Source organism: Shewanella sp. 10N.286.52.E4, assembly GCF_041468785.1.
Classification (GTDB): domain Bacteria; phylum Pseudomonadota; class Gammaproteobacteria; order Enterobacterales; family Shewanellaceae; genus Shewanella; species Shewanella electrodiphila.
Map to the genome: position 1 here is coordinate 101,971 of NZ_JBFRJJ010000006.1, position 57,671 is coordinate 159,641.

Sequence of the window (57,671 nt, forward strand, 5' to 3'; positions counted from 1 at the left end):
AGCTATGAGCTATGAGCTATAGCTATAGCTATGAACGGTGAACTGTGATGTGCGCTATGAGATGTGCCAATGGCTGTTCAGAAATGACTAAGACTTATGCCTATGACTTGAGCGTTTAGAATAGCGACGGCGTTTTGGCTGCAGTTTTGCCTAAGTAGGGTATGTATACGATATGAATAATGAGTCGGTGACTTTTTACTTTGTGGTTTGTGGTTTGTGGTTTGTGGTTTGTGGTTTAAGTTGGATGTTGGTTCAATAATTAGCCTGAAAATAACTAGCCTGTAAACAAAAAGCCCAGTACTTAATACTGGGCTTACTGACTTGATGCAGAGTTTATCTAGCTAGAAAAAAGAGTTTCTTCCAAGCTTCTCCCTTTCATGATGGCTTTATATTGCCAGCCATGTTCACTAAATAGTGCGAGTAATGCCGTTTCAAGGTTAAAGCTAGTATCAAAATGATGTTCGATAATGATTTGTTCGTCATCACTGACTTTGACATTGATGATGTTAGGCATGCTTCTTACTTTATCACTCAATAGTGCGATATCAGATTGCTGCATCGTCAGAGTCAAAAAGGCTGTTTCTGCATCAGCTTTCATTGAAACTGATTGCTGCAATTGCCCTTGTTCTAAATAAAGCACCTGATCACAGAGCTTTTCTAGTTCTTCTAAATTGTGTGAACTGATGACGAATGTGGTGGTTGCTGATAAATCCTTTACGATTTGACGGATTTTTTTGGCATTAGCAGGATCAAGTCCCGCTGTGGGTTCATCTAACAAGACTAATTTAGGCGATCCCATGAGCGCTTGAGCGATAGAAACACGTTTACTCATGCCATGGCTTAAGCTTTTAGGCAACATTAAAGCTGAGGCGGATAAATCCACTAATTCCAGCACTCGTAGGGCTTCTTGTTTTGCCTGTTTGCCGTTCATGCCCTGTAACTTTCCAAAAAATGTCAGTTGCGACACGATAGTAAAGTTAGGATCTAGCGCCGCATCTTGAGGTAAAGCAGAGACTACGTTTTGTAATTTCTGGCTGCCAGGTTTTTCACCTAAAATAGAGATCTCACCAGAACTCGGGTGAATAAAGCCACATAGCAAGCTAAATAACGTGGTTTTACCTGCGCCATTAGGGCCGACAAGGGCGATAGGCGCGCCGGTATCTAATGAAAGATTGATATTAGAAAGGGCCGCTTTAGTACCGTATTGCTTAGATACACCTTCACATGTAATTAGCTTCATAGTGCACTCCGTTGCATGTAAATGCGACCTGCTATTAATACAGCAAGTGTTTGAATGAGAGGAATGGGTGCATACATCAATGAGCTTAACCCTTGCGTATTTATCATTAATGATAATTGCGAACCAGGTAGTATCCAACTTAAAAATGACATAGCAGGTAATTGGCTATTAATGATCATGATTAAAATGCCACTCACCGCCCATAAGATCACGGCGTAAATACTCGCTTGTCGTGCGCTGTTTGCATACCAAGATAAAACAGCCATAACTGCGGTATAAGGTAGCAGTGCGATAAAGACATTGATGAATACTGAAAAACCACTTAATAAGGCATCGGTAAATAATCCAGCATCTCTAGTGAGTACCATCAAGATGGTGGCAATAATAGTTAATAACAGCAAACACCCTTGTATGAGCATTTGACCTAAGAAGCGACCGAAGAAAATACTATCACGACTGACTCTTAAGGTAAGAAATCTAAATGAGCCACGTTGTTTATCAGAACTGAATTGATCTGCAGTGATAAAAATGCTGAACATTGGGAACACATACAGTGCAATACACCAAAAAACGGCAAACTCAGCGACCTTCCAGCTAAAGAGTTGGCTGAGTGCATCAGGGCCATAGATACTTTGTACAAGCTCTTTAAAGCCAGGTTCTAACATATAGACTGAGGCACTTTGCACTGGGTATAACAAAATAATTGCCCAGAGTAATGAGAAGGCGATTAACGCCGCAATACCTTTGGTATTAGTGAATCGCTTACTCAGTTCATAACTGGCAATAAGCCAAGTTTGACGAAGTGAGGAAGACCGAGGAGATGCGTTCATAAGTAAAAAATATCCTTGAGAAAACGGTGATGTGTTCGCCATCATACTTGATAGCGAACCAGATGAAGATTAATTTTTGTTAAGTCAGTGTTAACTCTGACTTTAATGATTAATCTAGCAGTTGTTCAAGTTCGGCTAAACGCTGGGTTAAATCACTCACTTGAGATTCTAATGCATCAACTCTTTCAAGTAGGGCATGGGTTGCTTCATTACTCGCAGGTTTAACTACTGGAGCAGCAGTTACGTCAAATGAAGTACTGCCTTGCTCAAGATACTGTTTATCAGAAAATAATTGAGCATAACGGCAATCTCGGCGATTGGCTTCACGCGGCAATTGTACGACTAGTGGCTCATCTCTTGATGCTAAAGATTGCAGTGCCGCTTCTACTTGCTGCGGCCCATCAAATTCATGTAATCGATTGCAGCGGGTTTTAAGCTCACCAGGAGTTTGAGGTCCGCGAAGCAGTAGTACAATGATAATGGCAAGTTGTTCATTTGAAAATTGAAGGTCACTAAATTCGGTATTACAAAAGCGGTGCTTGTATTTAACCACGCGGCTGCCGAAGCCTGTTTGCTCGCTGATCAGTCTTTTCTTGGTGAGTTCATCTATGAGTGATTGTGTTTCTTGTTCAGATAAGCTCATCACAGGTTCACGGCTGCTTTTTTGATTACATGCCATGGTCAGGGAGTTAATGGAAAGGGGATACTGTTCGGGGGTAGTAATTTCTTTTTCTAATAAACAGCCGATGATGCGGGCTTCTTGATTGCTAAGTTCCATAAATTACTCCAAATAAAAAAGCATGGTTTGTTATAACAGAACCATGCTTTTTATCAAATAATTCAGTTTATCTGTAGCTTATTTAAGCAATCTAATGCCATCATCTTCGATACTGATTTGGCCACCTTTAAATAAACCACCAATACTGCGCTTAAACGCTTTTTTGCTCATGGCTAATTGGTCATAAATGATCGCTGAATCAGTCTTATCATTTAATGGTAAAAAACCACCCGCACGGTGTAATTTATTAATGATTGTTTCAGCATTTTTATCTAAGTTTTGTTGACCAGCTTTTTGTAAAATCAAATCAACTTTGCCGTCTTCACGCACTTGTTTAATATAGCCTTTAATTGATTGGCCAAAACTTAAACGCTGGAATACTTCATTTTGGAACAAAACACCCCAATGGGCATTGTTGATAATGGCTTTAAAGCCTAAGTCTGTACTGCCGCCGATAATTAAATCGACTTCTTGTCCAGCTTCATACTCAGCAGGTGTTTTATCTAAAAACTTATCGACTTTAGATGAAGCCATAATACGCTCATCAACATGGTTAGGATGAACATAAACCAAGTAAGATTTACCTTCTTCAATGCTTCTGTGCTGTTCGCCGAAAGGTAATAGCAAGTCTTTGTCTAAGCCCCAATCTAAAAAGGCACCAAATGGACCAGTTGCAATGGCTTTAAGGTAAGCAAACTCACCCACTTGTGCATAGGGCTTTTGAGTGGTGGCAATCACAATATCTTCAGAATCAAGATAAAGAAATACATCAACCATATCGCCAACTTGGCAGTTTTTAGGGACAAACTTATTAGGTAATAGTACTTGTCCTAACTCTTGCGCATTCACATAAACGCCAAAACTGACTTGTTTTACGACTTCTAGGGAGTGATTCTTTCCGATTTGTATCATTTGCGGCTCTATTTAACTAAAGATAAGGAGAAAACAGGATAATTATATACGTAATAGCTGTAGTTGTAACTTGCGTTCATAAACTAAACTCAATAAAACACAGATTAGAAATTTTAAGTTAATGATATGCGCAAAATAGGCATAATTTCTTTGAGGGAACTATTTGGTTTTTAACAAAAAAAACATAACTTTTCTGTTGCACTAAAATAATGAATTAAATTTATACTAAAATTGCTTTTTCACCCTTGCATTATCATTGTTTGCAGGGTTTAATTGCGCCGCTTTTTTAATTGAACCAAGTGCTTTTTATAAAGGTTTGTTGAGGTAGAAAAAACAGCAGATTACCTTGACGTGCGATAAGCTTGAGACTTATCTTCATTTATCAAGGTAGTGCGAACAATAAATGCGTTAATTATAATCCTTTTGAAATTGAATTTCACTCATTCATGAACCTAGGCTCATGATAAGGGATACCCATTATTTGTTCACCTTTTTAACTTATATCTACGCTGCGAAGGTCATCGAATTTTGTGGCAGTGTTGGACTTTTAACATGCTAAACAAATCAAATATTTATTACGAAACTTTACATGCTGGTTATGGCCAGTACTTTGAAGTTGAACAAGTTTTGTTTGAACAAAAAACAGAGCAATGGCATTTAAGTATTTTTGAAAATACTAATTTTGGCCGAGTAATGGCATTAAATGGTGCCATTCAAACAACAGAAAAAGATGAGTTTGTTTATCATGAAATGATGACTCACGTTCCGATCCTTGCCCATGGCAGTGCTAAAAAAGTACTTATCATTGGAGGCGGTGATGGCGGAATGTTAAGACAGGTATTAAAACATCAATCTATAGAGCAGGTTACTATGGTTGAAATCGATGCTAATGTGGTCGAAATGTGTAAAACCTATTTCCCACAACATTCACAAGGTGCATTTGAAGATGCTCGTGTGAATTTAGTTATCGATGATGGAATGCACTTTATTGAACATTGCCAGCAGCAGTTTGATGTGATTATTTCTGACTGCACCGATCCGGTCGGACCTGGTGAAGTATTATTCAGTTCTGCATTTTATGAAAATTGCATTCGCTGCTTAACTGAAAAAGGCATTTTTGTTGCTCAAAATGGCGTGGCATTTATGCAGCCTGAAGAGTTACAAGATACAGTGCGTCGTATGACGCCATATGTGAAGGACTGTTGGTTTTATAATGCTGCAGTACCTACTTACATTGGTGGCACGATGGCGTTTGCATGGGCAACCAATGATGAAACAGCCCGTGAAATTGATATAACGACATTAAAGCAACGTTTTGAACAGGCTAATATCAGCACTCGTTACTATACGCCTGCTTTACACATGGCAAGCTTTGCATTGCCCGCATTTGTAGAAGCTGCAGTGAAAAACGCCCAAAGCGTGACTGCATAATCTGCTGAATAGACGGAATGAAGAATATGAAAGATTGGTCTATCGAAAACGCACGTTCAAGCTATAACGTAACCCATTGGAGTCAGCAATATTTTGGTATTGATGACACGGGTGAAGTCACAGTGACACCAGACCCAAGTAAACCTGACTGTACGATTGGTTTGAATGAACTTGCCAAAGATATGGTGAAAGCTGGTGTTGCATTACCAGTGCTTGTGCGTTTCCCGCAGATTTTACATCGCAGAGTCGAAAACTTATGTGATGCATTCAATGAAGCTATTCAAAAGTACGAATATCAGAATGATTATTTGTTGGTTTATCCTATTAAGGTTAACCAGCAGCAGACCGTTGTTGAAGAAATATTAGCCAGTCAAAAGTCTAAAGAAGTACCTCAGTTAGGTTTAGAAGCAGGCAGTAAACCTGAATTAATGGCAGTACTGGCTATGGCGCAAAAAGCCAGTTCAGTGATTGTATGTAACGGCTATAAAGATAAAGAATATGTTCGGTTAGCACTGATTGGTGAAAAACTGGGTCATAAAGTTTATATCGTTATCGAAAAAATTTCTGAACTTAAGCTAATTTTGCAAGAGTCTAAAGAGCTTGGTGTGACCCCAAGACTGGGTTTACGTACTCGTTTAGCCTTCCAGGGCAAAGGGAAATGGCAAGCCAGTGGCGGTGAAAAATCAAAATTTGGTTTATCAGCTGCGCAAGTCTTGAAAGTACTGAATGAATTAAAAGAGCTCGATATGATGAGTTCTCTGCAATTGATTCACTTCCACTTAGGCTCGCAAATCGCCAACATTCGCGATATCCGCCAAGGTGTGAGCGAAGCAGGGCGTTTTTACTGTGAATTACGAAAGTTAGGCGCGTTAATCGATACCTTTGATGTCGGTGGTGGACTCGCAGTTGATTATGACGGTACTCGAAGCCAAAGTAACAACTCGATGAACTACGGCTTAACTGAATATGCTAATAACATCGTCAGTGTGCTTGGTGATATTTGTAATGAATACGAACAGCCAATGCCACGTATTATTTCAGAGTCTGGGCGTCATTTAACAGCGCATCATGCGGTATTAATTACCGATGTGATTGGTACTGAGTCCTACTACCCAGAAGATATTCAGCCGCCAGAAGAAGACGCGCCACAGCTATTACACAATATGTGGATGTCGTGGACGGATATGAGTGAGCGCCCAGATAATCGCGCTATCATTGAAATCTATCATGATACTCAAAGCGATATTGCTGAAGCGCATTCATTGTTTTCTGTAGGCCAGCTGACTCTAATGCAACGCGCATGGGCTGAGCAAACAAACTTGCGAGTTTGTCATGCATTAAAAAGCTTATTAAGTAATAACAATCGATTCCATCGACCGATTATTGATGAATTAAATGAGAAACTTGCAGATAAGTTTTTCGTTAACTTCTCATTGTTCCAATCAATTCCTGATGCATGGGGTATTGATCAAGTGTTCCCTGTATTGCCGTTAAGCGGCCTTGATAAGCCACCAGAAAGACGTGCGGTAATGTTAGATATCACCTGTGATTCAGATGGTATCGTCGATCAGTACGTTGATGGCCAAGGCATCGAAACGACCTTGCCAGTACCTGCATGGACACCAGAAAGTCCTTATTTAATTGGCTTTTTCATGGTTGGTGCTTATCAAGAGATCCTAGGCGATATGCACAACTTATTTGGTGATACTAATTCGGCAGTGGTTCGTGTTGAAGAAAATGGTTTACCGAATATTGAATCAGTATTAGCGGGTGACACCGTTGCTGATGTGCTGCGATACGTTAACTTGGATGCCGTTGCGTTTATGCGCACCTACGAAGAGTTAGTCAACCAGCATATTGCAGAAGAAGAAAGAACCTCAATATTGGAAGAGTTACAGTTAGGTCTAAAGGGTTACACCTATTTAGAAGATTTTTCGTAAAAAGAGTGTCAGCAGAGTAATGAACATTACTCTGCGTTTTTAGGTTTAAAATATGTTTTTTGAAGGTTCTGAAAAAAAGATTGAAGTCATATTAGCTGACTCATCTCAAAAATTGCGCAGCTTTGGACAGCCATTTTGGGCTGACATTGTCGCCTGTGCTAATGCTGAAATATTGTCCTCAGTCAGTAATGAGTTTTGTGATGCCTACTTATTAAGTGAGTCCAGCTTGTTCGTGTGGGATGACCGCTTTGTGATGCTGACTTGTGGCACAACGACACTTGCTGACGCTGTGATGTCATTTATTGAGAGTGTGGGTGAGCAGGCGATTGGTTTTGCCAGTTATCAACGTAAAAATGAATATTTGTCGCACTTGCAATCAAGTTCATTTCAAGATGATTTGAAAAAAATCCGTCAAACGATAGCAGGTAATGCATACCGAATTGGCCACTTAGATTCACATCATCATTATATGTTTAGTACCAAGAAGCCGTTTATTGCGCCAGCTGCTGATACGACAAATGAATTATTGATGTACCATATTAACGGCGATGCAGCTGATTATTTGCGTGGCATGAATCAATCAGCACAAGGCATTCGTGAATTATTGCAATTGGCGGAATTGTTTCCTGATTTCATCGTGGATGACTTTTTGTTTGAACCTTTTGGTTATTCAATTAATGGTATTAAAGGCCAAGAGTATTTCACGATTCATATTACCCCTCAGGAAAAAAGCTCCTATGTGAGTTTAGAAACCAATGTAAACCTATCGGAGCATCCGGTTGATATTTACGCAAGGCTATTGAGCAGTCTTAATCCTGGTAGCTGGGATGTGATTGGTTTTAATTCGGCTAAAAATACTGACGGGTTCCCTGCACATTTGTGTTTGGGGAGTTGCTCGCTTGCGACTGAGCAAGGGTACGAAGTTAACTTTAGTCACTATCAGCAACTTTGTCATGAAGTGCTGATACCAGAATATTTGTAGTTATTGGCGTTTCGCCTTTACGGAGAGTTGTATGAGCACTTTTGCTGAAAAAGCAGATTATTCATTGTATTCCAATGCGTTTGGTTACTTACGTCAGCCGCTTAACTTTAAGCCGACTGAAACGGATGCAAATGTCGTTGTTATTGGACTACCGTTTGATATGGCAACAACGGGACGCTCAGGCGGTCGTATGGGGCCTGATGCTATTCGTCGTGCATCAGTAAACCTTGCATGGGAAGAAACACGTTGGCCTTGGGATTTTTCAATCAGCGAGACTATCAATATCGTTGATGCGGGTGATTTAGTGTTTGATTGTGGTGATCAAGACGATTTCACTACACGGCTTGAAGGGTTTGCAACCCGTATACTTGATAGTGACAAAGCATTATTAAGCTTTGGTGGCGATCATTTTGTTACTTTACCTTTATTGCGCGCGCATTATAAAAAGTACGGCAAAATGGCTTTGTTGCACTTTGATGCGCACACAGATACTTATAGCCAAGGTAGCAAGTATGATCATGGTACGATGTTTTTTCATGCGCCGAATGAAGGCTTAATTGCACCTGAAAATTCAATTCAAGTTGGTATTCGAACTGAATACAATACCGCTGACCATGCTTTTAAAGTGATTGATGCAGCCACAGCCAACGATCTAACTGCGGCGCAAATTGTAGAACAAATTAAGCAGCGTGTTGGTGATATGCCACTATACGTGACCTTTGATATTGATTGTCTCGATCCTGCCTATGCACCAGGTACTGGTACGCCAGTTTGTGGTGGCTTAACCAGTGACAAAGCAATGAAAATCATCCGTGGTCTTCGTGGCATGAATATCGTGGGTATGGATGTTGTCGAAGTCGCCCCAGCTTATGATTCAGCAGATATTACGGCGCTTGCAGGTGCGACTTTAGGTCTTGAGTTGCTTCATGTGTGGGCAGAAGGCAAAGGTTTAGTTAAAAAGTAAGTTTACTTACTGACCTTATTTGAAAACCAACGGTTATCGTTGGTTTTTTTATGCCTACTTTTTGCAATTAATGCTTATAAGCATAATTATCAGCAATGTCATGATCATATATCAGCAACTGTGAGTATAATGACAGTAATTAAAGAGGTATCTAAATGAATGATTTAACTGATATCCGCCGAGAATATACTCAAGGTGGATTACGCCGTAACGATTTGCCTGAAAACCCAATGGATTTGTTTACCCAATGGATTGAGCAAGCGAAACAAGCAGAGTTGACCGACCCTACCGCAATGTGTGTTGCAACAGTAGATGAACATGGGCAACCTTTTCAGCGTATCGTGTTACTCAAAAAGTTTGATGATGATGGCTTTGTTTTCTTCACTAATTTAGAAAGCCGCAAAGCGATACACCTAGCGCAAAATGCCAAGACCAGCCTACTGTTTCCATGGCATCCGCTAGAAAGACAAGTGGCGGTAACGGGTGAAGCAGAACCATTATCTATGATGGAAGTGACTAAGTACTTTATGAGTCGCCCTAAAGACAGCCAAATCGCTGCTTGGGTGTCAAAACAGTCGAGTAAAATCAGTGCTCGCCAAGCACTAGAAGGCAAATTTAATGAGATGAAAAATAAATTTGCCAAGGGCGAAGTACCACTGCCTAAATTCTGGGGTGGCTACCGCATCAAACCTGAAAGTATTGAGTTTTGGCAAGGCGGAGAGCGTAGGTTACATGACCGCTTTGTTTATCAAAAGAATCCCTCGGGCTGGAATATTGATCGATTAGCGCCGTAAGTGGCGTTAATGACGTAACAAATTTAATTTGCTGAGATAATGTAATGAGTAAAACAATCTGGGTCGATGCCGATGCATGTCCCAACCCAGTTAAAGAAATGCTTTTTCGTGCAGCCGATAGAAAATCGGTGCCGTTAATTTTGGTGGCCAATCAGCTTATTAGAGTGCCTGCTTCACCTAATATTTCCGTCGTCAGAGTAAGCTCAGGTTTTGATGAAGCTGACAATTATATTGTTGAGCAATTAAAAGACGGTGACTTAGTGATTACTGGGGATATTCCGCTGGCTTCAGATGCGATTGAAAAAGGTGCGATGGTGTTTAACCCTCGTGGCGATATCTATACCGTTGATAATATAAAGCAGCGCTTAACCATGCGTGATTTTATGGAAGAGCTAAGAAGTAGTGGTGTGCATACTGCTGGGCCAAATAGCTTTTCGCAAGCAGACAAACATGCTTTTGCACAGGCACTTGATAAATGGCTAAGTCGTTTATAGTCAGTGTTATCTATGTATTTATGACTTTTAGCTGCTAATGTAGCAAGATTGAATTAACTCAACGTTTGGATAGCCTCCGAGTTAATTAATTTTAATCTATAATTTAACTGTTTTTATTCACAAAAGGGATTAATGATGAAAAAATGGCTCAAAGTGTTACCCATTGCGTTACTGTCTACTTCTTTGATGTCTGCGGCGAGCTTTGCAGCCGACTGGCAAGTTAAACAGGGACACTCGAAAGTCAGTTTTATCTCAATTAAGAAAGGCGATATTGCTGAAGTTCATGACTTTAAAAAAGTAAGTGGTAGTCTAACGCCAGAGGGTGCGTTTAATTTATCGATTGATTTGGTCAGCGTTGACACGGGTGTTGAAATTCGTGATGAACGAATGCAAACCATGCTATTTGAAGTGGCTAAATTTCCAGAACTTGGGTTATCAGCAGTCGTTAATCCTAAATTATTGGCTGATTTGAGTGTAGGTTCAACATTAGTTACACAAATTGATGGCACAATAGAGTTACACGGTAAAAGTCGTCAAATAACATTTGATGTTTTAGTCGCTAAGTTATCGGATAAAAAAATGGTGGTGAGCAGTATGGCTCCTGTCATTATTCAAGCAAATGATTTTGATCTTGTTGAAGGGGTCAATAAGCTCCGTGAAGTAGCAGGATTAAGCAGCATTAGTTTAGCTGTTCCAGTCTCTTTTGTTTTGACTCTATCCCAATAACTGACGATGTTGCTTATTTAGAAAATTAACGAGTGGCTTTTGCAGTTCAAAAGCCACGTAAACAGGGGACATAATGGTCACTGATAAAGATGGTTACATTCATTTAATTCAATATTTAACTGAGCATTTAGGGCTGTTTGAAGCGTCAGAAGATAACAGTATAAATAGCCAAACAATAATGGAATTATTCGAAGACCAACTATCAGCCCAAATCATTATGGTTTGTGGCCAAAATCCAAACCTATCATTTGCTCAGCGCAATAAAGTCATTCGTGAAATTGATGCTATTGTCTATGATCTTGAAGAGATTTTAGCCAGTGTAGCAACCCATAATGCAACGCCAGATCAAAGTGTGTTTATCACAGAGTTTTCTGGTTTGATCAAAAACTTGTTTGATAAAGAAATCGAACAAATCCTTAGATAATTTCATTATAAAACTTTAACTCATCTTACTTGCAGGACTTTTGCATGTTCAAAACAATCATTAATGCTACCTTCATTTGTTGTATTTCATTTTCAAGTATGGCGGCTGAGAAAGAAGTACTAGGCCAAACTGAAATGATGTCAGTTAGTCAAAATGGAGTTGTATTTGAAGCACGAATGGATACAGGCGCAGTTAACTCGTCATTGCATGCTCTAGATATTAACGTCGAAGGTGGCAGTGCGAAAAAAATGAAAGACAACATAGGTAAAAATGTGTCGTTCACGACTTTCAATGAGAAAGGCGAGCAAGAAAACATTACTGCTGAAATTGTCGGCGTGTCAACGGTGAGTAACTCACAAGGCACTGAAACCCGTTATGCGGTTAAATTACCTATTACCTTTGGCGAAAGCACCCGTAAGGTCAAGGTAAATTTAAAAAATAGAACCACAATGGACTATAAATTACTGATTGGCCGCAATTGGTTAAAGAGCCGCTATGTGGTTGACGTATCAGAAAAGAAATTTATCGGGCCAACAGCTGGGATCAGTATTGTCGAGTCTGGTTTGATATTTGATACTCGTATCGATACTGGTGCAGTAGAAAACTCACTGCATGCCGTAAATTTAAGAATTAAAGATGAAGATAAAACCAACATGGATAATAATGTTGGTAAAGATGTGACATTTACAACAATGAATGAAAAAAATGAAACGGTAGATGTCACAGCCCGTATTCATAGCACTTCTTTAATTCGTAATGCACAGGGGAGTGAGATCCGCTACATGGTGACATTAACAATCGGCGAACCCGGTGAAGAATTCAAAGTTGATGTTAACCTACGTGATCGCAGTAAGATGACGTACAAGCTACTGATTGGCCGTAACTGGCTGCAAGGCCACTATATTGTTGATGTTAATATGTAAGGCATTCCAACATTAAAAGCCGCTCATTTGAGCGGTTTTTTTGTGCCTTAATTTGACTTGTTTTCTTCATTAATACGAAAGACTTATTCGAGAGCACTGTATCGATATGTAATTGAATCTTAACAAATGTGCAACCCTTGCTGTTTATAGTCTTGGGTAGTTTTGGATTAAACCAAAATGATAAAAATACTATAAACACATAAAGATAGATTAATAAATCTAGGGGTTACACATGTTTTGCAAACTGAATAAGTTCAATTTTTCGTTATTAGCTTTATCCATATCTACTGTATCTATGGCGACTTTAGCAGCCAAAAGCTATGCGGATGATTTAATCATCTCTGAATACATTGAAGGAAGCAGCAACAATAAGGCGATTGAACTATACAATCCCACTAATGAAGCTGTCGATCTTTCTGATTATCAACTTCAGTTCTTCTTCAATGGTAATAGTAACAGTGGCGGCACTATCAGTTTAACTGGTGAGGTTGATGCGGGTGCGACTTTTGTCGTCGCGGATGATGATGCTTCTTCTGAGATACTAGCTAAAGCTCAACAGTTATCAACAACGAGCTTTTTTAATGGTGATGATGCCATTGTACTCTTTAATCAAACAACGATTGTCGACTCACTGGGTCAAGTAGGAGTAGATCCTGGCTCTGAGTGGGGCTCTGGTGATTTGTCGACGAAAGATAATACTTTAAGACGCAATCACGATGGCATCATTGCCGACATAAATCCAGATGATGCAGTTTCTTTAGATAATTGGTTTGGATTTGCAAAAGATGATTTTAGTGATCTTGGCAGCTTCAATGGTTCCGTGACTGACCCAACTGACCCAACTGACCCAACTGACCCAACTGAGCCAGTTGAGCTGATTTGTGGTGATTCATTTACTGCAATTCATACCATTCAAGGTAGCAGTGATATCAGTCCATTAGTAAGCGAGACGGTCATTGTAGAAGGTATAGTTACCAGTGATATGCAAGCGGGTCTAAAAGGTTTTTACTTACAAATGGCTGACAATGAGATTGATGCCGACCCTAGCACCTCTGAAGCCATATTTGTTTATACAGATTCACAACCAATCGCTGTCAATATGGGCGATAGAGTCAGATTACAAGCGACAGTAAAAGAGTATAACAATCTCACAGAACTCGCAGATATTAGTGGCAGTATCGTGTGTGATACTCAGCAAGTATTACCTCAAGTATCTTTAATAAGTTTACCCGTTCAAAGTACACATTCACTTGAAGCTTACGAGGGAATGTTGATCGGTTTTGAGCAAGCTTTAGTGGTGAATACTGTCGCCAACTTAGGTCGATATGGTGAGGCAGAATTAGGTAGTGAACGTCATTATACAGGGACACAAGTTGCCAATCCTGGTGCTGATGCGTTAGCACTAGAAGCAAGTTATGACTTAGATCGCATCATCCTAGATGATGGCGCAACCATTCAAAACCCAGATGTCGTGCCTTATCCTGCGCCGCAATTATCTGCTAATAACAGTCTTCGTGCAGGTGATTCTATCTCATCTATCACTGGGGTTTTGCATTACAGCTTTAATGAATATCGAGTGATGCCAACTCATACTGTCAATGTTATTGCTAGCAACTCTCGTACAACGACACCAGAGCTTGTGGGAACCGGCGATGTCACTGTGGCAAGTTTCAACGTACTAAACTACTTTAACGGTGATGGACAGGGTAACGGGTTTCCAACTTCACGAGGAGCTGATTCTCTCAGTGAGTTTGAGCGTCAACAAGCTAAGATTGTAAATGCGTTAGCTGCCATGAATGCTGATGTCGTTGGTTTAATGGAAATCGAAAATGATGGCTATTCAGACCTGTCTGCTATCGCAAACTTAGTCAGTGCTTTAAATGATGCAACGATTGCCAACCGTTATGATTATATTGCTGCAAGTGACACCACTGTCGGCACAGATGAAATAGCCGTAGGGTTAATCTACCAAGTTGACCGCGTTTTACCTGTAGGTGATGCCAAAGTGCTAAACACGAGTAACTCACCATTAGATGAACAAGACTTGCCCTTATTTGATGACAGTAAAAACCGCCCAATGGTGACTCAGTTATTTGCTGATGCTGCTACTGGGGATGAGTTTGTTGTTGCAGTAAACCACCTTAAATCTAAAGGCAGTAACTGTAATAGCGTAGGGGATCCTGATGTAGGTGATGGTCAAGGTAACTGTAACCTCACTCGTACTAGGGCTGCTCAAGCTATGATGCCTTGGCTGGCAGCGCAATATGATGTTAATGGTGAACAAGCCAAAGTACTGATTATTGGTGATTTAAATGCTTACGCCAAAGAAGACCCCGTGACTGCATTAACCGAGAATGGTTTTACTGAGTTGTTTAACCACTTTGGTATTTCGGATGCTTATTCTTATGTTTACTCAGGTAAAGCTGGTCAGTTAGACCATGCATTAGTGAATGATGCATTACTTGATAATGTGTTGAATGTGACTGATTGGCATATTAATGCTGATGAACCTTCAATTTTGGATTATAACCAAGAATATAAATCGGATACCCAGCTTGTTAATTACTATGCTGCTGATGCTTATCGCTCTTCAGATCACGACCCTATGGTTGTCGAGTTACAATTCACTCCTGCAAATCAAGTCCCTGTCGCAAGCTTTACATGGGCAATAAATGGTGCGCAGTTAGAAGTTGTTTCTACTTCTACTGATGACAATCAAGATGGGTTAACACACCAATGGCAGTTCGGTGATGAAAGCACTGCCACAGGGATGTCTGCAAGTCATGCGTTTACAAGTAATGGCGTTTACCAAGTCAGCTTAACGGTAACAGATGCAGAAGGTGAGTCAGATAGTTCGACGCAAACAGTCGAGGTGACTGATATTCCTGAAAATGCTGCTCCAACAGCCGCGATTCAATACATAAATTTGTGGTTCTTTGAAGTGTTTATTTCACGAAGTGTCGATGAAGATGGACGAATTACATCGCAATCATGGTTGTTTAATGATGGCCATCAGTCGAATCGCCGTATTGTACTTAAACGTGCAGGGCAAGCGAATGAGGTACAGTTAACCGTGACTGATAATGAAGATGCGACAGATACAGCGTCATTGCAGTTTTAAGTATCTGAAATCTATATCAGAGTTAAAGCAAAAGACTGCTTTGATTTAGAAAAAATTTATCATGAGTAAACACAACAAAGGTGGCTTAATTGCCACCTTTTTATTACCATTCTTGCCTTAATAAATACCTAAGGCTGTGATGACAGAATTTATTGCCCCACCATGCGCTGAACAGATTTCCATCCTATATCAAGATGAGCATTTATTGTTGATCAATAAACCCAGTGGTTTACTGAGTTTATCGGGTAAGAACCCGCTTAATAAGGACTCTGTTCATTATCGTTTAGTGCAAAATTTCCCGACGGCAACACTGGTTCATCGTCTCGATTTTGGCACCTCTGGCATTATGCTGGTGGCATTAAATAAAACGATCAATGGCCAACTAACCAAGCAGTTTCAAGATAAAACCATTAATAAGCGTTATCACGCAGTGCTGCATGGTCATTTATCAGATGAGTTACAAAGCTTGGGGGCGATTAACGCTGCAATCGCGAAGTATCTCGATAATTTTCCTTACATGAAAATCTGTAGCGATACAGGTAAACAAGCGCTAACAGAGTTTGAGGTGATTGAGGAGAGCTTTGTTAACGCCAATGCTAATGCTAATGTTGGCGCCAGTATTAATGTCTATGCCAATATCAGCGTCAATGTTAATGCCGAAAAATCCGAGCAAAAAGTGCCAGTGACGCGGGTAAAATTCACGCCGATTACCGGTCGTACACACCAACTAAGAATCCACAGTCAACATATTGGTCACCCGATTCTGGGATGCGATTTATACCGCAATGCAATATCAGAAACCCTAGCATCAAGGCTATTACTGCATGCCAGTTATTTAAGCTTCACTCACCCAGTGACAGGGATTCGATTTGAAATAGACTGCGATATTCCGTTTTAATAAGCGCCTTTTTTAGAAACACTATTTTAAGAAACACTATTTTAAGAAACCCTATTGTAAGAAGCACCTTTTTAAAGGGATGTGCATTTTTAAAAAAGTGGAATAAGTTCAGAACGTAAAAAGCCCGCTGTTAAAAACAGCGGGCTTTTTTATTTACCAAGAATAAGGCTTAATTAGCCTTATTCGTTAAAGCACACCGCGTTTCATTTGGTCACGTTCAATAGACTCAAATAACGCTTTGAAGTTACCTTCACCAAATCCTAAGTTATTCTTACGTTGAATAATTTCAATGAAAATAGGACCAAATAAGTTTTTAGTGAAAATTTGTAATAAGTAACCATCGTCATCACCATCGACTAAGATTTGGTGATGCTTAATACGGTCATGATCTTCAGTCACTTGTGGCAACTTATCGAAAATGGTGTCGTAATATTCAGGAATAATATCTAGCGTCTTAATTGCAGTGCCTTCCATTGCATCTAATGAACCTACGATATCGCGGCTTCTAAATGCTAAATGTTGTACACCTGGGCCGTTATACTCGCCTAAGTATTCATCAATTTGGTTGTTATTGTTGCCTTTACCTTCATTGATTGGAATGCAGAAACTGCCATCTGGAGAGCGAAGCGCATAAGATACCAATGCGGTTTGTGCGCCGCTGATGTCAAAGTAGCGCACTTCAGTAAAGGCAAAAATGTCTTTATAAAAGTTAGCCCATTTTTCCATGGTGCCTTTGTAAACGTTGTTGGTTAAGTGATCGACTTCCATAAAGCCTTTCTCTTCAACAATCATTGGCTCTGCTAAGTCTTCAAAATCATTGATGTAGATATTTTGCGCTTCACCGAATACGTCGATGAAATAAATTAAGCTGTCACCGATGCCGTAAATTGCAGGGTATGCCATGTCTTTTGCTGCATCATCAGCAGGCTTTGCACCACGAGCAACGGCTTCGTTAAATGCAAACTCAGCATCTTCAACACGCCAGCCCATAGAACAAATTGCAGGTCCATGAGACTTAGCAAAATCAGCAGAGAAACCTTGCTTAGATTTGTTCAGTAAGAAATTAATATCGTTTTGTTTGTAATAAACAATATCGTTCGCTTTTGCTTTTTTAAGCATAGAAAAACCGAAGTCAATAAACACTTGATGCATAAAATCAGTGTCAGGGCTGGCAAATTCTGTAAATTCAATGCCTAAAAGACCAAGTGGGTTTGTTTCGCTCGCCATTGTGTTTTCCTTAATTTTATTTGCTTTGAGCGTCACTCTTTGGTGACGTTTAAACTGAGTACAGGTGAATCAAATTTTGTTGTTATGATTCAATCCATGAACGGTTGTAATCATCACTCATGCAGTTTTTTACATGAGCGGTTAATTTAAGTGGTGCAAAGGTATCTACCATTACCGCATATTCGTAGGTTTCTGTTTTGCCGATTGATGCTTCGGTTTTTCCTGGTTGCGGCCCATGAGGCACACCTTTTTGATGCAGGGTCATATAACCGGCTTCAATCCCTGTACGGCTCATGAAATCGCCATCAACGTAATATAGGACTTCGTCACTATCGATATTGTTGTGGTAATAAGGCGCTGGAATAGATTGAGGGTGGAAGTCATAAAGACGTGGCACAAAGTTGCATACTACAAAGTTGTTAGCTGTGAATACGATATGGTCAGAAGGCGGTAAATGAATTTTGCCGACCTTAGGAGCATACTCGGTGATATTAAATGCCCACGGGTAAACACAACCGTCCCAGCCAACAAGATCAAATGGGTGCCACTCTAGTGTTGTCACTTGATATTTATCACCAAACTTACTCACTAGCGGAAACTCACCTTGTTCAACAACGGCTTCAGTTAATACAGGTGTTCTAAAGTCGCGCTCGCAATAAGGCGCAGACTCAAGCATCTGCCCGTATTCATTTCTAAAATGCTTAGGCACTTCAACCATTGAGAATGACTCAATGACAAACAAGCGAACGTTGGCGTAATCATCAAACTTAAGCTGATAAGTCGTGCCGCGTGGGATAATTAAATAGTCCCATTGCTTAACTTCAAGTTCGCCATACTCACTGAGTAATTTACCCGAACCATTGTGAATAAAAACAATTTCGTCTGCATAAGCATTACGATAAAACTCAGCGGTATCTTCAGAGACTTTTGCGGTGTACATAGCGACATCGCTATTAAAGAATATTTTATTACGGGCACTAAAAAAGTTGCCTTCACAATCCGCTTGGCGTGAGTCCAGCTTGTAGTTTTGGATTAATGAATCCTGCCAAGTTTCACCATGGTCAACTGAGTAAGGTGCAACAGCCAGTGCTTTAGTTGGCATGTTGTGATGATATTTGTTGGAGTAAATATTAGAAAAACCGTGAGTTGAAAATAATTCCTCACGATATAACTCGCCCGATTCTTTTTCGAAAGCGATATGACGTTTAGCAGGTATCTGACCTTGCTGAACATATACAGGCATACTGACTCCTTAAGCTAATTTACTCTTTAAATGGCATTTAATTTGATACTGGCGCTGTTTTTGTTGGTGTTTTCTAGCGCAATAAAATCAAACACTTTGTGATCTAGTTATCAATTTAGTTGCTAGAATGGACAAAAAAAAGAATAATAAACCACGTAACTTAATCAATTTTTTAGATGGTATTGATTTGTTTACAATAGTGTCAAAGCAATTGGACAGAGCTTGCGAGAGGGTAAAAAATGAAAATTGATGTAGAAGCCTTTAATGTTCTGCAAGTGCTTGTTGAAGAAGGAAGTTTTTCTAAAGCGTCAGAGCGATTACACAAAGCGCAGTCAGCGGTAAGCTATCAAGTTAAAAAGCTTGAGCAGCATTTAGGAGTGCAATTATTTAATCGAGATCAATACCGTGCTGAGTTAACCCCTGAAGGCAAAGTCATTTTGGCTGAAGGACAGCGATTACTGCAGCATTTATCGAATATTGAACATTTGGCCAGCCGATTTAGTGAAGGCTGGGAGCCAAAGCTTGAGTTGGTTATTGATGGCGCTTTACCGATGGAGCCCATCATGACGGCGCTTAAGCGTATGTCTGAGAATAATGTTCCTACTAAAGTGCAGCTGAATATGGAATTCTTAGGCGGGGTACAACATCGATTTGAGCGTGATAAAGCTGATTTAATGTTGGTCAAAGATTATGTTGCTGCGCCATATTTCTCTGCAAAACAATTACCCACAGTGACCAGTATTTTAGTGTGTTCAGCGCAGCATCCTTTAGCCACCATGTCATCGGTGAGTTTATCTGAATTGCAGCAACATGTTGAACTGACCATCGAAGATTCTGCACCGACAAAACAGCGTGATGAGTTACAATTTGGTGGTGATAAAGTGTTTTATTTATCAGGCTTTATCATGAAAAAAAATGCCTTACTAAAAGGATTAGGCTTCGGTTGGATGCCAGAATATTTAATTGCTGAAGAGCTCGACAGCACTCAGCTAGCGATTGTTGATTTTGTTGGTGGTCATCGTTTTCGTTTCACCCCGCAGTTAGTGTCGACACTTGAGCGACCATTAGGCCGAGCAGGGCAGTTATTCACAGATTTAATTTTAGAAGAATTCGCTTTGTTTGATGAAAGCTAGAAAAATAGGAACGAGATATGGCTTATTGGTTAATGAAATCTGAACCTGATGAGTTCAGTATTGATGATTTACAGCAATGCAAAAATAAAACAGAAACTTGGGATGGGATCAGAAACTATCAAGCCCGTAATTTTTTACGGGATAAAGTAAAGCTTGGCGATACAGTCTTTTTTTATCATTCAAGCTGTAAAGTGCCAGGCATAGTGGGTTTAGCAACAGTATCATCAGAGCCTTATATTGACCAAAGTGCTTTTGATCAAACTTCAGCCTACTTTGATGCTAAATCTTCCATTGATAATCCACGCTGGGTAGCAGTAGATTTAACCTATAAATCAAAATTTAAACGCATCATTACGCTGGCTGAATTAAAAGCAGATCCTAATCTGGCTAAAATGCTATTAGTCAGCAAGGGAGCAAGACTTAGTGTACAACCTGTGACTCAGCAAGAGTTTGATTACATATTGTCCCTTGAGTAAAGGTCTTAATATTGCGATTCCTATTATTAATATCAGTTATAAAAGTGGATAGCAAAAAGGAACTCAATTGAGTTCCTTTTTGGTAAGTGTCTAGGGCCTGTTGAGCATTTTTACTGCGTTATCGACTTTTTATGTAGAATAAGCTTTTTATGAAGAACTACACCACAAAGTCTCTGCCTTGTACAAATGATCAGCAATTCGCTGCAAAAACAACCTCGAAAGATCAACAGGCCCTATCTATACGCTTGATGCTATCCGCATTGTGTTATTTCAGTTAGTCACTCTTTTTAGCTAGATTAGTCACTTGTTTTAGCTAGATTAGTAACTCTCTTTAGCTACAATTGTTTGGCCGATAGGCGTGAGGCTTAATAGTGCTAATTTGACATGTTGTATCGCAAACGGAATACCGATGATAGTCACAAAACAAGCCAGTGCATGGGTAAGGTGACCAATAGCTAACCAAATACCACAGAATAAGAACCAAATAACATTACCGACCATACCTAATGGGCCCGTACCAAAGTCTTCAATTCCTGATAAATGTTTGCGATTGACATTTTCTTGTCCAAAAGGCCAAAAAGCCATTTCGCCAATCACAAAGCAAGCACGTCCAAAAGGAATACCAACAATACTGATAAAACATAATAGCCCTGCTAACCACCACGCAAGTCCCATTACAAACCCGCCCATGATGAACCACGCAATATTAAATATTAATCTCAACACTGACATTGATAATCCCTTAGTTTCGAATGAATAAAATTTTTAAGTCTTTTTTAAGTCTTATGTTTAGATAGCTAGAAATGTGCCAATAATTTTTCATTGCTTATATTTTAAAGTAGGAGTTATCTTACTTTTTGTTTTATATCGATTTTATTCATTTATGCAGCTTAACCTTATCAAACAAATATATCCAACAAGGCTCATGGAATGTTATTGAATACGTTCTAGAATAAGTTCGAGATAGCGGTTCTCACTAATTTTTAGGTAAAATAGTCATTAAGGTTTTTAATCATTGAATAAGTGAATCATTATGTTTGCGCCCACGCCCGTCGAGACCATGACATTTGCGCAGCGAGAAATATTTGTTAAACGTGACGACCTGATCCATCCAGACTTTAGTGGCAACAAAGCCCGCAAGTTTCAGTATTTTCTTGAAAAAGAATGTCCTGAAATCACTAAGCTGGTGGGTTATGGTTCTGCGCAAGCCAACTCTTTGCATTCGCTTGCTGTGTTGGCAAAAATGCGCGGCTGGGAGTTGGATTATTATGTTGACCATATCGCCAATTACTTACAGCAAAACCCACAAGGTAATTATTTGGCGGCACTTGATAATGGTGCCAATATCATCGAAAAGCCTGAGCATGTCACTGAAAGCCTTGATAGCTATGTGACAGAGCTTGCCAGATCAGCGTTAGATAATGAATTGTATATTCCAGAGGGCGGTCGCTGTGAGTATGCCGCTATTGGCCTTGAACAACTAGGTCAACAAATTCTCGACTGGATGCATGAAAAACACTATTCAACCCTAAACCTATTTTTACCATCAGGCACTGGCACCACAGCATTATTCTTACAACGCTTCTTTAAGATAAAGCGATTTGAGCATGAAGATTTACCAGAAGTGAATGTACTGACTTGCAGCTGCGTTGGTGGTGATGATTACCTAAGGTTGCAGTTCAATCAGTTAAGCGAAAATGCGCTTCATCACCCACGTATTATCTCTAATGGCAATAAATATCACTTTGGAAAGTTAAAACGTGAGTGTTATGAGATGTGGCAGCGCGTGTGTGCAAGTGGCATTGAATTTGAGCTGCTATACGATCCAGTGGGTTTTATTATGCTTGAACATTTTTTAACGCAATCAAGTACCGTGGATAATATAGATAACACTGCGCCGCTAATGTATTTGCATCAAGGTGGCGTGTTAGGTAATCCAAGCATGTTAGCCAGGTATCATCGCAAGTATCAGGCAAAGTAACATCGCAAGTATCAGGCAAAGTAACACTCAAATAAGGCTGATGAGGAAGTAAGTCAGTTTAGGTTTTGTATTTATCGTTATTTATATTTTGGTGGGGTATTGTGCGTAAAATGGAAATTGACAAACTTGACCAGTGATTTTGTGAATAGGTCAGTGAATCTGAGAATAAGTTAGTGATTTTGTAAGTAGTGAAGTGATTTAAGAGTAGGTTCTTTTCATATTGCTCAGTTCTAATAAACGTCCGGTAATGTGTGAGAGGAAATACCGAGAAGCGATGTTTATTGAGTAACTGAGCAAATGAATAACGCAAGCGTTATAGAAAGTGTTACTTGTTAGCCGTAATCAACCATTTCATAAATTTTAACGCTTCAGTGCGCTTTGAAAAAGTTGTTTTAGTTTTACCTTGGCTGTCAGTAAAAGCTATTGAGTTTTTGTTTGATGATATTGAGTTTACAGGGAAATTAACTGTAATTTCATGACCATTAATGTTGTATGACATGTGCCACACTCCTTGTTTAAAATTTCACCTAATGGTGAGTAAGTAATAACAATAAATATCCTTAAGCAGTTGTGTTGCGTAAGTTTCTTTGTGTATTGGTTTAGTTTTGTCTGCTTAAGTTAATTGTGTTCATTACACTTACAAGTAGGCTTAAATTGATTAATTTTTTTAATCGCCAACATACTTGCTTTGAATAGTTGAACATAGCCATATGACAAACTAATGACAATTATCGACAATGTTGAACTTTGCAAAATGACTTGTAGTGTGGGTTTACTGGTGCAGTTATATGACTAACAGAAGGGTAAACGAATAAATACAAGATAACTTAATAACATAACGGATAATATGCGTATATTTTTTATATAGCAATACATTTTTTTCAAAATAGAACAGTTTCAGACTAAAAGGTGAACTAATCAGTGTTTTTTCGGGGATAAATTCACCGAAAAATGTAAAACAACAGCAATAGTTACCAAACACTATATGTGTCGATAACTATCGCTGTGCTTTTTACTGTAAATTATTTGGTGTAAATAACTCACAGTGCTTAATTCATTTAAGCAAATTACTGGATCTATCTCGTTTAGTAAATCAACTCACCGATAGGGTTGAGCAACTTGCTAATGCCTTTGGTGAAATACAAAGGTGCATCTACAACGGTATAACATAAACAACCTTCTACTGTTTTAGGGCTGTGTTCATGTTCGCCATTAAGTAAAATGAAATCGCCTGCAGTGTAAGTGTTGTATTCATCACTGAACTCGCCAGCTAACAACAAGGTTAACTCTTCACCTTTGTGGCTGTGTTGTGGTATCTCGCCATTTTCAGCAATGTGTAGCAAACTAGCACGAGCTTGATTTTCACCAGTGTCTAAGCGTAAACGACTGACTTTGCCAATTCCTTGCCAGTGATTAACCACTTGCTGCCTGAATGCGCGGGGTAAGGTGTAATCCTGCCCTTTAACATTGGTACTGATATTTGCCGAAGCGCTTATGTTTTCTGAAGCACCTATAGTTGCTGCTGGAGCGTTATCAAGTACGCTATCGTCTGACATCATATCAGCTAGCAATGCTTCAAGATCTGCATCTAATGCCGCGTTCATTTGAGTGTTATCAGTTGATACTTGTGACATCGCAAAATTTTCATCAGACGCCGCTAATGTTAGTGCAGTGACTTTTTCAGTACATTCAGCACAAAGTTCACAGTGGGCTGAAACAGCAATTGAAAGAGATAAAGGAAGCTCGCCTTTTGCATGGAGTGTTAACAAGTCCTGATTGGGGTGATACTTAATCATAATGTTTCTCCATGAAGCCTTTTAACTTTTCTAAACCGAGTCTTAATCTTGATTTTACCGTGCCAATGGGCACTTTAAGTTTGTCTGCAAGCTCTTGTTGAGTCAGCTCTTGCATATAGATCCCTTGTACCACTTGTTTTTGAAGTGGTGGCAAGTCATCAACGTGTTTGAGTAATGTCGCTGAAAGTTTAAAGTCGTTATCTGTTTCATCGCTTTCATCTGATTCGAATAAAGGCCAAATGTCATCACCATAAGCATCTTCACGGTTATTTTGCACCTTACGCAGCATATCAAAGCAGTGATTTCTCATTACAGTAAACACCCAGGTACTTACGGCTGCTTTGTCTGCATTGTATAGATGTGCTTTGGTCCACACACGAGTCATGGTTTCTTGAACCAAGTCCATTGCTAGACCTTGTTGACTTAACCTCTGCATACCGAATGCACGGATCTTAGGAGAAAAGTGTGCAAACAATTTTGCAAACGCAGCTTTGCTGCGATCATTAGCGACTTGCATCATAAGTTCTGCAAGGTACTGCGCTTCGTTGTCACTAGAATCGTTTGTGGTCATGGCACTATTATTTTTAGATAACATACCTTTATCATAACGATTTTGTGGCGTTTGTGATTGAAAATTTTCCATTTATTTTCACTCGCGTCTACAAATGAAGTCTTATAAATAAACTTCGAGAAATACAGATGTTCACTTTTCTTTTGAGTTGATTAAAACGGTGAACATGCGACTTGAATATTGATACGCAAACCAGAATAGAAAAGATCATAAATTTATTAAACTTTGTTGAATTTGTTTTGATATGAGCTTAATCGGGTTTTGGAGGGTGAAAAAAGGGGAGTGAGGTAATGAGTCAATGTCGTATTCATGGCATGATGAATAAACCAAGCATCATTACTTAATGATGCTTGTAATCAACTCTTGGGTCATTTCATGGTTATGGCTATTGATGCATTGATACTTTTCTTCAGCCGTAATCGGCATAATCTCTAACCAACGCTGACAAACCCAAGAAATGTTTTCAAAGTCGTCTTTGTTATAATGAGACAAGTGAGTCGGGTATTGCTCAAGAATTTGCAGCAGTGACTCACTCAGGAATTGCTGATTAGGGATTAAATCACTGCTTGGCCAATCAGGGAGTAAAGTAACATCACCGCGCTTGAGGCCATCAGTTTCAACGTCAAACTGATTGACTTTAAAACGTTGTCGACCTTCAATGCTGATCCCTAGCAAGCCATCATCTAATGTTTCAAAGTCAATGATGTGTACCCAAGTGCCAATGGGCATCAGTTCGTTGCTACTGTTGAGCATACATAAGCCAAATCCTTCACCAGACTTTAAAGATTCGGTGACCAAACGCTTGTAGCGAGGCTCAAAAATTCTTAGTTGTGTAAAGCCTTGTGGCAGTAGACAAATTGACAGTGGAAACAAGGGTAAAATCATAACTGCACCTATATGATGATTGACTCAATGTGAGAAACAAGGTTTATTGTTAAATCAGGTATGTATACGACCTTGTCCCACGTGATGATCACTATTTATTGCTCGTTTTGTTTAACCCAAATTAATTCTTGTTCTTTAATACCTAAAGTATTCATTTTTTCAACAAAGCGTTGCTTTACTTCGGCAGAAATACTGGTGCTACGGGCTAAAATCCAGGCATATTCATTATTGGGCCCAATAACGAGTGAGGCTTGGTAATTTCCTTGCTCATCAGTCGTAATGTCATGCACTTGATAAGCGCCATAGAAAGGGCCAAAAAAGGACACTTTTAAACGGGCGATATCATTCGATTCCATAAAGTAAGCTTTACCTTCAGCTTCTTTCCAACGAGATTTTTGTTCAGAAAACCCTTTATTAATGACCACAACTTTGTCGCCTTCTAAAGAGTAGGTTGCGGTAACTTGGCTTAAGCCTCTTTCAAACGAATGGTCTAACCTTGCAATTTCATGCCAAGTACCAAGATAATTATCTAGATTAAAGTCATCAATAACAGCCACTTTGGTGTCAAGCATAGTGCAGGCGCTGGTAGATAAAAGTAATAAAGTAGAAGCGATTATTTTTACTGTTTTTTTGCGCATCTTATTTCCTTTATAGGGATGTTTTTCTGATGATTCAAAGCCTTGACTGCGGCTTGTTGATTTATAGCTAATGATACGGCGTTTCGTGCCGATAAGATCTTAATAAAATTATGATTGTTGTAAATTTACACTAAATAGAAATAATTTTGGAACGAGACTGTTTTATTACGATGAACTTTACAGTTTTTTTATCTAAATCAATTATAATTTAACCAAATCGATGTTGAGTTAACTGAGACACCATAATGAAGAAAGTTCTTGATACTGTAGATCAACGCACCCAATTAGTGGGCGAAAACCGGTTGGAATTACTACTGTTCAAAATAAATGCAACTCAATTATTTGCGATTAATGTTTTCAAAGTAAAAGAAGTGGTTAAGTTACCCGCGTTAAGTGCGATTCCCGGTAGCAAATCCAATATAAGTGGTGTGGCCAATATTCGCGGACTGTCGATTCCGGTGATCAATCTTAGAGGGGCGATTGGGTTTAGCCCAATGCCAGTGTCTGATGATTGTAATTTAATTATCACAGAATATAACCGCAGTGTGCAGGGTTTTTTAGTCGGTAAAGTAGAGCACATTGTTAATATGACATGGAGCGACATTATGCCGCCACCAAAGTCAGCAGGCCCTAATAATTACCTAACAGCAATTACCAAGTTGCAGGATAATGATGTCGAACGTTTAGTATCTATTATTGATGTGGAAAAGGTACTTGCCGAAATTATTGACTATGACATTACCCTTTCAGAAGGTGTGTTAGATGAACAACTTGCATCCCAAATGCCAGGCAAGAAAATATTGATTGTGGATGACTCTTCAACCGCAAGAAAGCAGGTTAGAGATACCCTAAGTCAGCTGGGCATTGAGATTATTGAAGCCTCGGATGGATTACAAGCGCTACAATTACTGCAGCGCTGGGCAGATGAAGGTAAAGACGTATCAACTGAGCTATTAATGATGATAACGGATGCTGAAATGCCAGAGATGGATGGCTATAAGCTCACCTCTGAGATACGCGCCGATAAGCGGATGTCATCCTTATTTATCACACTAAACACATCACTTAGCGGCAGCTTTAACCATGCTATGGTCGAAAAGGTCGGTTGTGATGAGTTTATCTCTAAGTTTCAACCTGATTTATTAGTGGGTGTGGTGCAGAAACGATTAAAGACTGTATTGGAGTTGTAGACTAATTAAGTGACACGAATCTATACTCGCTGATTAAGACGCTTACATTAAGTAAGTTAATGGTAGCGTCTTTTTTACAGCGTTTAACTGAGTCAAATTATTATCTGTCTAAAACACTATCTGTCTAAAACACTACCTTTTAAAAACACTATCTTTTTTAAAACACTAGCTGTCTGAATAATTACCTGTCTACAGGGCTTAAGGTATGTCTGAAATGACGGTCAATATCATGAGTTTAAAGCTCAGTGTTTTTTAAATCTCAATGCCTAGCAATTCCTGCACTAGTTGATTATCCGCTGCCTTTTGTCATTATTGCGTTGTAAAGGTATGCCGAAAAGTGTGATTTTACTTGTTTCGGTAGTTTACTGATTAGCTGCGCTTTCTTAAATGTTCCCTAAAAGATGTTTCATGAATAGGATACCGACAAAGATATCCATCATAGTGACAGATGCACCTAGTTGAGGGCGAGAACACATATTACCACGATAAATCTTTAGTAGATTAACCATATATTTATAGAGATAAGCTTGTCACTGCACGCTTAGAAAATGATATTCAATCAGGCAACATATGATAAACGGGGGTTATGATATTTTCTTATTTTTCATAAAAATCTAAACGCTACAAAAAAACGATGAAGTGAATATTATATTTAAGTGAAAAGGACTACAATCAGTGCTACGTTCACTTTGTTTTAGATACTCTTATATGTTTGATATCAATACCAATATCAATACCAACCGGATGATCTTAAGTATTCTGATTGTGGCGCTGGCACTCACTATGATTACATTTAATATTCAAGCGAAAAGCAACGAAACAGAATTGTCATCAGAAGCTACAGTTTCCCAGAGTGAGCAAATAAACAATGCGCTAAGCAAGGCAAAATCACTGATATCCCAAAAAGATTACAAATCTACTGAAATTATTATTAATCAGTTGCTTACAGATGATTTTAGCTCGCAAAACACAAGCGTGTTAGTCGATATTTATACCACAGCGGGAAAGCTCAACTATAAACAGAAAAAGTTTAATAACGCCGTTGTGCAGTTCGAAAAAGTTATCCCGTTGATTACTGGTAACGACGATGACTCAAAAAAACAATTAGCAGCCATATATCATGAAATTGCGCAGTGTTATAAGCACCTAAAAGATATCCCCGAATCTATTGCTAATTATCAAAAATCACTAGTTATTCAGCAGGGTAGAGAGGATGCTCTAGCGGTAGCCATTGCCTTAAAAAATATTGCAATGGCTGAAAATAAGCAGAGAAACTATATCAGAGCACTTGATCATGCCCGCCGAAGTTTAAACATCCTGTCTTCGATCAGTCCATCAACATCGCGTTATGCACAAGTCGCACTGGCTTCAGGTATTATTTATCGCAACATAGGCCATTACGAGAAATCTTTAGATTATATTCAACAAGCAAAGCATATTTATGAGCAAGAAAATGATTTACGCCACTTAGCTGAAGTAGACAATCAAATCGGCCTAATCTATACCAAGTTAGATCAGTTAAATAATGCAAAATCTTTTTACTCTCAAACTATTGCTTTGCCAATAGATAAAGTGAAACCTGAAACGCGCGCAGCGGCATTTCGTGAAATAGGGGTTATTCATTATTATCAAAATGACTTAGCAAAATCTATTAATATGCTAGCGACAGCACTGCAGCTCTATCAATCAATGAACAGTTATTCAAAAACAACCCGCATCCATTTTTTGCTAGGAACCAATTACCTAAAACAAGAAAAGGCCGCCATAGCGACAGGTTATTTTAAGCAATCTCTCGCATTAGCAATTGAATACAAGCAAGCTGAATTTCAAGTCCAATCCCTTAATTACTTAGGCAAAGCTGTGCTCGAAAAAGATGTCGAGAAAGCGATTTCATTTTTGGAACAAGCATTGCTACTGTCTTCTGAGGTTGATGATAAAGAAAATATATTGATGACCTACCATTGGTTAAAAGAAGCAGAAAAAATCAAAGGAAACTTAACAAAATCTCTGCTGTACTCAGAGGAAAAATATCAATTATCACAAATTATCCAAAAAGAACGAGAGGCATTTGATTTCACAAAAAACCAAGTCATTTTGGCATCTTACAAGCTAGAAACTGAATTAGATGCTTTGCGTGAAGATGCAGAGTTAAGTGCTCTTAAATTAGACCAACAACAAACTCAAATTGCGCTCATGCTTCAGTCGCAAAAAATTACTGAATTAGAGATAAAAAAGAAACGTTTTTCCATATTTTTACTCATCACGACACTATCGGTTTTTGTCATCCTGGTTTTTTATATCCTCTATCGATACAAGAATACCCGTGCAATAAACAGAGAACTCGATTACTTAGCGTCGAGAGACCCGTTAACCAACTGCTATAATCGTCGTATATTATACCAGCGCTTTAACGAAAGCTTCGAGCCGTCAAAGATGCCCATACAATACTCTGTGCTACTGGCGGATATAGACTCCTTTAAGACCATCAACGATACCTACGGTCATACCTCTGGCGACAAAGTGTTACAAGGCGTCGCAAAAGTGTTGATGAATAACGCCAGTGAAGCGGATACGGTGGCGAGGTTCGGGGGCGAAGAGTTCTGTATCTTATTACCCGACTCAAGCGAGAAAGAAGCAGAACAAATTGCAGAACAAATGCGACAAGGCATTGAAAGTAGTCAATTTGAATCAATTACAGTCACTTGTAGCTTCGGTGTAGCCTCATTTAGCGTTGATGTTGAATGCAACCTAACCTTAATTGAACGTGCAGACATGGCGTTATATCAATCAAAATACCAAGGCAGAAACAGAGTCACTCGATGGGAATCCAAAAGCATGAAACACGATTAACGCTTATGTAGAGTGCTATATTAAGTCTAACTGCAAAAATAGGCCTTTCCGTTCTGATGTTATAACCTTTCATTCTCATCTGTTGCCGCATGTCAGTTATAAATGGACTTTTAGTCGCCATGAATAAACAACCTTGTCTTTACTACTAGGCTGTATGCTTACACAGTGTTATTGGGGGCCTTTTTTCAAGTAAATTATTAAACTTTATTTGCGCACTTAATTTTTTGTCATACATTTCTAATTCATAAAATCATAAACTCAATCGTTAATGTCTGGATTATTGCGTAAGATAAATGCCCATACGCATTTTGACAGCTGGAATATGGATGTTTTTTTGAGTAATGTAATTAAATTATTTAGTGTTGCGCACTTTCACAGGTCTGATGTGATAAATGTGCATGCTCACTATACAGTTGTTATATGCAAAGGAAGGTTTTGTGACACTCGAAGCTACTTGCTGTTGTAAGCAAATTTCTATATCCCTCTCAGGTGAGCCTGAAATGAACTCTGTTTGTAATTGTACAAACTGTAAACAACGTACTGGAAGCGCTTTTGGTATCTCTACTTATTTTAAAACTGATGCAGTATTAAAAAAATCAGGTGATACTAAAATTTATAAATTATGGCATAAAGAGCAAAATCACGAACAAAATCGTCACTTTTGCACTAAATGTGGCACAACGCTTTATTGGACTATATCAACATTGCCTCATTTAATTGGTGTTGCTGGTGGGTGTTTCGCCGAATCTGAAATTTTAGAGCCAACTCATACATTGAATAGCTCTAAAAAATGTAATTGGGTCAATTTGCCTGAGAATTGGCAAGTTCAGGGGTGAGTCGCACATAACAAGCTAATAAATAAGAACAAATTACGGTTGGTTTTTGCTCCTTCGCCGAGTATTTAGACCAACTACAATTTACCCATTATTAGGCGTTAAATACATGGAGGTTTGGTGATAAACGTATATCTTTTTGATTGGGGGGACACTTTGATGGTTGATTTCCCTGGTGTTACAGGAAAAATGTGTAACTGGGAAATTGTTGAGCCTGTCACTGGAGCTAAAGAAGCTTTAGAAGTGCTATCTAAAAATGCCCAAATCTATATTGCTACAGGTGCTGCCGATTCAACTGAGTTAGAAATTCAACAGGCTTTTGAACGTGTGGGTTTGAGCCAATTCATATCAGGTTATTTTTGCAGAGCTAACTTGGGGTTATCTAAAGGAAGCCCTGAATTTCTCAATTCTATTTTGGATAAATTAAAAGTCCATTCAGAGAATGTGGCTATGGTTGGTGATAACTTTGATAAAGATATTAAACCTGCAATAGCCACTGGCATTCAACCATTCTGGTTCACTTCAAAACATATAGAGTCAGCTACAGATAATGTTAAAGTAATTAGAGGGTTAAGTGAGTTGTACTTATCGTAATCTGTTTAAAACGGGACAAATAACAGTTAGTTTGTTTCGCTCTGCTTCACATTTTAGGCAACTACAATTGAGAGCTTTATGCGGGAGGCTGAGTGTTGGTTAATATCGAAGTTGCGTTGGTAAACTCATTTACAATAAATGAAAAAGGCGGAAACCCAGCAGGTGTTGTCTTGAATGCCGACCAACTATCGGATGCTAAAAAACTCAAAATTGCACAAGCTGTAGGATATTCAGAAACGGCTTTTGTCTCCAGTGATGACGAAGCTGATTGTGAAGTCTCTTTCTTTACTACAACAGGCGAAGTTGACTTTTGCGGTCACGCTACATTAGCAACTTTTTATATTCTGTACCAAAAGGGTATTCTTGCTGCAGGCTCTTATGTTCAACGCACGAAAGTTGGAATGTTACCAGTGATCATCGAGCCAAATGGTAAAGTAGTGATGGAGCTGCAATTGCCGCAAAAGTTAGATACCTTCTCATACCAAGAAATTTCAAAAGTTATTGGCATTGAAAGCAATATTTTAGAAAGCACGAAGTTACCTATTGAAGTTATTTCAACGGGACTACCTGATGTGATTATTCCTGTTCCTAACGGATATTTAGATGTAATAGAACCAGATGATGAACTAATCGCTAACTTTTGTGAAAATCATAAAGTTGTTGGTTTTCATGTTTTTGAGCTTTGTGACGCTGAAAGTAAACTTACAGCAAGCTGTCGTAATTTTGCTCCATTATTTGGTATCTCAGAAGAATCAGCTACGGGCAGTTCTAGTGGTGCTTTAGCATGTTATCTCACAGAGTATCTAGCTTTGGGATGTGACTATGTTTTTGAGCAAGGTAGATCTATGGGTTGTACTTCTATAATTACAGCATCTGTTAAATCTGATAACTCTAGTGTAATCAATGTGAAAGTGGGTGGCTTTGCGAGTATCGTCGGTAAGTTGGTAATTCCCGTATAACAGGGCATTCAAACGGACTAATAACAGTTGGCTTTCCGTTCGTGCCTCACTTATTGTAATCAAACTGTCATTAGCCCCTTTAATGGGCGTTGTATGTTTCGGAGAAACCGTGGAAGTACCTGATATAAAGAGTCTATGTTTGAGCCTTACTGATGCAACAGTAGCAGAAAGTGGTGAGCCTTCGAACGTACTTACATATAAAGTACGGGCTCGAAACTTTGCTTACTTTAAAACAAGCGAACCAGAACGTTGGCGTTTTAGTATCCGTGTATCCCCTGAAAGGTTTTTGGAACTAACGGATCAACCAGGTGTAAAACCTGCTCGCTACATGCATCGGTTTCATTGGATTACTATTGTCAACGTTAGCGAATTTGATCCAACGTATTTAACAGAGTTAGTTGGTTGGTCTTATCGTAAGGCTTGTTCAACATTAAGTAAAAAAGCACAACGTGAGTTAAACATAAAACAAGAAAATTAACAGGACTATGCTCTTCCCCCAGTTTAGTCATCAGTTGGATAGGTTTTCTCTCGATTCATAATTTAACCAACTGTTTTTGTTCGATTAAGTGGGTGTTGTACTTCAATCAGGTTATTGGGGATATCGGAAATATTGGCAATATGGAAATAAACAAAGATACTGATCTTATGGCCTTACATCGAGTAATCGTTGAAGCTAAATTTACTGCGAATAATATGGCCATATATTGCATGTTTAATTACAAGACTGACAAATTATAATTGGCTTTTCATTAGTGCCTTAATTATTGTAGCCAACGGCAATTTACTGCTTTAAACAGCGTTAAGTCACAAGGAGGTACAGTGGAAAGTTTAAAAAAATATCCCATCTCGCTTCATGAGATATATAAAGCTAAAAAGGTTGTTTCAGCTTATATAAATCGGTCACCTCTGATTAAGTATGATGGTTTATCCAAGCTGCTTGGTTGTGAGGTGTATGTGAAGCATGAGAATCAAAATATAACCGGCAGTTTTAAAATCAGAGGAGGCATAAACATTATGTCACACCTCAAAAAAGCTAACGTGAACGGGGTTGTTACTTTCTCTACAGGTAATCATGGTTTATCTGTTGCCACTTCAGCGAAGATGTTTGGCATTCCTGCAATTGTCGTAGTGCCTGTCGGATCTAATCCTGTGAAAATTAAATTAATTAAAAATGCAGGTGCTGACGTGATTGAGTCAGGTGAAAATTTTGACGAAGCGGCTAAAGTTGTAACTGAAATTAACCAAACTAGAGGTTATTACTACGTTCATCCAGCAAACGAGCCACTTGTAGTAAATGGTGTTGGTACAGAGTTTCTCGAAATAATCGAAGATATTCCAGATATTGATGCTGTGATTTTACCGTTAGGTGGTGGTAGCGAAGTGGCATCAGCGGTTACTGTACTAAAATCAATATCTCCTCGAATCAGTATCTATGCTGTCCAAGCAGAATTATCTTCGGCAGCTTATCAATCATGGTCTAGCAAGGAAATTGTCGCAAGCTCAAATCAAACTTTTGCAGGTGGTTTTGCCACAGGTACAGCCTACGAAACTACTTTTAATATTTATCGTGATAAATTAGATGACTTTGTTCTCTTATCAGAGCAAGAAATTTTGCAAGGTATAGCCTTAGCTGCTCACCATACCAAGAATTTAGTGGAAGGCGCGGGGAGTTCAACAATTATGGCAGCATGGAAGTTAAGAAAGCAGTTAGCGGGTAAGAAGATTGTACTTCAGTTTAGCGGCTCAAATGCATCACCTGATGAGTTAGAAAAGGCTTGTGAATTATCTGGTTTTCGGGATGGAAAAGTAACTTAACATTTAAGAGTGAATCGTAACGCTTGTCGTTTTCGCTTCTCTCAAAGTCTAGACAAGCGCCACGTACATCTTAATGCAGCGTTAAACAACAGCTGCAGCTTAATACCTTTGCACGTGTTGAATATTGCCAAAGTTACTGTTCAAACTCTTCTTTCACTTGCTGTAGCAGGAGTTTTTGATGTTCTTTGGTGATGCCAATATTCATTCGGCATAACCTAATGGCATAGGCAAACTTGTCTTTGCCAACAATGGTTAATAATTCGCTTAATAGATGTTTGTTAAGCATTAACGTATCGCAATAATGGTTTATTGCTTTAGTGAGGGAGTTAAAGGTTAAGCCATCAAATTCAAATTGACCGCTGTAGCCTTGTTCGATATCCACTGCATTGAGTACTAATGGCCAACCTTTTGCGTTAATACGGCCTTTAGCTATGTTGTACATCATCCATGCACTTTCTTTAAAGCCTGAAAGAATACGACAATCAAAGCCTGACTCTTCTAGTTCTTCTTCAGTCCAGTTAATCCCGATGGCTAAATCTTTATGGTAAATCTTCATTAGCTCATCTTTTACGCCGTCGCGGCAATCCCAAATCGATGTTAGCGGATTCTTTTTCGCCAAGCGGGCACATTCGCTGCAAGCGGGAACCGTCAAGGAAGGGTGCGGTGTACTCGGTTTAGCGTAAAAACTAAAAACGTCATTAGACGGTTCAGCACAAAACCAACATTGATGGCGTAAATCAAAAGGGATTTCAACTAAAGGCGGTAAATGGTTCACAGCAGACCTATTGGTAAAAGAGGTTCAATAAAAAAGCTGCTGAAATTCGTTATATTTCACGAATGTTCTAGCAGCTTTATGTAGTAGCAACTATATGCTGTCGTAACTATATTGTCGCAACTTGATGAGTAGCGATTATTCGGCTTCTACGTCAACTAATTCTTTTGCTAGTACGATTGGGTCAACTTCAATACATTCTTGATCAGCAATCCAGTCTAATCCGACTAATACGCCGTCTTCGTTTAAATCGCCAACCCAGTATTCTAAAAATTCATTTAGGCTAATTTTAACTGCTTTGTACTCAGCCCACTCTTCAGTGCAATGGCTTGATGCTGCAGATTCTGTTGACCATAAAGGCATAACATCAGTTTCTTCGAATTCAGAAGAGTCACATACAACCCAACCTTCGCCCGTTTCATCCGCTAAGCCCCATAGGACTTGATGTTCTTTAACGTTCTCAATAAAGCTTGCAACAGCAGGGGTTTGTTCAATCATGATTAGTCTCTTTGATGAATTCAATTAACGGGTCGATTATACGGTAACTCTAAACAATACAAAACACTATTACGCGAATGTGACAATATCAATTTCAAGATGAACTGAAATTAACCAGATAAACACAAAATTTCAATATTTAAGACTTAAAGGCTCTTGTTTCCTGAATCGCTATCAGTCACGATGTGAACAGTCATTATTTGTAGAAGTATTCATTTATGGTGCGTTTTAAATTTTCTCCTGTTTTTAAGTCAGTGATTTTACTTTCGAGTTGCTTTGTTAGTCTTCAATCTACCGCAGCGCCTGACAATTTTGCTCAATGTGTTGACAACCTTAAAGTCAAAGCACGCAGTGAAGGTTTGTCTGAACAAACCATTAATACCAGCGTCGCAAACCTTAAATTTATTCCTCGGGTTATAGAGCTTGATAATCAGCAACCTGAATTTAGTCAAACTTTTGGTAATTACTTTAATAAACGCGTGACAGATTGGCGCGTTAAAGAAGGCCGACGCTTACTTGCTGAAAATCGCGAGTTGCTTAACGAGTTAACTAAAAAGTACGGCGTACCTGGCCAATATATTATTTCGTTCTGGGGATTAGAAACCAACTTTGGTGGCTATAAAGGCAAAATGTCGGTGCTCAACTCTTTAGCTACATTGGCGTGTGACCCAAGACGCAGTGACTATTTCACCAATGAGTTAATGCAAGCATTAAAGCTGAAAGAAAAGTATAACTTTGATGATGCCACTATGGTGGGGTCATGGGCTGGCGCAATGGGGCACACCCAGTTTATGCCAACCAATTACGCTAAGTATGCGGTTGATGGCGACGGCGATGGCAAAGTCGATTTATGGAATAGCACTGCTGATGCGCTAACTTCAGCGGCTAATTTTTTACAACAACTTGGCTGGAAAGCCAATGAACGTTGGGGACGTGAAGTTAGCTTACCTGAAAACTACGACTATCAATATTTAGGCCGTAAACACCCTCAACCGTTAACTCAGTGGGCTGAGCTTAATATTACTCAAACTAGCGGTAAAGCGTTATCAACACCTGATATGACAGCATCTTTGTATGTGCCATCTGGTCACACTGGGCCTGCATTTTTAGGTTACGACAATTTTGATGTCATTATGCGCTGGAATCGTTCAGAGTTTTACGCCATTGCTGTCGGCCATTTAGCTGACCGAATTAATGGCGCTGCGCCGCTTGCAATCAGTGCGCCTGAGCATGGCATGTTTAATCGCAGTGACATTAAAGTCATGCAAGCAAAGCTTAATGAATTAGGCTTTGATGTCGGTAAACCTGACGGCGTGTTAGGGCGTAACTCCATTGCAGGTGTACAAGCATTTCAGCGCAGTAAAAACTTGATCGCCGACGGTTTCCCTGATGAAAAAACCTTTGAAGCACTCGGTATGACGTTGAGTCAATAAGCTTTAAAGTGAGTGATGACATCATAGTAGGGATAAGAGAGTGTCATTTCCTTTTGCTCATCACTCAGTATTAGCAGAACGTAATTAGGTTCTGCTTTTTGCTGGCAGCTTGGTAATCGATTTGTTAAGCTGCGGCAATGATAGAAATCGAAGTAAATTAAGGACATTCGATGACAGCTCAAGATAATATGGTTGTACGTTTCAACTACACACTTCGCGATGAGAAAGGCGAAGTGATTGAAACTAACGAAGGCGGATCGCCAATTGCTTACTTACATGGCCATGACAACATGATGCCAGGTATTGAAGATGCAATAACAGGTAAAGAAGCTGGGGCTAAATTCAGTGTAACGCCTCCTGCAGCAGACACTTATGGCGAACGTATGGAAGTGGCTGAGCAGCGCGTTTCAGTAAAACATTTGCAAGGTGCTAAAGTCTGGAAAGCGGGTATGCCAGCTATTGTTAATACCGAACAAGGTCAACGCCAAGTGACAGTGGTTAAAGTTGGTAAGTTCATGGCAACTATCGATACTAACCATCCTTTATCAGGGCGTGAACTGACTTTTGATATTGAAGTGGTTGATGTTCGTGAAGCAACTGATGAAGAAATCGCACACGGCCATTCACATGGTGAAGGCGGTCATCAGCACTAATATTGATTAACATCAATTGTTAAGTGTGAATAGTTTAGTGCTATAAGCTTTGTTTAATCCCAAGTGAACCTCACTTGGGATTTTTGTTTTCAGTTTGGCTAAATCGGAAATGTATTGATGATTATTGAATTTTCACAAGGCAAGTTAGTCGTGACACCATTTGAAGTGCAATGCCGCCTTAACGTGAATAGTATTGTCTTAACTGCAATGGTGGATGATATGAAGTGTATTGCAGATAGATTATTACTGATTGCAGATGCTGGTGCGGTTCGCTGGAGTTTGCAGTTGGATAATAATCAACAGTTTTATGAAGTGATTGAAATTCTGGGTATCGCACCAGAGTAAAGTCTCTGCTGGTGCGATATCCATGCTCAATCATTTATTGCTCACAAGCCACAAGCCACAAGCCATAACCGATAACTCATGCTGATGAGTAAAAGAATCCCCCCTAGAATCGAGTTTCTAAAGTTCTGAGCGATTGTGTGGACGCATGTAATCGATAATAGGCCCTTCTGGTACTACTTGAGTTGGATTAATGTGCTGATGGCTAAAGTAATAATGCTGTTTTATGTGCTCAAAATTTACGGTGTCGGCAATCCCTGGTTGTTGATATAAGTCTCGTAAATATCCCGACAGGTTTGGATAAGATTCAATCGTACGTAAGTTGGTTTTAAAATGTCCCACATACACGCAGTCAAAACGGATAAGCGTTGTAAATAATCGCCAATCAGCTTCAGTGATTTGATTACCCAGTAAATACCTTTTGTTAGCCAATATAGCTTCTAAGGTATCAAGTGTGTCAAATAATGGCATTACAGCTTCTTCATAGGCTTTTTGAGTGGTAGCAAAGCCTGAGCGGTAAACCCCGTTATTGATGTAGGGGTAAATAAGCTCGTTTAAAGAATCTATTTCTGATTGAAGTTCTAACGGATAGTAGTCTTCTGTATTACCAGTTACTTTATTAAACGCTGAGTTAAACATTCTAATGATTTCTGAAGACTCATTACTCACAATGGTATTTTGCTGCTTATCCCATAAAACAGGCACAGTCACTCGGCCGCTATAATCGGGCTTTGCTTGCAGATATACCTGGTACATAAAGTCTTTATTAAACAGTTCATCAACTTGAGCACCATCAATAGCATGAGCATCTGTTGATTGATTAGGGCCTTTAAATTCCCAACCGTTTGCAAGCATATGTGGCTCAACCACAGTGACACCAATATGCGCGGTTAATTGTTTTAGCTGCCTAAATATCAAGGTTCGATGAGCCCAGGGGCAGGCTAATGATACATATAAATGATAGCGGCCAGACTCTGCTTTAAAGCCAGCACTTCCAGATAATCCGGCGCAGCCATCAGGCGTGATCCAGTTGCGAAGCTGCGCATCTTCTCGTTGAAATTTACCGCCATTTTCTTTGGTGGCATACCATTGGTCGACCCATTGTCCGTTTTGTAACAATCCCATTCCCACACCTATGACTTCAGAATAAAAATTAAGTGTAGATTACTAATTTATCGAAAATAAGCGGATTAAATTGTCATTAATTTTCTATTTTTTCGATATTTTATGGCGTGTAAAACTGGGTCTATATCAAATCGGCTGAAAGTCAAACTGTGATCCCGGCCTTGTTGAGCAGTAATTTAAAGGGGTGTTTTACTAAAAAGATAATCAGGCAAAGCACTGTTTTGCACAAAGTCATTTTAAATTAACAGATTATCACCCTTATCTTTTTATTGATTCCATTTTCGATATAACGAATAAGTAGCGTAAAAAACATTGTTTATAAATGGTTTGTAATCAGTAGTGTAACTTATTGTTGTTATTGGGTTAAATATCACAAACTGTAATTAAAGTGACATAAAAACAGTCCAGTGTTTGCTACGATTCGGCGCAGAGCTGGGTAGCTCGTAAATATAAAAATATATTGATTAGGGGTTAGATCATGAAAAACACGTTATACAAAGGACTCGTTGCAACAGCTGTACTTGCAGCCTTATCAGGTTGTAGCAGTGACGATGATAAAGACCAAACAGCATGTGAAGCTGCGGGTGATGCTTGTACTAGCTTTACCGTTATTCATACCAATGATAACCACGGTCGCTTTTGGGAAAACAGCGACGGTGAGTATGGCATGGCTGCACGTAAAACGGTTATTGACCAAATCCGCGCAGAAGTTGAAGGTCGTGGCGACGAAACAATTCTTTTATCAGGCGGTGATATCAACACGGGTGTACCAGAATCTGATATGCAAGAAGCGATTCCTGACTTTGTTGGCATGAACTTACTTGGCTATGACGCAATGGCTGTCGGTAACCATGAGTTTGATAACCCTTTAAGCACGCTAGATATGCAATCTACATTGGCTAACTTCCCAATGCTTGCTGCAAATATCTACGACAAAAATGCTGAAGAACGTTACTTTGAGCCATACCGTGTATTCGAAATTAACGGTCTTAAAGTGGCGATCATTGGTTTCACTACAGTAGATACTCCTAAAATCGTTAACCCTGAAAACGTTGAAAACTTAGAGTTTACAGATCCTCAAGTTGAGCTACCAAAAGTATTAGCTGAAATCGAAGCTAACGAAGAAGTGGATATGGTATTTGCTGTCACGCATATGGGTCACTATGCTGATGGCAACCACGGCACTGAAGCACCTGGCGATGTTATGTTGGCTCGCTCAGTTGAAGAAGGTCAATTACACGCGATTATTGGTGGTCATTCACAAAATCCAGTGTGCATGGAAGGCGATGATTACGCAGACTTTGCCCCAGGTGAAGAATGTAAACCAGATCAACAAAACGGCACTTATATCATGCAAGCCCACGAATGGGGCAAGTATGTTGGCCGTGCTGACTTTGAATACATGGATGGTGAGTTGACACTTGCGAACTACTCGCTAATTCCTATCAATTTAAAAGAAAAAGATGACAACGGTGATTTAGTTTTCATTACTGAAGAAATTGAAAAGAATCAAACCGTGTATGACATGCTTAAGCCTTACCAAGAACGTGGCCAAGAGCTACTTGATGTGGTTATCTCGTACACAGATGGCAAGTTAGAAGGTGACCGTGAGGTTGTTCGTGTTGAGCAAACTAACCTAGGTAATTTATTAACAACTGCATATTCTGAGTTTGTTACTAATAACTTCAACGTGACGGCTGATTTCGGTGTGATGAACTCAGGTGGTGTGCGTGCATCTATTGCTGAAGGTGATATCTCTTACCGTGACGTGTTAACTGTTCAACCTTTCGGAAACTTCGTTGCTTACGTCACAATGACAGGGGCTGAAGTTGAAGACTATCTTGCTAATATTGCAGTTAAAACTGGTGGTGGTTACCCACAACTAAATGATGTTGCAATGGATGTTAATTGTGATGCAGGCACTGTTGATATTGCTAGCTTAGGTGGCCGTTCGTTTGATGTTGCTGAAAACTACACTTTCTCAGTGATCCACTTTAGCGCTGCTGGTGGCGATGATTACCCAGTCATCAATACACATGAAAACTACATTGATACTCAGTTAACTGATGCTGCTGTATTCCGTGAGTATTTCGTAGCGAATCCAGAAATCTCAGCTGAAGATTACGCGCCTGTAGAAGGGCAATTAAACTTCTACCGTAATGGTTCAGAAGTTAAGAGTTGTGCTCAATAATTCAATTTGAGTAACACTGTTAATCAAAAAAGGTAGCTTAGGCTACCTTTTTTATTATCTGAAAGGACAGAATTCTATTGATAGGTTAACGAGTTAAACTCTTTCAGTTAAGATAGCGGCAATAAATAATAAAGGATTAGATTATGCCGTCTGCAAGCACAGCACTTGAACGTATTACTATTGAACCGACCACAGCTGCAACCGCATGTGTTATCTGGCTTCATGGCCTTGGTGACTCTGGCGCAGGCTTTGCTCCTGTTGTGCCATTATTAGGCTTGCCACAAAATCACAGTATTCGTTTTGTATTTCCTCACGCGCCAGAACAAGCGGTGACCATTAATGGTGGCTATATCATGCGTTCTTGGTATGACATTAAAAGCATGGACTTACATGATCGTGCTGACATTAATGGCGTACTCGCATCAGAAACAGCCGTAAAAGCGCTGATTAATGAGCAAATAGAAGCAGGTATTGTCGCTGAAAATATTATTCTGGCAGGGTTTAGTCAAGGCGGTGTCATGAGCTTATTTAGTGGCTTACGTTTTGAGCACAAACTTGCTGGTATTATGGCGTTATCGTGTTATTTACCTGCCGGCGAAAGCTTACCTGATGATTTACACTCAGCAAATGCACAAACAGAATTATTGCAACATCATGGTGAGCAAGATGAAGTCGTGCCACTATTTGCCGGAAAAATGGCTTTTGATGCACTCACTAAAGCGGGCTATACATCGACTTGGAAAACCTATCCAATGCCTCATAGTGTTATTCCTGAACAGTTAACTGAAATTGGTGCGTGGATTTCGTCTAAATTGATGCGCTAATTGTTTTGTAAATAGCATAATAACTCGAGCTTAGACGATATATGCTCGGTTAAATAACCATCATAAAATAAAAGGCTTAGGGTGAAAGTTTAATAAACTTACACCCTAAGCCTTTTTTGTTTATACATTATCACTATCATTAAAAAACTCTTGTTTTTTAATGAGGACAATTGCTGCAAAATTATTGAATAAACTCTTGTTCTATAAGGTTTTGAATTCAAAAAAATGACATATAATGCTGGTATTTTGTTAAGATGGTCACTCATTTTTGTGACACAGTTTTATTGCGTATTGATTGAATTTGTCTACGCCCTGTTAAAAACGGATAGAATAATGATAAGAAAAATTCCGCACACAAAACGATTAACACAGAGCCTTAGTTTAGTTGTCGCTTGTGTCAGTTTGTTCAGTTTAAGTGGCTGCGAGCAACGCCCAACCTGTGAAGATAACAATTGCACAAAGTTTACCGTATTACATACCAATGATAACCACGGCCGTTTTTGGCAAAATAAAGCGGGTGAAGCTGGTATGGCTGCTCGCTTTACTGTGATTGATAATATCCGTAAACAGGTGACTGCAGAAGGGGGCCATACATTGGTACTTTCTGGCGGTGACATCAATACAGGCGTACCAGAGTCAGATTTACAAAAAGCAGTACCAGACTTTATTGGTATGAATATGATTGGTTATGATGCGATGGCAGTCGGTAACCACGAATTTGATAACCCATTGTCTGTTTTGGATGAGCAAGCTGAACTAGCAAACTTCCCAATGCTTGCCGCGAATATTTATCGTAAAGACACCAATGAGCGTTATTTTGAGCCTTATAAAGTGTTTAACCTCGGTAACATCAATATTGCTGTTGTGGGGTTAACCACCGACGATACGCCAAAGTTAACGAATCCGCTTCATACCGAATCTTTAATCTTTACTAACCCGATTGAAGAAATGCAAAAGTTATTACCGCAAATTAATGCTGATGACAGCATTGATTTAGTGTTTGCGGCAACACATATGGGCCATTATCAAAATGGTGAATTTGGCAGTAATGCCCCTGGTGATGTCACTATGGCAAGAGCCCTAAACGAGGGTGATCTTGATGCTATTATTGGCGGCCATTCACAAAACCCCGTGTGTATGAGTGGGCGTAAAAGTGAGTATGATACGCGTTTTATGCCTGGCGATTCGTGTCGTCCTGACAAGCAAAATGGAACTTACATTATGCAAGCTCATGAGTGGGGGCGATATGTAGGTCGTGCAGACTTTGAGTACGTGAATGACAAGTTGTATTTAGTCGATTATCAATTAATCCCAATTAACTTAAAGCGTATGGCATTTGGTAAAAAACTAGCGTGGCCAGTTGCTGAGCCTATTGAGCGAAATGCAGATGTTGAAGCGGCGCTTAAGCCTTATCAAGATAAAGGCAGCGCAGAGCTTGATGTCATAATTGGTAAAGTGGATGGCTTACTGCAAGGCGATCGTAAAGTGGTTCGCGCGCAGCAAACCAATTTAGGGCGCTTAATTGCGAAAGTACACAGTGAAAAAGTGCGTGCTGATTTTGGCATTATGAACTCAGGTGGCGTGAGAGCATCAATTCAAGCCGGAGATGTGGCATACCGTGATGTATTAACCGTTCAGCCATTTTCAAATACGATTGGTTTTGCTGAAATGTCTGGTGAGAAGTTAGTTAAGTATTTATCTAAAGTGGCGACTAATACTCGGACCAGTGGCGCTTACGCGCAGTTTTATGGCATTGATATGACGGTGATGTGCCGCGATCAGCAGGTTGAAATACACACAATTAATAATCAGCCTTTTGACATTAATGAAAACTATACTTTCTCAATACCAAGCTTTAGCGCAGCAGGTGGTGATAACTATCCCAAGATTAATATTCTAGAAGCGGGCTATGTTGATGCGATTGAACTGTATGACTACATTAAACAGCATGAGCAGATAAATATTGCTGACTATGCGCCAAATGGAGAGCTTAAATTCAAGCAATCTAAGAGTAGTTTAGGCTGTAGTATCTATTAATTTTTAAAGCTTAGTTTGAATAAATTAGTGTAGAAAACTGAAAGGCAATCGCAAGGTTGCCTTTTTTGTTGCCATTTTTATAAAATTTATTTTTAGCATAAGTCACTGTATTTGTTGTGTTATAAAAAATAAATTCAAAATAAATAAAAATAATTTCCGATATTTACTTGAAAACAAAAATATCGTTCTCATATCTAGTTATAAGTTAGGCACGCTCAATAGAGGTACTAACTTCCATTACGCCGTAAGGGTAATGACAAACGCCAATAATGGCATATTTATTTTCACATATTGCTTTAGACAAGGGTATGAACATGCGCAAATTTAACTTAACTCCAGATTTAACTCCTCTTTACCGCAGTGCAATCGGTTTCGATCGTTTAGCTAAAATGGCTGAGCACGCTGCAGTGCAAAATGGTAACACTGGTTACCCTCCATACAACATCGAATTACTGGGTGAGAATCGTTACAGCATTACTATGGCAGTTGCAGGTTTCACCATGGACGAACTTGATATCACCAGCGAAGGCGACAAGTTATTAGTCAAAGGCAGCAAAGTTGCAGCCGTAAACGATGAGCGTAAATACTTACACCAAGGTATTGCTGAACGCGGATTTGAACGTACTTTCCAATTAGCTGATCACGTAAATGTCGTGGGAGCAGGCTTAGAAAATGGCCTATTAAATATTGAATTAGTGCGTGAAATTCCTGAAGCATTGAAAGCGCGTAAGATTAAAATTAACGGCGCTAACGTAAACAATACCATCGAAAGCTAACCTTTCGACGCTATCTCTTACTCATTGCAACGAGAGGTTGATGAAGAGAGATAGCAAACCTTGTAAGACATTGTTTCATCCGTGCTATTTAATTCCCCTATGCACTCATCATGCATTTTAAGTAGCACAAGTTTCACATCTTCCCTGATTATTTTGCCCAACGAGAATCTATTTCCTTGTTGGGCTTTTTAGTTTTCAAATCAACATAATTACAGTTTTAATCTTGAATGAGTGCTTTATCTAAGATGACAGAGCCTACGCCATCAATGCCTAGCGCATCTTCTGGGTTGTAAATTGGACAACTCGTCATAGATAAACAACCGCAACCAATACATCCGTTTAGTGAGTCTCTGAGCTCAGTTAAATAATGAATACGTTGAGTGAGTTTATCGTGCCATGCTTGTGATAATTTAGCCCAATCTTCTTTGTTTGGCGTGCGATTATTGGGTAAGTGACTAAGGGCATGCTTGATTTCCTGTAAACTGATCCCCATTTTTTGTGCTGCTTTAATCACAGATATTCGTCGAATGACATCCCTGCGATATCGCCGTTGATTCCCTTGATTACGTAAACTGCTAATTAATCCTTTAGTTTCGTAAAAGTGCAAACTAGACACCTTAATGCCGCAGCGTTTGGCGACTTGACCTACGGTTAGATCCGCTTCGTTTAACATGCTTCTCCTTAGCAGTTACTACTCATCTCGTTTAAGCCTCATACATGTGAATCTTAAATATCAAAAATAAATGACAAAAAATGACTATTTAGGGCTTTACCTCAGCTTAGGTTGAGGTTTTATAGTGGCTTCATCTTATATAACCCATCACTAAATTGAAACCAAAGAGTGGTTGGCGCCTCAAGGATAAAAGGGATAAGGAGATTGTGTATGAGCAAACCAATATCAGTGAATCGGCCTTTAATGGATCAGAGAAGCGCTGTTTTGATCCAAGCGAACACAGCTGGCTTAGGCATTGAGTTATTTAACAAAAAAGAGGTTCAAACCCAAATAGCTATTAGAAATGTCATTGAAAAAACGCAGCAACTATTTAGTCAAACAATGGCAAACAAATAACTCTGAGATTTTCATATTTCTAAAAGTGCCAGATAAAAAGTAATCAATTCAAAGTAATCAATTAACAGGAAGTCATTATGCGCTTAGAACATTTGAATTTAGTCGTAAACGATTTAGAAACAACACTTAAATTTTATCAAGCGGCATTTCCTCATTGGAAAGTCAGAGGTGGTGGAGAAGGGGAATGGCATGGGGTGCAGCGAAAATGGATTCATTTTGGCGATGACTATAACTACCTTTCTTTCAATGATAATGGCAAAGGAAAAATTCGCCCAGTTGAAGGCTATGATTTAGGACTTGCTCATTTCGCCTATGTGGTGACAGATTTAACAAGCTTAAATCAAAGGCTGATTGCAGCAGGTTTTGAAATCGCGATTATTGGCAGCAAAGACGCGAACTACAACAGCGTGTATTACATCGATCCTAATGGTCATGAAGTAGAGTTTGTTGAGTATTTAACGGATATCCCGAGTGAGCGTAATTTCTATTTATAGATCACTGTCTAATTGGAATAAATACTATGAGATTAAATCAAGTCACACTCCCTGTTAATGATATGGCTAAAGCCTGTGAGTTTTACCTAACCTTGGGGTTTACACAAATTGTAAGCACAGCAGCCAAAGGTAATCATTATGCACGATTTGCTTGTCCTGAAGGTGAGGCGACATTCTCATTGTCTTTTTTGGGTGAAGAGTCTTTGCAAGGATCTGATTCTGTACAGAAGAGAGACAATACCAGCGTGATCTACTTTGAGCACCAAGATTTAGATGTGTGGGTTGAAGCGTTAATACAACAAGGAATTATATTTGAACAGTTACCTGTTGATGAGCCTTATCTTTGGCGTGAAGCGGTGTTATTTGATCCGTCAGGGAATAAAATCAAACTGTATTGGGCGGGAGAAAACCGCTTAAATCCGCCATGGCGAGTGAATATAAAGCAGTGAACTTGTGCTAAGCGAAATAAAATATAATAGAAAATTAAATCTAAAACTAAAACTAAAACTAAAACTAAAACTAAAACTAAAACCAAATCTAAAACAAAAAGCCTGCATCATTAATTTGAAATGCAGGCTTTAGAATTTAGATTACTGTTTCCATGGGTTCACACTGCCGCTACCATTTGGGACTGATGCAGGTTTTGACTCGGATGAACCTTGTGAACGGCGATCATCAGAAGTGCGCTGTGTACTTTTAGCGCCATAAGGTGAACTCGCTGCTTCTTCTTGGTTGAATTTTTTAGCTTTATTTTTGTTGTAGTGGTTATTCTTTGGTTTGTCAGATTTACCACGTGACATCTTAGGCTTATCTTGATCTGTTTTAGGCTTTGGCGCTTTTGGATTTTTAGGCACAAAATCTAAAATGGAAATAGGCACTTCTTTTCTTGGCGCAAAACCTTCAACCTCTTTGCGTTCAATAATATGGCTTAAACGACGCTCAATTGCGCACAGGTTTTTAAAGTCATCTTTTGACACCAATGAGACAGCAGTACCTTGTGCGCCAGCGCGGCCCGTACGACCAATACGATGAACATAATCGTCAGCAGGAAATGGTAAATCATAGTTAATGACTAATGGTAAGTCATCAATATCAATACCACGGGCAGCGACACCAGTAGCAATTAAGTAAGTGATTTTACCTGCTTTAAAGTCCGCTAATATCTGCTCGCGTATCGGCTGACTTCGACCACTATGGAAAGACTCTGCGATGATGCCTCGTTTCTCTAATTGGGTAACAAGTTTCGCTGCACCATGCTTGGTTTCAATAAAGATTAGCGCTTGTTTCCAATCATTTTCTTGGATTAAATGACTTAATAAAGCGGATTTTTTATCTTTATCAACGGTGACTAACCATTGATCAATTTTAGGCTTAGCGTCAGCATCTGTTTCAACAGAAATCTGCACCGGCGTTTTCATTGCTGTTTTAGCTAATGCGCGAACTTGATTTGATAAAGTGGCCGAAAACAACATGTTCTGACGTTCGTCAGGTAACAACTCAATAATGCGATTAATGTCTTCAATAAAGCCCATATCGAGCATGCGATCGGCTTCATCGAGCACTAACACTTCTAGCTCGTCAAAGTGGACTGCACGTTGGGTGTACAAATCGAGTAAACGACCGGGAGTGGCAACGAGTATATCAATGCCTTCAATGAGGCGCTGTTTCTGCGGTTTGCTATCAACGCCGCCGTACATCACCATTGAATTGATGGTTAAATGCTTACTGTATTGCTGAATATTTTGCTCTACTTGTACTACTAGTTCGCGAGTTGGAGCAAGTACCAGCGCTTTAACTCGTTTACCACGTACTTTACGAGGCTCTTTGAAACGTTCAAGTATTGGCAAGACAAAGCTAGCTGTTTTACCGGTACCTGTTTGCGCTGCAGCAATGATATTTTTACCCGACAAGGCCACTGGAATTGCTTTTTGTTGAATTGGAGTCGGCGCGCTGTAGCCTAACTCATTAAGAGCAAGTGTGATGGATTCGCTTAATCCAAGCTTGGAAAATGGCATGTGTTATCTCAGGTAAAATGTCAGTAGTGTCTGCAATGTTAGTTGATAACATTGCGACTTTGAAAAGCAGAGTATTATAGCAGAGTGGATAAAGTATAGGATAGCTGAGTTTGTGGCTAAGGATTAAAAAGGGAGCAAATGCTCCCTTTACGGTTCATGATTTAACACAATTAAAGCGATACACCGTAAATGTTAATTTTTACAAGGTTTATGCTTTCATGGCCTTATCACCACGGGCAAGACCTACAACACCCGAACGTGATACCTCAATCACTTTAGTGACCTCAGCTAATGCACTGATAAATGCATCGATTTTATCGCTAGTGCCCGCCATTTGAATGGTATAAAGGCTTGAAGTGACATCGACAATTTGGCCACGGAAAATATCAGCAGTGCGCTTTACTTCTTCCCGTAGCTCGCCTTGAGCTTTAACTTTAACTAATGCCAGCTCACGTTCAATGTGTGCATTCTCAGTGATATTGGACACTTTTAATATATCTATGAGCTTGTGCAGTTGCTTTTCGATTTGCTCATGAACATTGGCTTCAGCATTAACGGTAATATTTAGACGCGATAATGTGGTGTCCTCTGTTGGCGCTACGGTTAAACTTTCGATGTTATAACCGCGTTGAGAGAATAAACCTACAACACGAGATAACGCGCCCGGTTGGTTTTCAAGTAATACAGAAATAATACGACGCATTAGCTTCTCTCCGTTTTGCTTAACCACATATCTTTCATTGACTCACCACGAATAAGCATTGGGTAAACGTGCTCAGTTTCATCAACACTGATATCAACAAAGACTAATTTGTCTTTCATTGCTAATGCTTCTGCAAGCTTAGACTCAAGCTCATTAGGATCGCTAATCGTCATGCCAACATGGCCATAGGCTTCTGCAATCTTGGCAAAGTTCGGTACTGAGTCCATATAAGAATGAGAGTGACGACCTGAATAAATCATGTCTTGCCACTGCTTTACCATACCTAAGAATCGGTTATTCAAGTTGATGATTTTCACTGGGGTATCATATTGCAGTGCCGTTGATAGCTCTTGAATGTTCATTTGAATTGAACCATCACCAGTTACACAAACAACGGTTTCATCTGGCATTGCCATTTTAACACCCATGGCTGCAGGTAAACCAAAGCCCATGGTGCCTAAGCCACCAGAGTTTATCCAGCGACGTGGTTTATCAAATGGATAATACAGTGCAGCAAACATTTGGTGCTGGCCAACATCAGATGTGACGTAAGCATCACCGTCGGTCAATTTATGCAGTACTTCGATCACTTGCTGCGGCTTAATACGATCGGTGGTTTTATCGTATGCCAAGCTATCACGTTCACGCCATTGATTGATATCAGTCCACCATGCATCGAGTGCTTCGCTGTCATTGGTTTTTTGAGTCTCATCAAGTAGCTTGAGCATGCTGTCTAAAATGTTTTCAGCAGAGCCAACAATTGGGATATCTACTCTGACTGTTTTTGATATCGAAGACGGATCAATATCAATATGTAAGATGGTTGCGTTAGGGCAGTACTTCTCGACATTATTCGTTGTCCGGTCATCAAAACGCACACCGATACCAAAAATAAGATCACTGTTATGCATCGCCATGTTGGCTTCATAACGGCCGTGCATGCCAAGCATACCTAAGAATTGCGGATGACTGCCTGGGAATGCACCTAAACCCATTAATGTGTTAATCACAGGAATATTTAAGCGTTCTGCCAGTTGCAGGATTTGCTGGTCGCACTCGGAAATAATCGCGCCACCACCTACATATAAAACAGGTTTTTTAGCTGCTAACAATGCATGTAAACCACGACGAATTTGGCCCTTATGGCCTGATGTCGTTGGATTGTAAGAACGCATGTTGACAGATTCTGGGTAAACGTAGTCGTGAAGAAGCTCTGGGTTTAAGCAGTCTTTTGGTAAATCGACAACCACAGGTCCAGGGCGGCCAGTTGCAGCAATAAAGAAGGCTTTTTTGATAATTTCAGGGATTTCACGGGGATCTTTCACTAAAAAGCTGTGTTTTACAATCGGGCGAGAAATACCAATCATGTCACATTCTTGGAATGCATCATTACCTATAAGGTTACTGGGTACTTGGCCTGACAAGACCACCATCGGTATAGAGTCCATGTATGCAGTAGCAATACCTGTAATCGCATTGGTTGCTCCAGGACCTGAAGTGACTAGTACTACGCCAACATCACCAGTTGCGCGCGCATAGCCATCAGCCATGTGGACAGCAGCTTGTTCATGTCTTACAAGGATATGTTCTACACCTGCAATTTTATGAAGAGCATCGTAGATATCAAGAACTGAGCCACCAGGGTAGCCGAATATGTGTTTTACGCCTTCGTCTATTAACGAGCGCACTATCATGCTTGCGCCGGATAATTTTTCCATTGCTAAATCCTCTTAAGTTACCGTTGTGGGTAAACAGTATCTTGTTACAACGACGGTAATCGTTCTAAAAGTAGGTTCGAATGGTAATTCGAACTCGTTTATCTTTGCAGTCGATAACCGCCTTAGATAATTGTCTTGTTTTCATATGATATTGAGATAACACCAAGTGAAACAAGATGATTTCATCATAATTAATTTTGAAATTGATACAAGAGTGATTTTGAAATTAACTAAGAAACTTGAGTGTATTTCATGAATATTGATTAATAATGACTAATAAGTCAGAAAAACACATTAAATTAAGTGTTATTTGCAGTTTATTGAATATAACTTTTGTTATAGAGCGTACAAATAGAACATTTTAGGACGCACATATTGGCTAAAAGAACTGGAATAGGAATTGATCAATTTAATAATGAAAATGGGATAGTGGCATTATTGAATAGAGTGATACATAGCATCACTCTATTCATAAAACTCTAATGTGCTGGTTGAGTTCGCTGAAATAGCAAACAGACCATGACTAACATAACTGAAATCAGCATCATTGCAGAAAAAGGCACTGCAGTACCTGTGTAAAACACTGCTAGTAAAGGTCCTGCAAGAGAGCCAAACCCAAAGCGCAATGTACCAATCACGGCAGTCGCAGTTCCAGTTTCCTTTTTAAATTTCATCAATACAATCGCATCAGCATTGACTGACATAATCCCTAAACAGCCCATTAATGGAATGAGCATTGCCACTGTGTAATGGTAACTTAGGTCAATAATATTAACGATCAACAACCCAGTGGCTGAAAGCGTTGCAAACACAGTGGCCACAAACAACATTCGGCTAGAACCATAGCGACCGACAATCCTTGAATTGACAATATTAGCGAGCATCAACGCGCCAACATTAGTGCTAAACAAAATCGCGAATAGTGATTTATCTAACCCGAACACTTCCATATATATGAAAGGAGAGGCTGTTAAGTAACAGAAAAAAGCAAACGATGTGAGCACGCCACAAGTGATATTAACCTTGACGCCCTGACGAGTTAACACGGTTTTATAGGACTTAAGAAAAGACTGAGTACTGCGACTGTCTTTTGCCTTATCGCTTGGCATCTTAAGTTTAAACAACACCAGCATTAACAATACAATCGCGTAGCAGCTTTGGCTTATAAAGATCAGCGGCCATTCACCAAACTCTAAAATTAAACTGCCAAGTGTTGGCGCTAATAAAGGGGCAAGCATCATGATTAAACTGACATAAGACATGCCTTTAGCCGTGTTATCACCATAAACCTCTTTGATATAACCAGGAACAACCACAGTTGCAGCGGCGCCAATAAACGCTTGAATAAACCTCAAGGCTAAAAATGTTTCAATGCTGCTACTAAAAGAGATAAATAAACTAATTAGTGTAAAACCACTGAGGCCGAAAATGACTAAAGGCCTACGACCAAAACGATCCGCAAGTGGGCCGAATGTCAGCATGCCAAGCGCATACCCAGCTAAATAAATACTTAAAGACTGTTGTACGGTGGTGACGTGGGCATCATAGCTTATTGCAATAGCTGACATCGCTGGTAAATACATATCAATAGCTAATGGCGTGATAGCAACAATGGCCGCAAGCATTGGAATTAACATGGCAAGATGCGGAGAATTTTGTGCAGTATTATTTGAATGAGTGTTTGAAGACGGGCTCACACATACCTCAGTAATAAAAAAGAGTGAAGGCAAAAGAAGAGGAACGAAGAAAATTCCATAGAGGATTTTAACATGATTAGTGTTTGCTAATGGGAATTATTTAATAAGAACTTGTATCAAAATCTTTACTGGATCAACCAAATAGGATGTAACAATAGCTTAACAAGAGTGTCGCGTGATTGTCATTGAACTTGGGTAGCTTACCTGAAATTTTAATAACAAGTACGTAACAGGAAAGTGATGATGAAAACCAATATTTTACCCATAGCCGCTATTGTTTCTATGATGCTATTAACTGGCTGCGATGGTGACGACGGCTCTGATGGCAGCAAAGGTAGTGATGGTACTAATGGACTAATTTCGTTACTCACGACAAGTTCGTTAGCTTCTGGTCATGCTATTTGTCCTTTTGGTGGAAAGCAAATCGATACCGGCATTGATACCAATGGAAATGGCATTTTAGACAGTGACGAAATCATTACTGCCCAAACTCAGATTATCTGTGATGCTCAGCAAGGCGCTTTATCTTTAGGGCTTATAGGTCGTTACGAGTCTGGTGTGTTTGGGAAAAGTGCTGCTGAAATTGTTGATTATCACGTAGCAAGTCATCTAGCGTTTGTAGTCAATGCTCAAAGTGGCATGGTCGATGCCATTAGCCTTGAGAGTGCTGAGACTCAAGCTGTTGATGCAGCAGAGGCTTCTACATTAAGTAACTTAGAAAAAGTATACAGTTTAGATGTTGCTACAGATGCAGAATTAACTGGTCTAGGTAGCGTTAATAGCATCAGTATTTATGGCGACCTTTTAGCTGCTGCCGTTGAAAGAGCTGATGATGTAGGCAATGCGACGCAAGGTAACGGTGTTATCGCCTTCTATCAATTATCTGATGTTGATGCGCCAAGCTTTATTAAAACTGTCAACGTAGGTGCATTACCCGATAACGTGGTGTTTACCCATGACGGTACCAAAGTGATTATAGCCAATGAAGGTGAGCCTAACGATGCTTACACGGTAGATCCCGAAGGCAGCATTTCAATTATCGAAGTGGTTGATAATATTCCTGCCGATACTGCTACCTTGATTACCTTTAACGAGTTTGATGCAGGCAATGCACGCCATGATGAATTAAGCGACCTGATTAAACTTAATGGCCCTGGTGCTTCAGTTTCTGAAGATCTAGAGCCTGAATATATTGCAGTCTCTAAAGATAACCAATATGCCTATGTCAGCCTACAAGAAAACAATGCTATTGCAGTGATTAACTTGGCTGATAATACGGTTGAAGCGATTAATGCACTTGGTCTTAAAGATTATGGAAAAGCGGGTAACGAAATCGATGCCAGTGATAAAGATGATGCTATCAACATCACGGCATACGAAGGTGTTTACGGCATGTATCAGCCAGATACGATAGCAAGTTACCAATGGCGTGATCAGGACTTTATTGTTACAGCCAATGAAGGTGACGCACGTGATTATGACGGTTTTTCAGAAGAAGGGCGGGCTGAAGACTTACTGCTAGACCCAAACCATCCACAAATTTTAACAGCACAAGATAAGACTCAGCTAGGACGTTTAAAAATTACCACTAGCATGGGCGATGATGATGGCGACGGTGATATGGATAAAATCGTCTCATATGGCGCACGTTCATTTTCGATATGGACCCATGATGGCCAACAAGTTTTTGACAGTGCTAGCCAGTTCGAGCGCATTACAGCGGCGATCTTAGGTGATAACTTCAACAATCATAACGAAGAAAGCAAAGGCGATAGCCGTAGTGATGATAAAGGGCCAGAACCTGAAGCGTTAGCTATTGGAGAAATTGGTGATAAAAAATATGCTTTCATCGGATTAGAGCGCACGGGTGGTTTTATGGTTTACGATATTACTAACCCATTTGATGTTAGCTTTATTGATTATGTGATAAATCGAGATTTTGATATTGATTTTGAAATCGATGGTGATGATATTTCAGGCCAACCTGAGCTTGCTGGTGACTTAGGGCCTGAAGGCATGAAGTTTATCGGTGCTGATATGAATCTGACAGGCAAACCATTGTTAGTTATTGGCAATGAAGTGAGTGGCACGACAAGTGTTTATCAGCTGGATTTTAATCAATAAAAGCACACTGTTGTATTAATACTCAACGGCAGCTCTCGCTGTGCAAAGCCAATACTGAAAAGTATTGGCTTTTTATTTGGTTAGCGAAAGCACCTGATGAATATTCCTGATATGGCTAACTAATACTCAGTGAACAACAGTGGCTAATACAGTTATCGTTTTATTGTATAAAAAGGAGATTTTATTCTGCTTAAGATCATGTATTCTGTATTTATGTGAGCAAGTTAACGACTGGGCGGGAGAGATAATGGCAGAAGTAAACAGTGACGCTTGCTTAATTGGTGAGCATGTCATTTTAGAACCGTTGACACTTGAGCATGTGACTGCGTTAAGTCTAGCTGCAACAGATGGGAGTTTGTGGGAATTGTGGTTTACCACTGTGCCTCACCCAGATGATATGAAGGCTTATGTGGAAAAGGCTTTAGTGCAAGAGAGTCATGGTGAAGCTTTAGCATTTGTGGTCAGAGAAAAGACTTCAGGTGAAGTCATTGGTTGTACTCGTATCTGTAATTGGGATCAACCCAATCGTCGCTTAGAAATTGGTTACACTTGGTATGCCAAAAGAGCACAGCGTACAGCGGTGAATACAGAGACTAAATTACTGATACTCACTTATGCATTTCAAACCTTGGATGTGATGGCCGTGGAGTTTAGAACCCATTGGCATAACCAAGCATCTAGACAAGCCATTATGCGCTTGGGTGCGAAGCAAGATGGTGTACTGAGAAACCATAAATTATTGAAAGACGGCACAGTACGAGACACTGTGGTGTATTCGATCATCGATAGTGAATGGGCCACGGTAAAAAAACATTTAAAACATCGCCTAGATTATTATCAACAGCAAAATGCCAATGCCATTTTGCATACAGAGATAAATTACTAACCATAAATCTGAGTCAATTTAACGGTTATTGTGGTTTAAGTCGTAATCAGTTAAGTATCAGGAATAAAGGATATTTCATGTTAAACAAAGGATTTCAATTAGCTGCAGCAGTGGCTTTACTTACTGCAGCAAGCAGTAGCTATGCACAAGATAAAGCTGAAGAAGCTTTCAGTAACGAGTTAGTGCAATGCGCTGCGTATTACGAAATCGCATCTGGTGTGATCATGGGGATGGATGCACCACAGATGCAAGCTGTTGGCGGCAGACTTAAAGATTCAGGTCTTGAAGCTGAAAAGATTGCTGGACAATATATGCCTGCCGATAAAGTAGAAGCGGCAGTTGCGACTGCAAAAGAGCAACAAATTGCCAGCCTTGGCGGCTCAAGTGGTTTAGGGCCATTAATGGGTAAGTACAAAGATTTATGTAAGAAAGTGGTACTGGATCCAAAGTCTCGCCTTGAATATTGGGCAATGGTAACCATGTAATTTAGCTGTAGAGTTAATAGATGATGCGCTCAGCATCATCTATTGTTTAAAAGATTTCTTAGTCAGTATCTTCAAGATGCTGACTTATGTTTTAAAGCCTAAATCAAATTAAATTTCTACATTGTACTTTTCTGCAATACGTTTCAATCTTCCTGAATCGCGAATTTCATTAAACCACTTTTGCACATGACTTGCCGAAACCACAGAATTCGGTTTGAGCAAGATGCTATGAGAGTAAGCTTGATCCAATCTCTCTGATATCAGTAATTGCGAGCGTGCATCAGGGTGAGTTTGCAAATAATGCATAAGGTATGAATGGGTGACAGGGGCAATATCGGCGCGACCTTTGAGAACACTTTCTATTGATGCTTTATTGGTATTAACAAACTGAATATCAAAATTGAGTGCTAACTCTTGGCTGTCGGTGTTCCAGTCTGCAAATTGATAATGATAGCCACTCACAAGACTTAATGATTTATCTTTAAAAGATGAAAAATATTCTTGGTTTTTATCATTATCTCTAAGGGTGATAAACACTTCACCGTCGACAATATCAAGTGGGATAAAGGTGGTATCAAAGTTTTGCCAACCCCAAATAGGGCTTTCAAAAATCATCATATCGAAACGACCAATGTCATATGCTTGGTAGCGATTTTCAATGCTGGTATTAACAAATTGGAAGTCGACTTCTGATTGAAGTTCATTGAACGCTGCGATTAAATCAATGGTAAACCCTTGAAACATGCCGGCCTCAGAGATATTCACATAAGGGGCAAACAAGTAACCGCCCACGTTAACGACAGGTTTAGCCTGAACAGGGTTTATTAGTATTATAAGTGTAGCAATGGCAGATAAAATCTTGTTCATATTCTCAAAGGTATATACGCCTGATGTAAAAATGACACCAGACAAAAAAATGACTTATTACATAAATGTAACACTTTTGTTTTACGAATAAAATACCCACAAGCGCTATAAGGACACCAAAATTTTGTACAAATTAATGCCAAATTTATCAATATTAAAAAGAAAAAATTAACTTAAGAATGAGTATTGCGAATGAAAGCAAAAAGCGAGGTGATAAAGGTTAATAACAACAAGCGCTTATATGCCACATATCGTAAAGGGTGGGTGTTATGGTATAAAGTGAAATATATAATGCCATCAATTTTTATCCTAGT

55 protein-coding genes are annotated in these 57,671 nt (G+C 39.5%); 34 read left to right on the forward strand and 21 right to left on the reverse strand.

Annotated elements, in window-relative coordinates:
* Positions 1-337 precede the first annotated feature (337 nt).
* From AB4153_RS03450 to AB4153_RS03465, 4 genes are all read right to left on the reverse strand, one after another.
* Positions 338-1,240, reverse strand: a complete 903-nt coding sequence (locus AB4153_RS03450; protein WP_371996388.1) for an ABC transporter ATP-binding protein — start codon at positions 1,238-1,240, stop codon at positions 338-340.
* Positions 1,237-2,070, reverse strand: coding sequence for an ABC transporter permease (locus AB4153_RS03455; RefSeq protein WP_371996389.1), 834 nt, complete (start codon positions 2,068-2,070; stop codon positions 1,237-1,239). Before AB4153_RS03455 ends, AB4153_RS03450 begins: the two co-directional genes overlap by 4 nt.
* A gap of 109 nt (positions 2,071-2,179) precedes the next feature.
* The gene (locus AB4153_RS03460; RefSeq protein ID WP_371996390.1) at positions 2,180-2,848 is read right to left on the reverse strand and encodes a YceH family protein; all 669 of its coding nucleotides are present in this window, start codon (positions 2,846-2,848) and stop codon (positions 2,180-2,182) included.
* Positions 2,849-2,926: 78 nt separating this feature from the next.
* The gene (locus tag AB4153_RS03465; protein ID WP_248955721.1) at positions 2,927-3,760 is read right to left on the reverse strand and encodes a S1 RNA-binding domain-containing protein; all 834 of its coding nucleotides are present in this window, start codon (positions 3,758-3,760) and stop codon (positions 2,927-2,929) included.
* Positions 3,761-4,312: 552 nt separating this feature from the next.
* Here AB4153_RS03465 and speE point away from each other — a divergent pair.
* The 11 genes from speE (at position 4,313) to AB4153_RS03520 (ending at position 16,457) form a co-directional block, all read left to right on the forward strand.
* On the forward strand, positions 4,313-5,191 hold the full coding sequence (gene speE, locus AB4153_RS03470; protein WP_371996392.1) for a polyamine aminopropyltransferase: 879 nt from the start codon (positions 4,313-4,315) through the stop codon (positions 5,189-5,191).
* Positions 5,192-5,217: 26 nt separating this feature from the next.
* The gene (speA, locus tag AB4153_RS03475) at positions 5,218-7,131 is read left to right on the forward strand and encodes a biosynthetic arginine decarboxylase (RefSeq protein ID WP_102527965.1); all 1,914 of its coding nucleotides are present in this window, start codon (positions 5,218-5,220) and stop codon (positions 7,129-7,131) included.
* Between the two features lie 52 nt (positions 7,132-7,183).
* Positions 7,184-8,113 (forward strand): adenosylmethionine decarboxylase, encoded by a 930-nt coding sequence (locus AB4153_RS03480; protein WP_371996394.1) that lies wholly within the window; start codon positions 7,184-7,186, stop codon positions 8,111-8,113.
* A gap of 31 nt (positions 8,114-8,144) precedes the next feature.
* Positions 8,145-9,077: an agmatinase gene (gene speB, locus AB4153_RS03485; RefSeq protein WP_371996396.1), complete on the forward strand. Its 933-nt coding sequence runs from the start codon at positions 8,145-8,147 to the stop codon at positions 9,075-9,077.
* Positions 9,078-9,232: 155 nt separating this feature from the next.
* On the forward strand, positions 9,233-9,871 hold the full coding sequence (gene pdxH / locus AB4153_RS03490; RefSeq protein WP_102527962.1) for a pyridoxamine 5'-phosphate oxidase: 639 nt from the start codon (positions 9,233-9,235) through the stop codon (positions 9,869-9,871).
* A 44-nt stretch (positions 9,872-9,915) separates the two neighbouring features.
* On the forward strand, positions 9,916-10,365 hold the full coding sequence (locus AB4153_RS03495) for a YaiI/YqxD family protein (protein WP_102527961.1): 450 nt from the start codon (positions 9,916-9,918) through the stop codon (positions 10,363-10,365).
* 135 nt (positions 10,366-10,500) lie between these two features.
* Positions 10,501-11,091: a YceI family protein gene (locus AB4153_RS03500; protein WP_198589560.1), complete on the forward strand. Its 591-nt coding sequence runs from the start codon at positions 10,501-10,503 to the stop codon at positions 11,089-11,091.
* 73 nt (positions 11,092-11,164) lie between these two features.
* A complete protein-coding gene (locus AB4153_RS03505) occupies positions 11,165-11,515 on the forward strand; it encodes a DUF3802 family protein (RefSeq protein WP_102527959.1) in 351 nt (116 codons plus the stop codon).
* A 44-nt stretch (positions 11,516-11,559) separates the two neighbouring features.
* A complete protein-coding gene (locus AB4153_RS03510) occupies positions 11,560-12,438 on the forward strand; it encodes a RimK/LysX family protein (protein ID WP_371996398.1) in 879 nt (292 codons plus the stop codon).
* Between the two features lie 232 nt (positions 12,439-12,670).
* The gene (locus AB4153_RS03515) at positions 12,671-15,559 is read left to right on the forward strand and encodes an ExeM/NucH family extracellular endonuclease (protein ID WP_371996399.1); all 2,889 of its coding nucleotides are present in this window, start codon (positions 12,671-12,673) and stop codon (positions 15,557-15,559) included.
* Positions 15,560-15,698: 139 nt separating this feature from the next.
* Positions 15,699-16,457: an RluA family pseudouridine synthase gene (locus tag AB4153_RS03520; protein ID WP_371996401.1), complete on the forward strand. Its 759-nt coding sequence runs from the start codon at positions 15,699-15,701 to the stop codon at positions 16,455-16,457.
* 186 nt (positions 16,458-16,643) lie between these two features.
* Here the strand turns inward: AB4153_RS03520 and hppD are convergent, their stop codons facing one another.
* On the reverse strand, positions 16,644-17,684 hold the full coding sequence (gene hppD, locus AB4153_RS03525; RefSeq protein WP_102527955.1) for a 4-hydroxyphenylpyruvate dioxygenase: 1,041 nt from the start codon (positions 17,682-17,684) through the stop codon (positions 16,644-16,646).
* Between the two features lie 82 nt (positions 17,685-17,766).
* The gene (locus AB4153_RS03530) at positions 17,767-18,927 is read right to left on the reverse strand and encodes a homogentisate 1,2-dioxygenase (protein WP_248955725.1); all 1,161 of its coding nucleotides are present in this window, start codon (positions 18,925-18,927) and stop codon (positions 17,767-17,769) included.
* 239 nt (positions 18,928-19,166) lie between these two features.
* Between AB4153_RS03530 and AB4153_RS03535 the strand changes: the two genes are divergently transcribed.
* Positions 19,167-20,060 carry a LysR family transcriptional regulator gene (locus tag AB4153_RS03535; protein ID WP_248955726.1) on the forward strand — a complete coding sequence of 298 codons (894 nt, stop codon included), beginning with the start codon at positions 19,167-19,169 and terminating at the stop codon, positions 20,058-20,060.
* 17 nt (positions 20,061-20,077) lie between these two features.
* Positions 20,078-20,536: an EVE domain-containing protein gene (locus AB4153_RS03540; RefSeq protein ID WP_371996402.1), complete on the forward strand. Its 459-nt coding sequence runs from the start codon at positions 20,078-20,080 to the stop codon at positions 20,534-20,536.
* Between the two features lie 318 nt (positions 20,537-20,854).
* Here AB4153_RS03540 and AB4153_RS03545 read toward each other — a convergent pair whose 3' ends face one another.
* On the reverse strand, positions 20,855-21,268 hold the full coding sequence (locus AB4153_RS03545) for a YccF domain-containing protein (protein ID WP_229369031.1): 414 nt from the start codon (positions 21,266-21,268) through the stop codon (positions 20,855-20,857).
* A 301-nt stretch (positions 21,269-21,569) separates the two neighbouring features.
* Between AB4153_RS03545 and AB4153_RS03550 the strand changes: the two genes are divergently transcribed.
* Positions 21,570-22,517: a 1-aminocyclopropane-1-carboxylate deaminase/D-cysteine desulfhydrase gene (locus tag AB4153_RS03550; RefSeq protein ID WP_371996403.1), complete on the forward strand. Its 948-nt coding sequence runs from the start codon at positions 21,570-21,572 to the stop codon at positions 22,515-22,517.
* A gap of 325 nt (positions 22,518-22,842) precedes the next feature.
* Here the strand turns inward: AB4153_RS03550 and AB4153_RS03555 are convergent, their stop codons facing one another.
* From AB4153_RS03555 to AB4153_RS03575, 5 genes are all read right to left on the reverse strand, one after another.
* A complete protein-coding gene (locus AB4153_RS03555) occupies positions 22,843-23,016 on the reverse strand; it encodes a hypothetical protein (RefSeq protein ID WP_102527949.1) in 174 nt (57 codons plus the stop codon).
* 586 nt (positions 23,017-23,602) lie between these two features.
* The gene (locus AB4153_RS03560) at positions 23,603-24,313 is read right to left on the reverse strand and encodes a ChrR family anti-sigma-E factor (RefSeq protein ID WP_102527948.1); all 711 of its coding nucleotides are present in this window, start codon (positions 24,311-24,313) and stop codon (positions 23,603-23,605) included.
* Positions 24,306-24,956, reverse strand: coding sequence for a sigma-70 family RNA polymerase sigma factor (locus AB4153_RS03565; protein WP_371996404.1), 651 nt, complete (start codon positions 24,954-24,956; stop codon positions 24,306-24,308). The genes AB4153_RS03560 and AB4153_RS03565 overlap by 8 nt, the downstream gene beginning before the upstream one ends.
* 264 nt (positions 24,957-25,220) lie before the next feature.
* On the reverse strand, positions 25,221-25,769 hold the full coding sequence (locus AB4153_RS03570) for an LON peptidase substrate-binding domain-containing protein (protein WP_229369028.1): 549 nt from the start codon (positions 25,767-25,769) through the stop codon (positions 25,221-25,223).
* 95 nt (positions 25,770-25,864) lie between these two features.
* Positions 25,865-26,407, reverse strand: coding sequence for a lipocalin family protein (locus AB4153_RS03575; protein WP_102527945.1), 543 nt, complete (start codon positions 26,405-26,407; stop codon positions 25,865-25,867).
* A gap of 245 nt (positions 26,408-26,652) precedes the next feature.
* Here AB4153_RS03575 and AB4153_RS03580 point away from each other — a divergent pair, with 245 nt between their 5' ends.
* The 7 genes from AB4153_RS03580 (at position 26,653) to AB4153_RS03610 (ending at position 34,648) form a co-directional block, all read left to right on the forward strand.
* Positions 26,653-27,597, forward strand: a complete 945-nt coding sequence (locus AB4153_RS03580) for a chemotaxis protein CheV (RefSeq protein WP_303514205.1) — start codon at positions 26,653-26,655, stop codon at positions 27,595-27,597.
* Positions 27,598-28,272: 675 nt separating this feature from the next.
* Positions 28,273-30,447 carry a diguanylate cyclase gene (locus AB4153_RS03585; RefSeq protein WP_371996406.1) on the forward strand — a complete coding sequence of 725 codons (2,175 nt, stop codon included), beginning with the start codon at positions 28,273-28,275 and terminating at the stop codon, positions 30,445-30,447.
* Positions 30,448-30,884: 437 nt separating this feature from the next.
* Positions 30,885-31,283, forward strand: coding sequence for a GFA family protein (locus AB4153_RS03590; RefSeq protein WP_371996407.1), 399 nt, complete (start codon positions 30,885-30,887; stop codon positions 31,281-31,283).
* Positions 31,284-31,400: 117 nt separating this feature from the next.
* A complete protein-coding gene (locus AB4153_RS03595) occupies positions 31,401-31,874 on the forward strand; it encodes an HAD family hydrolase (protein ID WP_371996408.1) in 474 nt (157 codons plus the stop codon).
* Between the two features lie 92 nt (positions 31,875-31,966).
* Complete coding sequence (locus tag AB4153_RS03600) at positions 31,967-32,833, forward strand: PhzF family phenazine biosynthesis protein (RefSeq protein WP_248955733.1); 867 nt, start codon at positions 31,967-31,969, stop codon at positions 32,831-32,833.
* A 109-nt stretch (positions 32,834-32,942) separates the two neighbouring features.
* On the forward strand, positions 32,943-33,311 hold the full coding sequence (locus AB4153_RS03605; protein WP_303514215.1) for an MmcQ/YjbR family DNA-binding protein: 369 nt from the start codon (positions 32,943-32,945) through the stop codon (positions 33,309-33,311).
* A gap of 341 nt (positions 33,312-33,652) precedes the next feature.
* A complete protein-coding gene (locus AB4153_RS03610) occupies positions 33,653-34,648 on the forward strand; it encodes a threonine/serine dehydratase (RefSeq protein WP_102527940.1) in 996 nt (331 codons plus the stop codon).
* 133 nt (positions 34,649-34,781) lie between these two features.
* On the opposite strand, the gene AB4153_RS03615 is transcribed toward AB4153_RS03610, so the two are convergent.
* Both AB4153_RS03615 and AB4153_RS03620 read right to left on the reverse strand, forming a co-directional pair.
* Complete coding sequence (locus AB4153_RS03615; protein ID WP_102527939.1) at positions 34,782-35,423, reverse strand: hypothetical protein; 642 nt, start codon at positions 35,421-35,423, stop codon at positions 34,782-34,784.
* A 135-nt stretch (positions 35,424-35,558) separates the two neighbouring features.
* On the reverse strand, positions 35,559-35,918 hold the full coding sequence (locus AB4153_RS03620) for a DUF2750 domain-containing protein (protein WP_102527938.1): 360 nt from the start codon (positions 35,916-35,918) through the stop codon (positions 35,559-35,561).
* A gap of 218 nt (positions 35,919-36,136) precedes the next feature.
* Between AB4153_RS03620 and AB4153_RS03625 the strand changes: the two genes are divergently transcribed.
* The 3 genes from AB4153_RS03625 to AB4153_RS03635 all read left to right on the forward strand — a co-directional run bounded on the left by AB4153_RS03625 (position 36,137) and on the right by AB4153_RS03635 (position 38,349).
* Entirely contained in the window at positions 36,137-37,351 is a 1,215-nt protein-coding gene (locus AB4153_RS03625) for a lytic murein transglycosylase (RefSeq protein WP_371996409.1), read from the forward strand.
* 170 nt (positions 37,352-37,521) lie between these two features.
* Positions 37,522-38,004 carry a peptidylprolyl isomerase gene (locus AB4153_RS03630; protein ID WP_102527936.1) on the forward strand — a complete coding sequence of 161 codons (483 nt, stop codon included), beginning with the start codon at positions 37,522-37,524 and terminating at the stop codon, positions 38,002-38,004.
* 117 nt (positions 38,005-38,121) lie between these two features.
* The gene (locus tag AB4153_RS03635) at positions 38,122-38,349 is read left to right on the forward strand and encodes a DUF3389 family protein (RefSeq protein WP_102527935.1); all 228 of its coding nucleotides are present in this window, start codon (positions 38,122-38,124) and stop codon (positions 38,347-38,349) included.
* 117 nt (positions 38,350-38,466) lie between these two features.
* On the opposite strand, the gene AB4153_RS03640 is transcribed toward AB4153_RS03635, so the two are convergent.
* Positions 38,467-39,471, reverse strand: coding sequence for a glutathione S-transferase family protein (locus AB4153_RS03640; protein ID WP_371996412.1), 1,005 nt, complete (start codon positions 39,469-39,471; stop codon positions 38,467-38,469).
* Between the two features lie 478 nt (positions 39,472-39,949).
* On the opposite strand from AB4153_RS03640, the gene ushA (AB4153_RS03645) reads away from it, so the two are divergent.
* The 4 genes from ushA (AB4153_RS03645) (at position 39,950) to AB4153_RS03660 (ending at position 45,299) form a co-directional block, all read left to right on the forward strand.
* On the forward strand, positions 39,950-41,662 hold the full coding sequence (gene ushA / locus AB4153_RS03645) for a bifunctional UDP-sugar hydrolase/5'-nucleotidase UshA (protein ID WP_102527933.1): 1,713 nt from the start codon (positions 39,950-39,952) through the stop codon (positions 41,660-41,662).
* 143 nt (positions 41,663-41,805) lie between these two features.
* Positions 41,806-42,486 carry an alpha/beta hydrolase gene (locus tag AB4153_RS03650; RefSeq protein WP_371996414.1) on the forward strand — a complete coding sequence of 227 codons (681 nt, stop codon included), beginning with the start codon at positions 41,806-41,808 and terminating at the stop codon, positions 42,484-42,486.
* 333 nt (positions 42,487-42,819) lie between these two features.
* Complete coding sequence (gene ushA / locus AB4153_RS03655) at positions 42,820-44,523, forward strand: bifunctional UDP-sugar hydrolase/5'-nucleotidase UshA (protein ID WP_102527931.1); 1,704 nt, start codon at positions 42,820-42,822, stop codon at positions 44,521-44,523.
* A gap of 314 nt (positions 44,524-44,837) precedes the next feature.
* Positions 44,838-45,299, forward strand: a complete 462-nt coding sequence (locus AB4153_RS03660) for an Hsp20 family protein (protein ID WP_102527971.1) — start codon at positions 44,838-44,840, stop codon at positions 45,297-45,299.
* Between the two features lie 217 nt (positions 45,300-45,516).
* On the opposite strand, the gene soxR is transcribed toward AB4153_RS03660, so the two are convergent.
* Positions 45,517-45,972 (reverse strand): redox-sensitive transcriptional activator SoxR, encoded by a 456-nt coding sequence (soxR, locus tag AB4153_RS03665; protein ID WP_283108322.1) that lies wholly within the window; start codon positions 45,970-45,972, stop codon positions 45,517-45,519.
* A 210-nt stretch (positions 45,973-46,182) separates the two neighbouring features.
* Between soxR and AB4153_RS03670 the strand changes: the two genes are divergently transcribed.
* The 3 genes from AB4153_RS03670 (at position 46,183) to AB4153_RS03680 (ending at position 47,311) form a co-directional block, all read left to right on the forward strand.
* Complete coding sequence (locus AB4153_RS03670) at positions 46,183-46,368, forward strand: hypothetical protein (protein WP_371996415.1); 186 nt, start codon at positions 46,183-46,185, stop codon at positions 46,366-46,368.
* 74 nt (positions 46,369-46,442) lie between these two features.
* Positions 46,443-46,862 (forward strand): VOC family protein, encoded by a 420-nt coding sequence (locus AB4153_RS03675; protein ID WP_248955862.1) that lies wholly within the window; start codon positions 46,443-46,445, stop codon positions 46,860-46,862.
* Between the two features lie 26 nt (positions 46,863-46,888).
* Positions 46,889-47,311 carry a VOC family protein gene (locus tag AB4153_RS03680; RefSeq protein WP_371996416.1) on the forward strand — a complete coding sequence of 141 codons (423 nt, stop codon included), beginning with the start codon at positions 46,889-46,891 and terminating at the stop codon, positions 47,309-47,311.
* 141 nt (positions 47,312-47,452) lie between these two features.
* On the opposite strand, the gene AB4153_RS03685 is transcribed toward AB4153_RS03680, so the two are convergent.
* The 4 genes from AB4153_RS03685 to AB4153_RS03700 all read right to left on the reverse strand — a co-directional run bounded on the left by AB4153_RS03685 (position 47,453) and on the right by AB4153_RS03700 (position 52,935).
* Entirely contained in the window at positions 47,453-48,877 is a 1,425-nt protein-coding gene (locus AB4153_RS03685) for a DEAD/DEAH box helicase (protein ID WP_371996418.1), read from the reverse strand.
* A 208-nt stretch (positions 48,878-49,085) separates the two neighbouring features.
* Positions 49,086-49,580 carry an acetolactate synthase small subunit gene (ilvN, locus tag AB4153_RS03690; RefSeq protein ID WP_102528176.1) on the reverse strand — a complete coding sequence of 165 codons (495 nt, stop codon included), beginning with the start codon at positions 49,578-49,580 and terminating at the stop codon, positions 49,086-49,088.
* Positions 49,580-51,298, reverse strand: a complete 1,719-nt coding sequence (locus AB4153_RS03695) for an acetolactate synthase 3 large subunit (protein ID WP_102528175.1) — start codon at positions 51,296-51,298, stop codon at positions 49,580-49,582. The genes ilvN and AB4153_RS03695 overlap by 1 nt, the downstream gene beginning before the upstream one ends.
* A 479-nt stretch (positions 51,299-51,777) precedes the next feature.
* Positions 51,778-52,935 carry a multidrug effflux MFS transporter gene (locus tag AB4153_RS03700; protein ID WP_248955863.1) on the reverse strand — a complete coding sequence of 386 codons (1,158 nt, stop codon included), beginning with the start codon at positions 52,933-52,935 and terminating at the stop codon, positions 51,778-51,780.
* Between the two features lie 303 nt (positions 52,936-53,238).
* On the opposite strand from AB4153_RS03700, the gene AB4153_RS03705 reads away from it, so the two are divergent.
* From AB4153_RS03705 to AB4153_RS03715, 3 genes are all read left to right on the forward strand, one after another.
* Positions 53,239-55,119, forward strand: coding sequence for a choice-of-anchor I family protein (locus tag AB4153_RS03705; RefSeq protein ID WP_371996420.1), 1,881 nt, complete (start codon positions 53,239-53,241; stop codon positions 55,117-55,119).
* Positions 55,120-55,366: 247 nt separating this feature from the next.
* The gene (locus AB4153_RS03710; protein ID WP_102528173.1) at positions 55,367-56,005 is read left to right on the forward strand and encodes a GNAT family N-acetyltransferase; all 639 of its coding nucleotides are present in this window, start codon (positions 55,367-55,369) and stop codon (positions 56,003-56,005) included.
* 77 nt (positions 56,006-56,082) lie between these two features.
* Entirely contained in the window at positions 56,083-56,490 is a 408-nt protein-coding gene (locus AB4153_RS03715; RefSeq protein WP_371996422.1) for a hypothetical protein, read from the forward strand.
* A gap of 108 nt (positions 56,491-56,598) precedes the next feature.
* Here AB4153_RS03715 and AB4153_RS03720 read toward each other — a convergent pair whose 3' ends face one another.
* Positions 56,599-57,357: a substrate-binding periplasmic protein gene (locus AB4153_RS03720; protein ID WP_371996424.1), complete on the reverse strand. Its 759-nt coding sequence runs from the start codon at positions 57,355-57,357 to the stop codon at positions 56,599-56,601.
* Positions 57,358-57,671 lie beyond the last annotated feature (314 nt).

Coding starts and splice junctions, on each gene's coding strand:
- AB4153_RS03450 (WP_371996388.1), bottom strand. CDS start 1,240: ATGAAGCTAATTACATGTGAAGGTGTATCTAAGCAATACGGTACTAAA.
- AB4153_RS03455 (WP_371996389.1), bottom strand. CDS start 2,070: ATGAACGCATCTCCTCGGTCTTCCTCACTTCGTCAAACTTGGCTTATT.
- AB4153_RS03460 (WP_371996390.1), bottom strand. CDS start 2,848: ATGGAACTTAGCAATCAAGAAGCCCGCATCATCGGCTGTTTATTAGAA.
- AB4153_RS03465 (WP_248955721.1), bottom strand. CDS start 3,760: ATGATACAAATCGGAAAGAATCACTCCCTAGAAGTCGTAAAACAAGTC.
- speE (WP_371996392.1), top strand. CDS start 4,313: ATGCTAAACAAATCAAATATTTATTACGAAACTTTACATGCTGGTTAT.
- speA (WP_102527965.1), top strand. CDS start 5,218: ATGAAAGATTGGTCTATCGAAAACGCACGTTCAAGCTATAACGTAACC.
- AB4153_RS03480 (WP_371996394.1), top strand. CDS start 7,184: ATGTTTTTTGAAGGTTCTGAAAAAAAGATTGAAGTCATATTAGCTGAC.
- speB (WP_371996396.1), top strand. CDS start 8,145: ATGAGCACTTTTGCTGAAAAAGCAGATTATTCATTGTATTCCAATGCG.
- pdxH (WP_102527962.1), top strand. CDS start 9,233: ATGAATGATTTAACTGATATCCGCCGAGAATATACTCAAGGTGGATTA.
- AB4153_RS03495 (WP_102527961.1), top strand. CDS start 9,916: ATGAGTAAAACAATCTGGGTCGATGCCGATGCATGTCCCAACCCAGTT.
- AB4153_RS03500 (WP_198589560.1), top strand. CDS start 10,501: ATGAAAAAATGGCTCAAAGTGTTACCCATTGCGTTACTGTCTACTTCT.
- AB4153_RS03505 (WP_102527959.1), top strand. CDS start 11,165: ATGGTCACTGATAAAGATGGTTACATTCATTTAATTCAATATTTAACT.
- AB4153_RS03510 (WP_371996398.1), top strand. CDS start 11,560: ATGTTCAAAACAATCATTAATGCTACCTTCATTTGTTGTATTTCATTT.
- AB4153_RS03515 (WP_371996399.1), top strand. CDS start 12,671: ATGTTTTGCAAACTGAATAAGTTCAATTTTTCGTTATTAGCTTTATCC.
- AB4153_RS03520 (WP_371996401.1), top strand. CDS start 15,699: ATGACAGAATTTATTGCCCCACCATGCGCTGAACAGATTTCCATCCTA.
- hppD (WP_102527955.1), bottom strand. CDS start 17,684: ATGGCGAGCGAAACAAACCCACTTGGTCTTTTAGGCATTGAATTTACA.
- AB4153_RS03530 (WP_248955725.1), bottom strand. CDS start 18,927: ATGCCTGTATATGTTCAGCAAGGTCAGATACCTGCTAAACGTCATATC.
- AB4153_RS03535 (WP_248955726.1), top strand. CDS start 19,167: ATGAAAATTGATGTAGAAGCCTTTAATGTTCTGCAAGTGCTTGTTGAA.
- AB4153_RS03540 (WP_371996402.1), top strand. CDS start 20,078: ATGGCTTATTGGTTAATGAAATCTGAACCTGATGAGTTCAGTATTGAT.
- AB4153_RS03545 (WP_229369031.1), bottom strand. CDS start 21,268: ATGTCAGTGTTGAGATTAATATTTAATATTGCGTGGTTCATCATGGGC.
- AB4153_RS03550 (WP_371996403.1), top strand. CDS start 21,570: ATGTTTGCGCCCACGCCCGTCGAGACCATGACATTTGCGCAGCGAGAA.
- AB4153_RS03555 (WP_102527949.1), bottom strand. CDS start 23,016: ATGTCATACAACATTAATGGTCATGAAATTACAGTTAATTTCCCTGTA.
- AB4153_RS03560 (WP_102527948.1), bottom strand. CDS start 24,313: ATGATTAAGTATCACCCCAATCAGGACTTGTTAACACTCCATGCAAAA.
- AB4153_RS03565 (WP_371996404.1), bottom strand. CDS start 24,956: ATGGAAAATTTTCAATCACAAACGCCACAAAATCGTTATGATAAAGGT.
- AB4153_RS03570 (WP_229369028.1), bottom strand. CDS start 25,769: ATGATTTTACCCTTGTTTCCACTGTCAATTTGTCTACTGCCACAAGGC.
- AB4153_RS03575 (WP_102527945.1), bottom strand. CDS start 26,407: ATGCGCAAAAAAACAGTAAAAATAATCGCTTCTACTTTATTACTTTTA.
- AB4153_RS03580 (WP_303514205.1), top strand. CDS start 26,653: ATGAAGAAAGTTCTTGATACTGTAGATCAACGCACCCAATTAGTGGGC.
- AB4153_RS03620 (WP_102527938.1), bottom strand. CDS start 35,918: ATGATTGAACAAACCCCTGCTGTTGCAAGCTTTATTGAGAACGTTAAA.
- AB4153_RS03625 (WP_371996409.1), top strand. CDS start 36,137: ATGGTGCGTTTTAAATTTTCTCCTGTTTTTAAGTCAGTGATTTTACTT.
- AB4153_RS03630 (WP_102527936.1), top strand. CDS start 37,522: ATGACAGCTCAAGATAATATGGTTGTACGTTTCAACTACACACTTCGC.
- AB4153_RS03635 (WP_102527935.1), top strand. CDS start 38,122: ATGATTATTGAATTTTCACAAGGCAAGTTAGTCGTGACACCATTTGAA.
- AB4153_RS03640 (WP_371996412.1), bottom strand. CDS start 39,471: ATGGGATTGTTACAAAACGGACAATGGGTCGACCAATGGTATGCCACC.
- ushA (WP_102527933.1), top strand. CDS start 39,950: ATGAAAAACACGTTATACAAAGGACTCGTTGCAACAGCTGTACTTGCA.
- AB4153_RS03650 (WP_371996414.1), top strand. CDS start 41,806: ATGCCGTCTGCAAGCACAGCACTTGAACGTATTACTATTGAACCGACC.
- ushA (WP_102527931.1), top strand. CDS start 42,820: ATGATAAGAAAAATTCCGCACACAAAACGATTAACACAGAGCCTTAGT.
- AB4153_RS03660 (WP_102527971.1), top strand. CDS start 44,838: ATGCGCAAATTTAACTTAACTCCAGATTTAACTCCTCTTTACCGCAGT.
- soxR (WP_283108322.1), bottom strand. CDS start 45,972: ATGTTAAACGAAGCGGATCTAACCGTAGGTCAAGTCGCCAAACGCTGC.
- AB4153_RS03670 (WP_371996415.1), top strand. CDS start 46,183: ATGAGCAAACCAATATCAGTGAATCGGCCTTTAATGGATCAGAGAAGC.
- AB4153_RS03680 (WP_371996416.1), top strand. CDS start 46,889: ATGAGATTAAATCAAGTCACACTCCCTGTTAATGATATGGCTAAAGCC.
- AB4153_RS03685 (WP_371996418.1), bottom strand. CDS start 48,877: ATGCCATTTTCCAAGCTTGGATTAAGCGAATCCATCACACTTGCTCTT.
- ilvN (WP_102528176.1), bottom strand. CDS start 49,580: ATGCGTCGTATTATTTCTGTATTACTTGAAAACCAACCGGGCGCGTTA.
- AB4153_RS03695 (WP_102528175.1), bottom strand. CDS start 51,298: ATGGAAAAATTATCCGGCGCAAGCATGATAGTGCGCTCGTTAATAGAC.
- AB4153_RS03700 (WP_248955863.1), bottom strand. CDS start 52,935: ATGTTAATTCCAATGCTTGCGGCCATTGTTGCTATCACGCCATTAGCT.
- AB4153_RS03705 (WP_371996420.1), top strand. CDS start 53,239: ATGAAAACCAATATTTTACCCATAGCCGCTATTGTTTCTATGATGCTA.
- AB4153_RS03710 (WP_102528173.1), top strand. CDS start 55,367: ATGGCAGAAGTAAACAGTGACGCTTGCTTAATTGGTGAGCATGTCATT.
- AB4153_RS03715 (WP_371996422.1), top strand. CDS start 56,083: ATGTTAAACAAAGGATTTCAATTAGCTGCAGCAGTGGCTTTACTTACT.
- AB4153_RS03720 (WP_371996424.1), bottom strand. CDS start 57,357: ATGAACAAGATTTTATCTGCCATTGCTACACTTATAATACTAATAAAC.